The organism is Amycolatopsis sp. NPDC057786, assembly GCF_042797905.1.
Taxonomy (GTDB): Bacteria; Actinomycetota; Actinomycetes; order Mycobacteriales; family Pseudonocardiaceae; genus Amycolatopsis.
In genome coordinates this window covers 1-51,404 of record NZ_JBHVKW010000063.1, presented here as the reverse complement: position 1 = coordinate 51,404, position 51,404 = coordinate 1, and the positions used below count along the sequence as shown (strand labels likewise).

The 51,404-nt window shown below is 69.1% G+C and carries 47 protein-coding genes; 19 read left to right on the top strand and 28 right to left on the bottom strand.

The window, feature by feature from the left end:
* Positions 1 to 170: 170 nt before the first annotated feature.
* The 4 genes from ACFVM3_RS27440 to ACFVM3_RS27425 form a co-directional block, all read right to left on the bottom strand.
* A complete protein-coding gene (locus ACFVM3_RS27440) occupies positions 171 to 1,241 on the bottom strand; it encodes a Glu/Leu/Phe/Val dehydrogenase (RefSeq protein ID WP_378442859.1) in 1,071 nt (356 codons plus the stop codon).
* A gap of 159 nt (positions 1,242 to 1,400) precedes the next feature.
* Positions 1,401 to 2,594, bottom strand: coding sequence for a kynureninase (locus ACFVM3_RS27435; RefSeq protein WP_378442858.1), 1,194 nt, complete (start codon positions 2,592 to 2,594; stop codon positions 1,401 to 1,403).
* Positions 2,591 to 3,373, bottom strand: a complete 783-nt coding sequence (locus ACFVM3_RS27430; RefSeq protein ID WP_378442857.1) for a tryptophan 2,3-dioxygenase — start codon at positions 3,371 to 3,373, stop codon at positions 2,591 to 2,593. The genes ACFVM3_RS27435 and ACFVM3_RS27430 overlap by 4 nt, the downstream gene beginning before the upstream one ends.
* A complete protein-coding gene (locus tag ACFVM3_RS27425) occupies positions 3,370 to 4,191 on the bottom strand; it encodes a PaaX family transcriptional regulator C-terminal domain-containing protein (RefSeq protein ID WP_378442856.1) in 822 nt (273 codons plus the stop codon). The genes ACFVM3_RS27430 and ACFVM3_RS27425 overlap by 4 nt, the downstream gene beginning before the upstream one ends.
* Positions 4,192 to 4,239: 48 nt before the next feature.
* Here ACFVM3_RS27425 and ACFVM3_RS27420 point away from each other — a divergent pair, with 48 nt between their 5' ends.
* From ACFVM3_RS27420 to ACFVM3_RS27405, 4 genes are read left to right on the top strand one after another with little or no spacing between them, the layout of a single operon-like run.
* Complete coding sequence (locus tag ACFVM3_RS27420) at positions 4,240 to 4,965, top strand: creatininase family protein (RefSeq protein ID WP_378442855.1); 726 nt, start codon at positions 4,240 to 4,242, stop codon at positions 4,963 to 4,965.
* Positions 4,962 to 6,464, top strand: a complete 1,503-nt coding sequence (locus ACFVM3_RS27415) for a benzoate-CoA ligase family protein (RefSeq protein WP_378442854.1) — start codon at positions 4,962 to 4,964, stop codon at positions 6,462 to 6,464. Before ACFVM3_RS27420 ends, ACFVM3_RS27415 begins: the two co-directional genes overlap by 4 nt.
* Complete coding sequence (locus ACFVM3_RS27410) at positions 6,461 to 7,153, top strand: SDR family NAD(P)-dependent oxidoreductase (RefSeq protein WP_378442853.1); 693 nt, start codon at positions 6,461 to 6,463, stop codon at positions 7,151 to 7,153. Before ACFVM3_RS27415 ends, ACFVM3_RS27410 begins: the two co-directional genes overlap by 4 nt.
* A complete protein-coding gene (locus ACFVM3_RS27405) occupies positions 7,150 to 7,977 on the top strand; it encodes an enoyl-CoA hydratase family protein (RefSeq protein WP_378442852.1) in 828 nt (275 codons plus the stop codon). Before ACFVM3_RS27410 ends, ACFVM3_RS27405 begins: the two co-directional genes overlap by 4 nt.
* A 193-nt stretch (positions 7,978 to 8,170) precedes the next feature.
* Here the strand turns inward: ACFVM3_RS27405 and ACFVM3_RS27400 are convergent, their stop codons facing one another.
* Positions 8,171 to 9,133 carry a helix-turn-helix transcriptional regulator gene (locus ACFVM3_RS27400; protein WP_378442851.1) on the bottom strand — a complete coding sequence of 321 codons (963 nt, stop codon included), beginning with the start codon at positions 9,131 to 9,133 and terminating at the stop codon, positions 8,171 to 8,173.
* A 62-nt stretch (positions 9,134 to 9,195) separates the two neighbouring features.
* Between ACFVM3_RS27400 and ACFVM3_RS27395 the strand changes: the two genes are divergently transcribed.
* Positions 9,196 to 9,666 carry a VOC family protein gene (locus ACFVM3_RS27395; protein ID WP_034312815.1) on the top strand — a complete coding sequence of 157 codons (471 nt, stop codon included), beginning with the start codon at positions 9,196 to 9,198 and terminating at the stop codon, positions 9,664 to 9,666.
* On the opposite strand, the gene ACFVM3_RS27390 is transcribed toward ACFVM3_RS27395, so the two are convergent.
* From ACFVM3_RS27390 to ACFVM3_RS27370, 5 genes are all read right to left on the bottom strand, one after another.
* Positions 9,658 to 10,575, bottom strand: a complete 918-nt coding sequence (locus tag ACFVM3_RS27390; protein ID WP_378442850.1) for an SMP-30/gluconolactonase/LRE family protein — start codon at positions 10,573 to 10,575, stop codon at positions 9,658 to 9,660. The two genes, ACFVM3_RS27395 and ACFVM3_RS27390, sit on opposite strands and share 9 nt — an antisense overlap.
* Before the next feature lie 10 nt (positions 10,576 to 10,585).
* Positions 10,586 to 11,242, bottom strand: coding sequence for a histidine phosphatase family protein (locus ACFVM3_RS27385; protein ID WP_378442849.1), 657 nt, complete (start codon positions 11,240 to 11,242; stop codon positions 10,586 to 10,588).
* Complete coding sequence (locus ACFVM3_RS27380) at positions 11,243 to 12,307, bottom strand: phosphotransferase family protein (RefSeq protein WP_378442848.1); 1,065 nt, start codon at positions 12,305 to 12,307, stop codon at positions 11,243 to 11,245. It abuts the gene before it with no gap.
* Positions 12,304 to 13,056, bottom strand: coding sequence for an SDR family oxidoreductase (locus ACFVM3_RS27375; protein ID WP_378442847.1), 753 nt, complete (start codon positions 13,054 to 13,056; stop codon positions 12,304 to 12,306). Before ACFVM3_RS27375 ends, ACFVM3_RS27380 begins: the two co-directional genes overlap by 4 nt.
* A gap of 100 nt (positions 13,057 to 13,156) precedes the next feature.
* Entirely contained in the window at positions 13,157 to 14,407 is a 1,251-nt protein-coding gene (locus tag ACFVM3_RS27370) for a S8 family peptidase (protein WP_378442846.1), read from the bottom strand.
* Between the two features lie 260 nt (positions 14,408 to 14,667).
* On the opposite strand from ACFVM3_RS27370, the gene ACFVM3_RS27365 reads away from it, so the two are divergent.
* Positions 14,668 to 15,624, top strand: coding sequence for a hypothetical protein (locus tag ACFVM3_RS27365; RefSeq protein WP_378442845.1), 957 nt, complete (start codon positions 14,668 to 14,670; stop codon positions 15,622 to 15,624).
* Positions 15,625 to 15,758: 134 nt separating this feature from the next.
* Here ACFVM3_RS27365 and ACFVM3_RS27360 read toward each other — a convergent pair whose 3' ends face one another.
* Positions 15,759 to 17,396 carry an acyl-CoA synthetase gene (locus ACFVM3_RS27360; RefSeq protein WP_378442844.1) on the bottom strand — a complete coding sequence of 546 codons (1,638 nt, stop codon included), beginning with the start codon at positions 17,394 to 17,396 and terminating at the stop codon, positions 15,759 to 15,761.
* A gap of 144 nt (positions 17,397 to 17,540) precedes the next feature.
* On the opposite strand from ACFVM3_RS27360, the gene ACFVM3_RS27355 reads away from it, so the two are divergent.
* On the top strand, positions 17,541 to 19,247 hold the full coding sequence (locus tag ACFVM3_RS27355) for a bifunctional 3'-5' exonuclease/DNA polymerase (protein ID WP_378442843.1): 1,707 nt from the start codon (positions 17,541 to 17,543) through the stop codon (positions 19,245 to 19,247).
* A 285-nt stretch (positions 19,248 to 19,532) separates the two neighbouring features.
* Here the strand turns inward: ACFVM3_RS27355 and hrpA are convergent, their stop codons facing one another.
* From hrpA to ACFVM3_RS27325, 6 genes are all read right to left on the bottom strand, one after another.
* Complete coding sequence (hrpA, locus tag ACFVM3_RS27350) at positions 19,533 to 23,417, bottom strand: ATP-dependent RNA helicase HrpA (protein WP_378442842.1); 3,885 nt, start codon at positions 23,415 to 23,417, stop codon at positions 19,533 to 19,535.
* A 136-nt stretch (positions 23,418 to 23,553) separates the two neighbouring features.
* Entirely contained in the window at positions 23,554 to 24,717 is a 1,164-nt protein-coding gene (locus ACFVM3_RS27345; protein WP_378442841.1) for a lactate 2-monooxygenase, read from the bottom strand.
* Between the two features lie 13 nt (positions 24,718 to 24,730).
* The gene (locus ACFVM3_RS27340; protein ID WP_378442840.1) at positions 24,731 to 25,939 is read right to left on the bottom strand and encodes a cation:proton antiporter; all 1,209 of its coding nucleotides are present in this window, start codon (positions 25,937 to 25,939) and stop codon (positions 24,731 to 24,733) included.
* 39 nt (positions 25,940 to 25,978) lie between these two features.
* Positions 25,979 to 26,290, bottom strand: a complete 312-nt coding sequence (locus tag ACFVM3_RS27335) for a hypothetical protein (RefSeq protein WP_125681245.1) — start codon at positions 26,288 to 26,290, stop codon at positions 25,979 to 25,981.
* 23 nt (positions 26,291 to 26,313) lie between these two features.
* Positions 26,314 to 26,886, bottom strand: a complete 573-nt coding sequence (locus ACFVM3_RS27330) for a GNAT family N-acetyltransferase (RefSeq protein WP_378442839.1) — start codon at positions 26,884 to 26,886, stop codon at positions 26,314 to 26,316.
* Positions 26,883 to 28,352 (bottom strand): APC family permease, encoded by a 1,470-nt coding sequence (locus ACFVM3_RS27325; RefSeq protein WP_378442838.1) that lies wholly within the window; start codon positions 28,350 to 28,352, stop codon positions 26,883 to 26,885. The genes ACFVM3_RS27330 and ACFVM3_RS27325 overlap by 4 nt, the downstream gene beginning before the upstream one ends.
* A gap of 188 nt (positions 28,353 to 28,540) precedes the next feature.
* Between ACFVM3_RS27325 and ACFVM3_RS27320 the strand changes: the two genes are divergently transcribed.
* Positions 28,541 to 29,182, top strand: a complete 642-nt coding sequence (locus tag ACFVM3_RS27320) for a GPP34 family phosphoprotein (RefSeq protein ID WP_378442837.1) — start codon at positions 28,541 to 28,543, stop codon at positions 29,180 to 29,182.
* Between the two features lie 14 nt (positions 29,183 to 29,196).
* Here the strand turns inward: ACFVM3_RS27320 and ACFVM3_RS27315 are convergent, their stop codons facing one another.
* From ACFVM3_RS27315 to ACFVM3_RS27305, 3 genes are read right to left on the bottom strand one after another with little or no spacing between them, the layout of a single operon-like run.
* A complete protein-coding gene (locus ACFVM3_RS27315; RefSeq protein WP_378442836.1) occupies positions 29,197 to 30,189 on the bottom strand; it encodes a PHP domain-containing protein in 993 nt (330 codons plus the stop codon).
* 18 nt (positions 30,190 to 30,207) lie between these two features.
* Positions 30,208 to 30,714, bottom strand: coding sequence for a metallophosphoesterase family protein (locus ACFVM3_RS27310; protein ID WP_378442835.1), 507 nt, complete (start codon positions 30,712 to 30,714; stop codon positions 30,208 to 30,210).
* Positions 30,711 to 31,370, bottom strand: coding sequence for a GntR family transcriptional regulator (locus tag ACFVM3_RS27305; protein ID WP_378442834.1), 660 nt, complete (start codon positions 31,368 to 31,370; stop codon positions 30,711 to 30,713). Before ACFVM3_RS27305 ends, ACFVM3_RS27310 begins: the two co-directional genes overlap by 4 nt.
* 35 nt (positions 31,371 to 31,405) lie before the next feature.
* Between ACFVM3_RS27305 and araD the strand changes: the two genes are divergently transcribed.
* The 4 genes from araD (at position 31,406) to ACFVM3_RS27285 (ending at position 37,726) form a co-directional block, all read left to right on the top strand.
* Complete coding sequence (gene araD / locus ACFVM3_RS27300) at positions 31,406 to 33,124, top strand: L-arabinonate dehydratase (RefSeq protein WP_378442833.1); 1,719 nt, start codon at positions 31,406 to 31,408, stop codon at positions 33,122 to 33,124.
* 149 nt (positions 33,125 to 33,273) lie between these two features.
* On the top strand, positions 33,274 to 35,076 hold the full coding sequence (locus ACFVM3_RS27295; RefSeq protein WP_378442832.1) for a VanW family protein: 1,803 nt from the start codon (positions 33,274 to 33,276) through the stop codon (positions 35,074 to 35,076).
* Positions 35,077 to 35,160: 84 nt separating this feature from the next.
* On the top strand, positions 35,161 to 36,372 hold the full coding sequence (locus ACFVM3_RS27290; protein WP_378442831.1) for an MFS transporter: 1,212 nt from the start codon (positions 35,161 to 35,163) through the stop codon (positions 36,370 to 36,372).
* Between the two features lie 139 nt (positions 36,373 to 36,511).
* On the top strand, positions 36,512 to 37,726 hold the full coding sequence (locus tag ACFVM3_RS27285; protein WP_378442830.1) for a GGDEF domain-containing protein: 1,215 nt from the start codon (positions 36,512 to 36,514) through the stop codon (positions 37,724 to 37,726).
* 198 nt (positions 37,727 to 37,924) lie between these two features.
* Here the strand turns inward: ACFVM3_RS27285 and ACFVM3_RS27280 are convergent, their stop codons facing one another.
* Complete coding sequence (locus ACFVM3_RS27280) at positions 37,925 to 39,277, bottom strand: TrpB-like pyridoxal phosphate-dependent enzyme (RefSeq protein WP_378442829.1); 1,353 nt, start codon at positions 39,275 to 39,277, stop codon at positions 37,925 to 37,927.
* A 76-nt stretch (positions 39,278 to 39,353) separates the two neighbouring features.
* Between ACFVM3_RS27280 and ACFVM3_RS27275 the strand changes: the two genes are divergently transcribed.
* The 3 genes from ACFVM3_RS27275 to ACFVM3_RS27265 all read left to right on the top strand — a co-directional run bounded on the left by ACFVM3_RS27275 (position 39,354) and on the right by ACFVM3_RS27265 (position 42,026).
* Positions 39,354 to 40,238 (top strand): arginase family protein, encoded by an 885-nt coding sequence (locus ACFVM3_RS27275; protein ID WP_378442828.1) that lies wholly within the window; start codon positions 39,354 to 39,356, stop codon positions 40,236 to 40,238.
* Positions 40,235 to 40,924, top strand: coding sequence for a dienelactone hydrolase family protein (locus ACFVM3_RS27270; RefSeq protein WP_378442827.1), 690 nt, complete (start codon positions 40,235 to 40,237; stop codon positions 40,922 to 40,924). The genes ACFVM3_RS27275 and ACFVM3_RS27270 overlap by 4 nt, the downstream gene beginning before the upstream one ends.
* 307 nt (positions 40,925 to 41,231) lie before the next feature.
* Positions 41,232 to 42,026, top strand: a complete 795-nt coding sequence (locus tag ACFVM3_RS27265; RefSeq protein WP_378442826.1) for a PIG-L family deacetylase — start codon at positions 41,232 to 41,234, stop codon at positions 42,024 to 42,026.
* A gap of 144 nt (positions 42,027 to 42,170) precedes the next feature.
* On the opposite strand, the gene ACFVM3_RS27260 is transcribed toward ACFVM3_RS27265, so the two are convergent.
* Positions 42,171 to 42,578, bottom strand: a complete 408-nt coding sequence (locus ACFVM3_RS27260; RefSeq protein ID WP_233621727.1) for a RidA family protein — start codon at positions 42,576 to 42,578, stop codon at positions 42,171 to 42,173.
* A 48-nt stretch (positions 42,579 to 42,626) separates the two neighbouring features.
* Between ACFVM3_RS27260 and mtnA the strand changes: the two genes are divergently transcribed.
* Entirely contained in the window at positions 42,627 to 43,592 is a 966-nt protein-coding gene (mtnA, locus tag ACFVM3_RS27255; protein ID WP_378442825.1) for an S-methyl-5-thioribose-1-phosphate isomerase, read from the top strand.
* Here mtnA and ACFVM3_RS27250 read toward each other — a convergent pair.
* The 4 genes from ACFVM3_RS27250 to ACFVM3_RS27235 form a co-directional block, all read right to left on the bottom strand.
* On the bottom strand, positions 43,564 to 44,391 hold the full coding sequence (locus tag ACFVM3_RS27250) for a nuclear transport factor 2 family protein (RefSeq protein ID WP_378442824.1): 828 nt from the start codon (positions 44,389 to 44,391) through the stop codon (positions 43,564 to 43,566). The genes mtnA and ACFVM3_RS27250 overlap by 29 nt on opposite strands.
* A 128-nt stretch (positions 44,392 to 44,519) precedes the next feature.
* The gene (locus ACFVM3_RS27245; RefSeq protein WP_378442823.1) at positions 44,520 to 45,740 is read right to left on the bottom strand and encodes a GNAT family N-acetyltransferase; all 1,221 of its coding nucleotides are present in this window, start codon (positions 45,738 to 45,740) and stop codon (positions 44,520 to 44,522) included.
* 53 nt (positions 45,741 to 45,793) lie between these two features.
* On the bottom strand, positions 45,794 to 46,009 hold the full coding sequence (locus ACFVM3_RS27240) for a ferredoxin (RefSeq protein WP_378442822.1): 216 nt from the start codon (positions 46,007 to 46,009) through the stop codon (positions 45,794 to 45,796).
* A 2-nt stretch (positions 46,010 to 46,011) separates the two neighbouring features.
* Positions 46,012 to 47,202 (bottom strand): cytochrome P450, encoded by a 1,191-nt coding sequence (locus tag ACFVM3_RS27235; protein ID WP_378442821.1) that lies wholly within the window; start codon positions 47,200 to 47,202, stop codon positions 46,012 to 46,014.
* Positions 47,203 to 47,314: 112 nt separating this feature from the next.
* Here ACFVM3_RS27235 and ACFVM3_RS27230 point away from each other — a divergent pair, with 112 nt between their 5' ends.
* The gene (locus ACFVM3_RS27230; protein WP_378442820.1) at positions 47,315 to 47,881 is read left to right on the top strand and encodes a TetR family transcriptional regulator; all 567 of its coding nucleotides are present in this window, start codon (positions 47,315 to 47,317) and stop codon (positions 47,879 to 47,881) included.
* A gap of 40 nt (positions 47,882 to 47,921) precedes the next feature.
* A complete protein-coding gene (locus ACFVM3_RS27225; RefSeq protein WP_378442819.1) occupies positions 47,922 to 48,824 on the top strand; it encodes a phosphotransferase in 903 nt (300 codons plus the stop codon).
* Here the strand turns inward: ACFVM3_RS27225 and ACFVM3_RS27220 are convergent.
* Positions 48,805 to 50,007 (bottom strand): cytochrome P450, encoded by a 1,203-nt coding sequence (locus ACFVM3_RS27220; RefSeq protein WP_378442818.1) that lies wholly within the window; start codon positions 50,005 to 50,007, stop codon positions 48,805 to 48,807. The genes ACFVM3_RS27225 and ACFVM3_RS27220 overlap by 20 nt on opposite strands.
* A gap of 78 nt (positions 50,008 to 50,085) precedes the next feature.
* Positions 50,086 to 50,640, bottom strand: coding sequence for a TetR/AcrR family transcriptional regulator (locus ACFVM3_RS27215; protein ID WP_378442817.1), 555 nt, complete (start codon positions 50,638 to 50,640; stop codon positions 50,086 to 50,088).
* Between the two features lie 51 nt (positions 50,641 to 50,691).
* Between ACFVM3_RS27215 and ACFVM3_RS27210 the strand changes: the two genes are divergently transcribed.
* Positions 50,692 to 51,237: a hypothetical protein gene (locus ACFVM3_RS27210; protein ID WP_378442816.1), complete on the top strand. Its 546-nt coding sequence runs from the start codon at positions 50,692 to 50,694 to the stop codon at positions 51,235 to 51,237.
* Positions 51,238 to 51,404 lie beyond the last annotated feature (167 nt).

The following is a 51,404-nucleotide window of genomic DNA, read 5'->3' as shown; positions in this document are numbered from 1 at the left end:
GTGCGCCCCTGGCTGTTCACCGCGCTGCGCAACCTGGTCATCGACAACCACCGCGCCCGCCAGGGCCGGCGCCGATCCACAGGGCGGCGGCACCGCTTCTCCCCACATGCGATGAAGGGGCCTTTCATAGCAAATTTTGCGATGAAAGGCCCCTTCATCGCGCTTGAGAGCTACACCGTCAGGATCGACCGCAGTCCGCCGACCTCGGCCATCCGGCGCTCGGCCAGCCGGTCGGCCGCCGTCGCCGGCGGTACCCCGTCGGCCTTGGCCAGCGCGAACACCGCCTTGGTGGTGTCGAAGATGGCCGTCGTCTTGCGCTTGGCGCGCGCGAAGTCGAAGCCGTGCCGCTCGTCGTCGACCTGGATGACGCCACCGGCGTTGACCAGGTAGTCCGGCGCGAAGAGGATGTCGCGGTCGTCGAGCAGCTTGCCGACGCCCGGATGCGCGAGCTGGTTGTTGGCCGCGCCGCAGACGATCTTGGACCGGAGCACGCCGACGGTCTCGTCGGTGAGCACCCCGCCCAGCGCGCACGGCGCGAAGACGTCGAGCTCGGTGCGGATCAGCGTGTCGATGTCGGCGACGACCTCGACGCCGGGGTACGCCGCGCGGGTGCGTTCGATCGCCGCGGGCGAGACGTCGGTGATGACCACCTGCGCGCCCGCCTCGATCAGGTGCCCGACGAGGATGTGCCCGACCTTGCCGACCCCGGCGACGCCGACCTTGCGGCCCGCGAGGTCCGGGACACCCCAGACGGCGTCCGCGGAGGCACGCATTCCCTGGTAGGTACCGAAAGCGGTGAGCACCGAGGAGTCGCCGGCGCCGCCGTTCTCCGGCGAGCGGCCCGTGACGAACTCCGATTCGCGGGCGACGATGTCCATGTCCTGCACGTAGGTGCCCACGTCGCAGGCGGTGATGTAGCGGCCGCCCAGCGACTGGACGAACCGGCCGAAGGCGCGAAGCAGCGCTTCGGTCTTGTGCTTCTGGGGGTCGCCGATGATGACGGCTTTGCCGCCGCCGAGGTCGAGCCCGGCGAGCGCGTTCTTGTAGGCCATCCCCTTCGACAGCGCGAGGACGTCGGCGAGGGCCGCGTCTTCGGATTCGTAGGGGTAGAACCGGGTCCCGCCCAGCGACGGCCCGAGCGCCGTCGAGTAGATCCCGATGATGGCCTTCAGGCCGGTGGCCTGGTCCTGGCAGAAGACGACCTGTTCATGGCCCGTTCCCTGGCCGAACACTTCGGTCACTGTGGTGACTCCTTGTCCTGGAGTGCACGCTGCTTGTGGCTCACGTGCGAAGTTCCTGCAACAAGGCACGGTCCCCGACGAAGGTCGTCCGGCGGCGACGGTGCCACATCGCAAACCTAGATCGCCCCGGTCCGTTCGCCAAGCCGGGGTCGAGCCGTCTCAGCCGTCGACGACCTCTTTCAGGACGTGGAGCGCGGAGTCGAGCTGCCGGTCGGACAGATACGGTGCCGGCCCGAACCTCAGGTACGCGCCGCGGCTGTCGGTCCGGACGCCGCGTTCGCCGAGGGCGGCCTGCAGCGCTCCGGCGTCGGCGCACTTCAGCGAAAGGAATCCGCCGATGCGGTCCAGCGGCGTCTCGCGGTCACGGGTGATGACGCGCTCGGGCAGCCCGAGCTTGTCGAAGCCGTCGGCGAGGCAGCCCACCTGATGCCGCGACACCTCCCGCAGGAACTCGGGCGTGAGCCCGTGTTCGGCGAAGAACCGGAAGACGCGGGCGCCCCGGTAGTGGCTCGTCGGGTCGTAGGTCGCTCCGGCGAACCGGTCCGATCCGGAGGCGTAGGCGGTCTGGCCGGGACGGCGCTCGTCCGCGAGCGCGCCGAATTCGGCGTACCAGCCGGTGACGACCGGCCGCAGTTCCTGCGCGTGCGCGGGCATCCGCAGGAAGCAGTTGCCCTCGCCGAGCTGGAGGTACTTGTAGCCGCCGCCGAGGACCCAAGCGTTGGTGAGCCCGAGGTCGTGCAGCGAGAACGGGACGACGCCGAGCGCGTGGTAGGCGTCGACGACGAGGTTCACCGACTTCGAAAGGCAGACGTCGGCGAGATGCGCGAGACCCGGCACGAGTCGGGAGGTCTCGAACAGCACCGCCGAAACGAGCACGGCGGCGGTGTCCTCGGTGACCTCGGCCGCGACGCGTTCGGCCAGCGTGGCGACCGGCGCCGCCGGGACGCGGACCACCTCGACCCCTTCCTCGGCCAGCCTGCCCAGCTGACGGCGGAGCGTGTGGAACTCGCCGTCGGTGGTGACCAGCCGCGGACGGCGCGGCAGGTCCATCGCCGAGAGGAACCGGACCACCAGATCGTGTGTGCTGGCGCCGAGCGCGATGTCGCCGTGCGGGTCACCGAGCAGCACCCGGAACCCGGCCCGCATCTCGTCCGCCTTGGCGAAGGCCCGCGCCCACTTCGTGTCGACCTCTTCGGCAGCGTCGGCGAAGGCTTCGAGAAGGCCTTCGCGCGCGACGTCCGGCCAGGCCTGGTGCGAGTGCCCGGTGAACAGCAACCGGTCCGCCACACCGAATTCCGTGTAGTGCGCCGCGAGCGCGTTGGGATCGCGGCGGAGTTCGTCGAGGGTCGTCAAAGCCTGCTCCGCACAGCCCAGAGATCCGGGAACATCGGGGAGAAAAGCGTCGTACGCAGATAGTGCGCTCCCGACGAACCCCCCGTCCCGGTCTTGTCTCCAATGGTCCGCTCGACCATCTTCACGTGCCGATACCGCCACTCCTGCATCCCTTCGTCCAGATCGACCAGGTGCTCCGTCACGACGGACGGCCCGGTGTCGTCGCGGTAGACCCGCAACAGAACTTCTTGGAGCGCCGGAGAGGGTTCGAGTGGCTTGGTGACATCGCGCCCGGTCGGGACGTCGTACCCCTTCACCGCGAGGTAGGTGACGAAGGAGTCGAAGAGCGACGGCCGTGACATCGCGTCCGCGATCTGGGCACGCTGGTCACCGCCTTCGGGATAGTGCGCGAACACCCGCTCGTCCCGGCGGCCGAGGACGGCCTCCAGAACGCGGAACTGAGCCGACTGGAACCCGCTCGAAGCGTCGAGTCGCGCACGGAAACTGGTGAACTGGCTCGGAGTCATCGTCTCGAGCACATCGATCTGCGCGACCACCACCTTGAAGATAGTCAGGATTCGCCTCAGTGTGCGGACGGCGTGAGCGGTGTTACCCGCTTCGAGTTGCTCCTGCAGGTAAAGCGCCTCGTGGAGAACTTGTTTGAACCAAAGTTCATACACTTGGTGGATCACGATGAAGAGCAATTCGTCGTGTTCGTCGGACCGCGGATGCTGAGCGTCCAGCAATTCGTCCAGCGAAAGGTAGGATGTGTAACTCAATGCGGCCTGAGTGTCGTTCATTTTTCTGTCACCTCGTCGAAATGGCGTTGCGCCGCCGGGGCCAGCGCGTGATAGAGATCGTGGAACAGGTCGACCGCGGCCGCCCGGCTCGGCGGAGCGGGCACCAGCCCGACCGGGAGCTCCGGGTCGAGTGACGGGAAGGCGCGGAACGTGTGCGTCAGCCAGGTTCGGACCCGGAACGCCTCGGCGTCGGGCAGGTCACCCGAATACCCGCCGAAATCCCGGACGAACGCGTCGTACCGCGCGGCGAGGCCGTCGAGGTTCCACGCCCTCGCGGCGAAGCGCCGGACATCGAGCCCCGCCGACGGTTTCCCGAGCATCAGCCCGGCGTACTCGGAGACGTCCAGCTCCTCCAGCAGGGCGAGCACCTCGGCCTCACGGTCGTGCGGGGCGATCCAGGTGCCATCCTGCACGGGTCCGAAACCGAGGAAGCGCAGGCGCCGCACCAGCCGTTCCCTGGCCTGGCGGCGGCTCTCGGGGATGCTCTGCCACAGCACGGTCCACTCCCCGACCTCGCGTTCGCGCCTGCCGAGCGAGAAGATCCGGCGGTCGCCGTCCTCCAGGAGCGCGATCGTGCGGCGGGTCAAGGAGTAGTGGACGAGCCTGCCCGCCTTGTGTCTCGCGAGCAGATCGCGCCGGGCGAGCCTGGCCAGGGCGATCCGCGCGGCGCCGTCGGAGAAGCCGAGCCCGGCGAGCACGCCGACCAGGCCGCCTGACCAGATACGGCGGCTCTCACGCGGCGACACGTAGGTGCCGAGCAGCGTCATCACCAGTTCCTGGGGACCTGGGTCGCCGTGGGGCGCGGCCGATTCGGGCATACGAGCAACTCTATACACCCCAGGCCGCTGCGGTGTAGCTTGAATCGGGTGACGTACTTCGCGGAGTTGAGCTCACCTCAGGTCGCCGCGCTCGCGTCCGACGAGCGCGTTCCCGTGCTGCTGCTGCCGGTGGGCGCCGTCGAGCCGCATGGACCGCACGCGCCGCTGGGCACCGACCCCCTGATCTCACGCGGGATGTGCGAGCGCGCCGCCGCGCGGCTGGCGGGTGATCCCGGTGTCCGGGTGCTGATCCTGCCCGAGGTGCCGTACGGGGTGACGCGGTTCGCCGCCGGGTTCGCGGGCGGCATCTCGATCGGCGAAGAGACCCTGTACGCGCTGCTGACCGAGATCTGCGGCGCGCTCACCGAACAGGGCCTCACCCGGATCCTGCTGGTCAACAACCATTTCGAGCCGGCACATCTGGCGGTACTGCGGCGCGTGGCCGAGGCGGCGGGCGTCGGCTTCGTCGATCTGGTCCGCCGCCGGTACTCCGCCCGGCTCACCGACGAGTTCCGTTCCGGCGAATGCCATGCCGGGCAGTACGAAACGTCGCTGGTGCTCGCTGACCGGCCGGACCTCGTCGACGCCGCCGTCCAGCGCGACTTGCCGCCGGTCCACGTCGACCTGGCTCGCACCGGCGTCACGGACTTCGCCTCGGCCGGGATGACCGAGGCGTACTGCGGAACCCCAGCCCAGGCGACCGCCGATGAAGGCGAGAAGACCTTCTCGGTGCTCACCGACATCCTGGTCGAAGCGATCCGGGAACTGGTATGACCTTCAATCTGGCGACCCATTTCGTCGACCGCCTCCCCGGCGAGCGGACGGCGTTGCTGTGCGGCGACGAGGAAGTCACCTACGCGGATCTGGCGGCCCGGGTGAACCGCGCCGGGAACGTGCTGCGGGAGCTGGGTGTCCGAAGTGGACAGCGGGTCCTGTTGGCGCTGAACGACGGCGTGGAGTTCGTGGCCGTCTGGTACGGCGCGCAGAAGATCGGCGCGGTCACCGCCGAGGTGTACTCCTTCCTGCAGCCCAAGGATTACGCGTATTACCTGGACTACACCGGGGCCGTCGTCGTCATCGCGGACGGCTCGACGTTGCCCGCGCTCCGGGAAGCCGGCGCGCGGAACCTGTTGGTGGTCGGCGATGTCGCGCTGGAGCCCGGCGAGCACTCGTTCGACTCGCTGGCCGCGGCGGCGTCGGCCGAGTTGGAAGCCGCGCCGACCACCTTGGACGACGTCGCGATCTGGAAGTTCACCACCGGGAGTACCGGCTCCCCCAAAGCGTGCGTGCATCCGGCGCGCAGCGCGCTGGAGAGCTTCGACCGGTACGCGCTCGGCGTGCTCGGCCTCCGCGAGGACGACCGCGTGCTGGCCGTGCCGAAACTGTTCTTCGGCTACGCGCGCGATCTGACCGCGTTGTTCCCGTTCGGCGTCGGCGCGTCAGGGATCGTGTTCCCGCAGCGCAGCACCGCCGAACTGCTGTTCTCCCTGATCGAACGCTACCGGCCGACGATCCTGGTCAACGTGCCGACCATGATGAGCGCGATGATCGCCCATCCGGCGGCGTCCACTGTGGACATGAGCTCGCTACGGCTCGCGACGTCGGCGGGCGAGGCGCTGCCTTCGGAGCTGCATCGCAAGTGGGACAACCTGTTCGGTGTCCCGGTGATCGACGGGATCGGTTCGTCGGAGGCGTACCATATCTACCTTTCCAACGTGCCCGGCGCGCAGCGGGTCGGCAGCCTCGGCCGCGAGGTACCCGGTTACACCGCTCGCGTTCTGGACGAGAGCGGCGATCCCTTACCGGATGGGGAAATCGGCACCTTGGAGGTGACCGGCCCGACCATCGCGCGCGAGTACTACGGGGACGCGGAGAAGACCGCGCGGACGTTCCGCGGCGACACCCTGCGCACGGGCGACCTGTTCAGCCGCGACAGCGACGGGTACTTCCACCACCACGGCCGCGCCGACGACCTGCTGAAGGTGTCAGGCGTGTTCGTCGCGCCGAGCGAGATCGAAGACTGTCTCATCGGCCATCCCGCGGTCGTCGACTGCGCGGTACTCGGCGTGACTGTCGACGGCCTGGTCGTCCCGCGGGCGTGCGTCGTCCTGGCGGAGGGCGCGTCCGCCACGGCCGAAGAGCTGAAGGACCACGCTCGTGCCCATCTGGCGAAGCACAAGTACCCGCGCGAAGTGGTGTTCGTGACCGAACTCCCCCGCACCGCCAACGGAAAACTCGATCGGCGCGCGCTGCGCCGGGTGGAGGCAGAGTGAGCAGGATCGTCGTCGTCACCGGCGGGACCCGTGGGATCGGCGCGGCCATCGCCGCGCGGTTCCGGGCCGCCGGCGACAAGGTGCACGCGCCCGGCCGGGCCGACTGTGACGTCACCGACGAAGACGCCGTCGCACGGTACTTCGACGGTCTCGGCCCGGTGGACGTGCTGGTGAACAACGCCGGTATTTCGGCGAGCGCGCCGCTGGCGAAGACGTCGCTGGAGCAGTGGCGGAGCCAGTTCGAGGTCAACGCGACCGGTGCTTTCCTGTGCACACGGGCGGTTCTGCCCGGTATGCGGTCGCGCGACGCCGGCCGGATCGTCACCGTCGCCTCGACGGCGTCGCATATCGGCTATCGCTACACGGCCGGGTACACCGCGTCGAAACACGCCGCCGTCGGCCTGATGCGGGCCACCGCCGCGGAGCTGGCGGGCACCGGCGTCACCGCGAACGCCGTCTGCCCGGCCTTCGTGCGCACCGACATGACGGCCGCGTCGGTCGCCCGGATCCAGGAACGGACCGGCCGCGACGAAGCAGGCGCGGAAGCCGCCCTCGCCGCCGCGTCCCCGCTCGGCCGCCTGCTCGAACCCGACGAGGTCGCCCACGCGGTGACCTTTTTCGCGGCGCCCGAAGCCGCCGCGATCAACGGACAGACACTCGTCCTCGATGGAGGTGGGATCCAGTCATGAGCCCGTTCCGCGCCACGCCGCCGATCACGACGGACTGGGAGCACTTCGAGTTCACTGTGGACGATGGTGTCGCCACGGTCACCCTGAACCGCCCCGAAAAACTGAACGCGCTCACCTTCGACGTCTACGCGGACCTGCGCGACCTGCTGGCCGAGTTGCCGCACCGCGGCGACGTCCGGGTGCTGGTCGTCACCGGCCGGGGACGCGGCTTCTGCTCCGGCGGCGACGTCGAAGAGATCATCGGCGAGTTGCAGAAAATGGAGTCCGCCGAGCTGCTGGAGTTCACGCGCATGACCGGGGCGGTGGTGAAGGCGCTACGGGAATGCCCCATCCCGGTGATCGCCGCGGTGAACGGCATCGCGGCGGGTGCGGGTTCGGTGATCGCGCTGGCGAGCGACTTCCGGCTGCTGGCGTCCTCGGCGAAGTTCGCCTTCCTGTTCACGAAGGTCGGCCTGGCCGGCGCGGACATGGGCTCGGCGTACCTGCTGCCGCGGCTGGTTGGCCTGGGCCGGGCGACCGAGTTGCTGATGCTGGGCGACAAGATCGACGCGACCCGCGCGGAGGCGATCGGGCTGGCCTCGAAGGTGGTTCCCGACGATGAGCTTGCCTCCGAGGCTTCTTCTCTGGCGCGACGTTTGGCCGACGGACCGGCGTTGGCGTACAGCACGACGAAGGTGCTGCTGACTCGGGAGCTGGACATGGACCTGGGGAGTTCCATCGAGCTGGAGGCGATCACGCAGGCTTTGCTGATGACGGCGAAGGACCATGGAGAGTTCTATGCGGCCTGGACCGCTGGGCGTTCGCCTCAGTGGACCGGTCGGTGACCTCCTTCCCCTTCCCCGCTTAGTCGGCCAAATGCGGGTTTCCGGGGTCGCCGCATTTAGTCGACTAAGTGCGGCGACCCCCGGTCGTGACCGGACCGGCGAGGCCCGACCGTGTGGATTTCGGGACGTTAGATGACCCGAAACCCACACAGTCCTGCCCGAATGGGCCGGTCATGCACCCAACGTTCCGCATTTAGTCGGCTGACCGCGGAGGCGAAGCACCAGCAGCGCCCAGTAGCCGTTCCGCCAGCACCCGGCACCGCTCCCCCAGCTCCGCCGGTTCGATCACCTCGAACGCGTGCCCCAGCACCACCACGTGCATCAGCAGGAAGTCGAGATCACCGGCCCCGCTCACCACCTCGCACCGCGAACGTCCCCGTTCCCGCACCACCGCCGCCGACGCCGGGATCTGAGAACGCACGACCGGAGCGGGCGCGTGCACCAGGAATCGCGCCTGGTGCCGGTAGACCCGGCTGGCGATGTTCTCCTGCACGTAGGCCGCCGCGTCGGGTGCCGGGCGCGGCCGGAAACGCCACGATCGCGCGGAAACCTCGGTCATCCGATCGACCCGGAAGGTGCGCCAGTCGTCGCGGTCGAGGTCGTAGGCGAGCAGATACCAGCGCCGTCCCGAAGCCACCAGCCGATACGGCTCGACCCGCCGCACCGTGGAACCCGAGGAGGACGGATACGCGAAGCCCGCCTCGACCTCGTCGCGGCAGGCGCGCGCCAGGGTCATGAGTACGTCGGGATCGATCGGCGCGTGGCTTCCGTCGAAGGCAACCACCGAGCCGGACAGCGCGCTCACCTCGTGGCGCAGCCTGGTCGGCAGCACCCGGTCGAGTTTCGTCAGCGCCCGGAGCGTGGCCTCACCGCTGCCAGCGCCGGCGAGCAGCGAGACCGCGGTGGCGATCGCCTCCTCGTCGTCCAGCAGCAGCGGCGGCATGTCGTGGCCGGGCCCGAGCTGGTAACCGCCGCCGACCCCGTTGCTGGCCTGCACCGGATACCCGAGCGCGCGCAGGCGTTCGACGTCGCGCCGGATCGTGCGCGGCGTGACACCGAGCCGTTCGCCCAGTTCCGGGCCGGTCCACACGGCGCGCTGCTGGAGCAGGCCGAGCAGGGTGAGCACCCGCTCGGTCGTCCCGCGCTCGTCCTCCATGTCACCCACTGTGCCAGAGATAGCGGACCGATCCTGTCCGCTAGGCGTGTCAGAGTGGTCCCATGAACCGCAAGAGCCGCGAATTCCAGGTCAGCTTCGACGCCCTCGACCCGAAGGCCCTCTCGATCTTCTGGCGTGACGCCCTGGGTTACGTCCACCCCGGCCCTCCCGGGGTGGAGGTGCCCGAAGGCACCGACCCGCTGGACGCGTGGGCCGAGTTCCTCGAGCGGGTCGGCGTGCCCGAGGATCAGCGCAACACCCGCTCCGCCCTCGAAGACCCGGACGGCGAAGGCCCGAGGATCTTCTTCCAGCAGGTCCCGGAGGACAAGATCGCGAAGAACCGCGTCCACCTCGACCTCCGCGCGGCGCCCGGCCTCGTGGGAGACGAGCGCATGGCGGCGCTCGAAGCCGAGTGCGACCGGCTCGTCGCCTTGGGGGCGAAGCGGATTCAGCGCTTCGAGCCCGAGGAGCCGCTGAGCCTCGGCTTCATCGTGATGAACGACCCGGAGGGCAACGAATTCTGCCTAGACTGAGGTGACGGCGATCGCGTTGTCCTCCAGCGAGCCGAAGTAGAGCGTCCCGGCCCGCTCGCGGACGCCGACGAGCACATGGAACCCGTCGATCTCCCCGCGTAGTTCGTGGACCTGCTTCCCGTCCGGAGTCACGCCTCGCACCCCGCATTCCCGCGCGGGTGCGGGCTGCAGGGCCGTCGGCAGCGCCCGGACGCCGGCCCGCAAGGGCGCGGGGAGCTTCTGCACCAGGGAAAGCGCGGGCACCTTCGGGCTCGCCACGGTGATCCAGATCAGCCCGTCGCTGCCGGTCGAGATGTTGTCGGGATACCCCCACAGGTCGTCGACGAGGTAATCCCGCGTGCCCGCCTTGTCTCCCGTGAGCCACACGCGCGCGACCCGGTAGGCGCCGGTCTCGGCGACGGCCACATAGGACTCGTCGGGCGGCAGCGCGACCCCGTTGGCGAACTGGAAACCGTCGGCGAGCTGCTCGATCTTCCCGTCCGGCGTGCGCCGCAGGAGCCGTCCGCCGCCGGTCTGCTCGATCAGGTCGTCGCGCCATTTCTCGATGCCGAAGCGGCGCGACGAGTCGGTGAAGTAGATCGTGCCGTCGGAGGCGACGGCGGCGTTGTTGCAGAACACGAAGTCGAGTCCCACCGCCGAAGTCGCCAAGGTGGTGATCGGACCGCCCGCGAGTGGCATGGTGAGCAGACCGGCCTTGGCGTCGCAGATCAGGAGGTCGTCGCCGTAGAACTCCAGCCCCAGCGGGCGGCCGCCGGTGTCGCCGAGGACGTCGATCCGCCTGCCGTCCGGTGTGACGCGCAGGATCCGCCCATCGTCGACGCCGGTGTAGATCCGCCCCTGGTCGTCGACCACGACGTCTTCGGGACCGTGCCCGTTGACCGGGATGACCGTGACCTCGCCGAACGCCATCGCGTGTCTCCTAGCGATAAGTGAGTAGTTCCGCGGCTTCCGCCTCGAAATGCGGATGTTCGTTGAACGACAACAAGGTCACGCCGCCTCGGCCGGACACCAGTTTGGTGACGCCCGCGTTCACGGTGACCCGGTTCAGCTTCAACAGCCCCGCTTCCGGCGTGCCCATGAGCGCGCCGCAGACCGTCGCGATCACGCCGCCGGAGCTGAAGACCACGGCGTGTTCGCCTTTGCCCAGCGACGCCACGACGTCGGCCAGCGCGCCCTTGACCCGGTCCAGGAACTGAGGCCAGGTTTCGGCACACGGACCGGACTCTCCCGCCGAGACCCAGGCGTTCAGCGCACCGTCCAGAGCGGCCTGATACGCCCGCGAGTCGGTCTGCTGGACCCCGGCGGCGTGGTGCTTCGCGATGTCGACGTGGTCGTACTCGTTCCAGCGGTCGTCCTCGACGACGGCGATCCCGGAGCCGAGCACCTTCAACGCCGTCGCGGCCGTGTCCCGTTGGCGGGCAAGGGAACCCGCTCGCACCTGGGTGAATTCGACACCACGCCGTAGCAGTTCCTCACCGACCACAGTGGACTGTTCGAAGCCGCGCGGCGAGAGCTGGTCGTAGTTCTCCGCGCCGAACGACGCCTGTCCATGCCGGACCAGGTAGATCGCACCCATCTACGCGTGCCCTCCTCGGATGATGCGGCGGCAACGCCCATCGAGGTAGCCGACGAACTGCCACAGATCCTCGAACGCCGGATTGGTCGTCTGTCCACTGTGGAACCGGTAGTAGATCTGCTGGATCACCACCGCGAGCCGGAACAGGCCGTACACCTCGTAAAACGTCCAGTCGCCGATCGCGAGGCCGGAACGTTCCGCGTACCGCCGCACGAACTCCTCGCGCGTGTACATCCCGGGCACGTGCGTCGGCTGGCGGCGGCTGAGCTTCATGACGTCGTCATCGTCGTCCTGCACCCAGTACGCCAGGGTGCTGCCCAGTTCCATCAGCGGATCGCCGAGGGTGGCCATCTCCCAGTCGAGTACGCCGACGATGTCCAGATCGTCGTCGAGCACCAGGTTGTCGAGCCGGTAGTCGTTGTGGATCAAGCAGATCTTGACCTCGGACGGCTGATTGTCCTTCAGCCACGCCATCACCTCGGCGCAGTCCGGGACGTTCTCCGTGCGCGCCTTGAGGAACCGCTCCGACCAGCCGCGCACCTGGCGCTCGACGTAGCCGGCGCCCTTGCCGAGGTCGGCGAGCCCCGCGGCCTCGACGTCGACGGCGTGCAGCTCGACCAGCCTGTCGACCACCTTGCCGCACAGCTCGCGCGCACCGTCCGGCGACAGTTCGAGACCGGCGGGCAGATCTCCGCGCAGGATCAGGCCTTCGAGCCGTTCCATCACGTAGAAGTCGCCGCCGAGCACGGTTTCGTCGTCGCAGAAGGCGAGAACCTCGGGCACGTACGGGAACACGGGCCGCAACCCCTGCTGGACCCGGAACTCGCGGCGCATGTCGTGCGCGGAGGCGGCCTTGTGCCCGAGGGGCGGGCGCCGCAGGATCAGCTCGCGATCCGGGTAAGTCAGCAGGTACGTGAGATTCGAGGCACCGCCGGGGAACTGGCGGACCGCGGGCGGCGCGTCGCCGAGCCCGGGCACCCGCCCGGCCAGCCAGGCGTGCACCGCGGCCGGGTCGAACGAGTCCTCGCCGCGTACCTCGACGGTCTTGTCCGGGGCCACCGTCATCCGAACTTCTTCAGCAACGGCGCCGGGACGAACGGGAAGAGCTTCGAGAGCACACTCCACGGCCACGTCGGCACGAACGCCTTCGCCGTCTCGGATTCGATCGCCTTCACCAGGGCCTGCGCGCCAGGCTCCGCCCTGACGGCGCCCGGGAGCTTCGAGATGTCTTCGTTCATCTCCGATTCGATGAACCCGGGATGCAGCGTGGTGACCTTGATCGGCGTCTTCAACAGCTCGATCCGGGTGCCTTCGGCGAACGACGAGATTCCCGCCTTCGAGGCGGCGTACGCGGTGGCGTTGCCGGGCACGCCGCGAAGCGCGAGGAAGGAGGAAACGACCACCAGGTGGCCGTTCTTCTGCTTGCGGAAGATGCCGACGGCGGCCTCGATCTGGGCGGCCGCGGCGAGGAAGTTCGTCTGGAGCGTCTGGCGGTTGGCGTCGAACCGGCCGGTGCCGATCCGCTGCCCCTTGCCGAGCCCCGCGTTCACGATCACGCGGTCGAGGGAGCCGAGTTCCTCGCGGAACTCCTCGAAGACGGCGAAGACCTGGTCGTGGTCGTTCACGTCCAGCTTCCGGGTGACGACGGTGATACCGGGATACGCCTTCTTGAGTTCCGCGGCGAGCGCTTCGAGCCGGTCGACCCGGCGGGCGGCCAGCGCCAGGTTGCGGCCTCTGGCGGCGTACTGCCTGGCCATTCCCTCGCCGAGTCCGGAGCTCGCCCCGGTGATCAGGATGTTCTTCCGCAGGACCATGGACTGGAGCTTACCCGTTGGTAACAACTCTGGGAGCCCCTCGGACAGGGGCTGCCCCCGGCGCCTGGAGTACGCCGGGGGCAGCCTGTCCGAAAGGGTCTTACTTGACCTGGAGCAGCTTGTTCGCCGTTCCACCGGTCGGGTTGCTGATCTTGCCGTCCGCGGCGGCGCCGACCAGGCCTTCGGCGACCTGGGCCGGGGTGGCCTCGGGGTTCGCCGAGAGGTACAGCGCGGCGGCACCGGCGACGTGCGGCGCGGCCATCGAGGTACCGCTGATGGTGTTGGTGGCGTCGTCACCGGTCGCCCACGACGAGGTGATGTCGACACCCGGCGCGTACAGGTCCACGACCGAACCGTAGTTCGAGAAGCTGGCCTGCTTGTCGGTCTTGTCGCTGGCGGCCACCGTGATGGCCTCCTTCACCCTGGCGGGCGAAGTGGTACCGGCGTCGGAGGACTCGTTGCCCGCCGCGAGCGCGAAGGTCACGCCCTTGTCGATGGCGCCCTTGACCGCCGCGTCGAGTGCGTCGTCCGCGCCGCCGCCCAGGCTCATGTTGGCGACCGACGGGCCCTTGGCGTTCGCCGCGACCCAGTCGACACCGGCGACGACACCCTCGGTGGTGCCACTGCCGTTGGCGTCCAGCACGCGGACGCCGACGATCTTCACGCCCTTGGCAAGGCCGTGGTCCGTGCCGCCGATGGTGCCGGCGACGTGCGTGCCGTGACCGTGCTCGTCGTTGGGGGTGTCGTCGTTGTCGACGAAGTCCTTGCCACCGGTCGCGCGGTCACCGAAGTCCTTGTGCGAACCGCGGACACCGGTGTCGATGACGTAGGCGGTGACGTTGTCGGCCTTCGTCGGGTAGGTGTACTTGTCGTCGAGCGGCAGGTCGGCCTGGTCGACGCGGTCCAGGCCCCACGACGGCGGGTTGTCCTGGGTCTCGCTGATCTTGAACGTCTTGTTCTGGACGACGTACGCGACCTGCGGGTCGGCCGCGAGACGCTTCGCGGCGGCCTCGTCGGCCTTGATCGAGAAGCCGTTCAGCGCCGAACCGAACGTGCGGGACAGCGTGGTGCCGTACTGACCGGTGAGGCCCTGCGCCTTGGCGGCCACGTTCGCGGTGATCTCGTTCGCCGCGGCCACGCCCTGGCCGACCGCGGTGGGCTTGAGGACGACGATGTAGCTGCCGGCGACCGCGTTGGCCGCACCCGCGCCGCGGATCTCACCCTGCTGCTCGGCGTTGGCCGCACCCGCGCCGAACGTGGCGACCGCCGCGGTCACACCGGCGAGGGCGACTCCCGCCACGAGGCCGCTACGGGTCTTTCGGGACTTCAGGTTCTTCCGGGACTTGCTCACTGGTTCCCTTCCTGCCGCGCCGTGCGGATCACCCGGGAGGATGATCGTTGTTGAGAGCCATGCAAGCCGGTGCCCAGGTGGCGGGCAATGATTCACAGTTACCAGTACTAGGCCATACGGCGTAACGGCGCTCGTCCGGAAAGTCGTTTTCGCCTGGCAGAAGGCGCCCCTGAAGCGTTACCTCAGACTGTTAAAGTTATTCGTGTTGTTATCAACCGGGCGGTGTCAGGGAACGGCAGACGGGGGCGGTCGGGCAGCATATGGTGGCGGGGAGCGCGGCGGACCGAGTGACCACGGACGATGAAGACCAGCCGCGTACCGCGTTCGCCACCGCGTTGAGATCGGCCATCGCCACCAGCGGCCTGAGCCTCGACCGTATCCAGGCGCGGCTGCTCGCGCGCGGCGCGTCGGTGAGCGTGACCGCGCTCAGTTACTGGCAATCGGGCAAACGTCAGCCGGAACGGCAGAGTTCGCTGTCCGCGGTCCGGGTCCTCGAAGAGGTCCTGGCGATCCCCGCCGGCTCGCTGCTCAGCTTGCTGCCGCCGCCGCGACCGCGCGGGGCGTCGTCACGCCGCAGCCGGGCGACCACCGAACAGCCGCTGACCTTCCCGCTCGAAGCGCTCCAGGCGTTGCTGGAGAAGGTCGGCGCGCCCAACGCGCTCGAACAACACCATCAGCTGAAACTCGTCGGCCTGCACGACCTGTGCGAGATCGCCGAGGACGGCGGGCAGCGCGCGGTGACCGCGCGGGCGGTGTTCCAGGCGGGCGCGGACGGGCAGGACCGCTGGCTGCTGGTCTACGCCCAGGGCGATCCGGAGGCCGGGCCGCCGGTGCTGAACACGCTGCGCAACTGCCACGTCGGCCGCGCCGAGGTCGACGACGAGCACGGGCTCACGGTCGCCGAACTGCTCTTCGACCGGCCCATCGACCGCGGCGAGACACACCTGATCGAGTACTCGCTGACCAACCCGGGGCCGCCGTACCCGGAATGCCGGAACACGCATTACCGCGAGTTCCGGCGTCCCGTGCGCGAGTACCTGCTGGAGGTCCGGTTCGCGCCGGGCACCGTCCCGGCGAAATGCTGGCAGTACAGCGCCCACGGTGCCTCGGCGGGGCCGAGGGACCGGAAGGAACTCAAACCGGACCAGGGCAACGGCGTCCACGCCGTCGCGCTGGACTTCGGCCCCGGCGTCTTCGGTATCGACTGGGAGTACTGAAGGCACCTACGTGGATTCCGGCCGCGGTCATTCCCAGCCCCAGTCCGTGAAGGCCACCTTCCGCGGTACATGAAGGACCCCATCCTTGCGCCTAGGTACAGGAAGGGGGCCTTCATGTACTTCCGGCCGTCGCCTCAGTGCAGCTTGTTGCGCAGCACCTTCCCGGTCGCGTTGCGCGGCAGCTCGTCGAGGAATTCCACGTCGCGCGGCACCTTGTACCGGGCGAGGTTGGCCCTGACGTAGTCGCGCACGCCGTCGACGTCCAGATCCGACTTCTCGGCCCGGACCACGAATGCCTTCAGCCGCTGCCCGAACTCGGGATCGTCGACGCCGACGACGGCGGCTTCGATGACGTCCTCGCGTTCGACGAGAAGGTTCTCGACCTCGATCGGGAAGACGTTCTCACCGCCGGAGACGATCATTTCGTCGTCGCGGCCGTCGATGAACAGCAGGCCGTCCTCGTCGAAATGGCCGACGTCGCCGCTGGAGAGCAGTCCGTCGATGATCTCCTTGTTACGCCCGTCGGTGTAACCCTGGAAGCTCAGCCCGCTGCCGACGAACACCCGGCCGGTGACGTGCGGCTCGGTGATCTTGCCGCCCTTTTCGTCGTACAGCGCGACCTTGCAGCCCACCGGCGCGCGGCCGACCGTGCCCGGCGCCTTGCGCCAGTCCTCGGGGGTCGCGACCGTCGCGACCGCGACCTCGGTGGAGCCGTAGAGGTTGTGCACGACGTCGCCGAACGCGGCGGTCGCGCGGTTGCCCAGATCCGGTGACAGCGCGGAGCCGGCGACGAAGATGATCCGCAGGCACGAGGTGTCGTATTTGGCGCGGATCTCCTCGGGCAGGTCGACGATCCGCTGCAGCATCGTCGGCACGAGGACCAGCGTGGTGCACCGGTTCTCCGCGACGCCGCGCAACGTCTCCTCCGGCACGAACTTGCGCCGCATGACGACCTTCGAACCGAGCGCGAAGGACAGGATGAACTGCGACAACCCGGTGCCGTGGAACAGCGGCGCGCCCATGTAGGTCGCCTCACCGGTCCGCAGCGGGATGCGGTCGAGGAACTGCGCGGAGGCGAGCGCGGAGGTGTGCGGCCGCGGCGCGCCCTTCGGTGTCCCGGTGGTGCCGCTGGTCAGCAGGATGAACCCGCCCGGTTTGGCGGGCGCGGGCCACGGGCGGTCGTCGGTGCTGGCGACCAGTTCGGTGACGATCGGGATCTCGTGCCCGGGAAGCCCGGCGTCCGAATCGACCCACGCGAGGTAGTGGTCGACGTCGCCCTCGACCGCGTCCAGCAGGTCGGTGAACTCCTGGTCGTACACGAGCGCTGTGACGCCTTCGCGCTTCGCGACGTCCGCGAGCTGTGGTTTGGCGAACCCGGTGTTCATCAGCAGCAGCTTGGCGCCGAGCTTGCCCGAGGCGAGCATCGTCAGCACGAGACCGCGGTGGTCGCGGCACAGCGCGGCGATCACCGAACCCGGGCCGAGGCCGCGTTCGGACCACGCCCTGGCCAGCGCGTTCGACTGCGTGTCCAGCTGTTTGAAGGTCAGCGGGCCGAGTTCGTCGATGATGCCGGTCGCGGTCGGGTCCCGGCGGGCGGCGATCATGTTCGCGCCGGCGAACGGGCCCCATTTGCGCACCATGACCAGCGAACGCAGGCCCTCGTCGACCCGCGGGATGGGGAGCAGGCCCGCTTGGCGCATCACGTCGATGCTGCGCACGGTCTCGGTCACCTTGCCCGCCACCAGGGTGGCGAGGCCGGTGGGGTTTCTCATCCGGGCACCTCCGTTGCTGCTGCGGCGAGACACCATGCCACCGGCACGTACCGGCGGTATGGGTTGCTACTCGACAGTAGCCGACCGATAGCGCAGGCGCACTAGCCGTCTGGTGACAGAAATGTCGGAGGGAACCACCACAATGTGAGTGTGCAGGCGATCGCAGGTCAAGAGGAGGATGGTGACTTCTCGATCGCTCTTTCCGGGCAGCCGCCGCGGCAGGGCATGAAGCTCCCGGAGTTCGTCGGCGAAGTACGGCGACTGGAGGCGGAGCACTCACCCCGATGGGTGTTCCCGTCGGTCGAAGGGACGTATCCGGCGCTGATCAAGGCGGGCGTCCGGGTGCGGCGCTGTCACGACCTGGCGCTGACCGAGGGCTTGCTCCTGGCCCACGAAGGTCGTCCACAGGAGTCACGGAGCCTGCGTGCCGCGCTGGCCAGGGCGAACGGGCAGGAAGCGCCCGCCGACGAGCCGCCGCTCTGGGCCGAGGACGACCAGCCGACGCTGTTCGAGACGCGGGGGCCGCGCCTGCCGTCCGGTGTCACGGTGATCGACGCGGCGCGCCGGGTGCTGGCAGAGCAGGAAAAGCGGGTCGCCGTCACCGAGCGTCCGGAGCGGCTCCGGTTGCTCTTCGCGGCGGAGTCGGCGAGCGCGCTGGCGGCCGCGGAGATGTCGGCCGATGGGTTGCCGTGGCGGGAGGACCTTCATTTGGCGCTGCTCGCCGAGCAGCTCGGGCCGCGTGTCCCGGCCGGGCACCGGCCGAAGCGGCTGGTCGAGTTGGCGGCGAAGATCAGCGCCGCGTTCGGCGGACGACCGGTCAATCCGGACGCCCCGGCCAGCGTCGTCCGGGCGCTCGGCCGGGAGGGCATCGAAGTCTCGTCGGCCAGGAAGTACCTGCTGCGCGACATCGACCACCCCGCCGTCCCGCCGCTACTGGAGTACAAGGAGCTCGCGCGGCTGCATTCGGCCAACGGCTGGGCGTGGCTCGACGAGTGGGTGCACGACGGCCGGTTCCGCCCGCATTACGTCGTCGGCGGGGTCGTTTCCGGCCGATGGGCGAGCCGGGGCGGCGGCGCGCTGCAGATCCCGAAGATCCTGCGGACCTGCGTCCGGGCCGATCCCGGCTGGAAACTGGTGGTCGCCGACGCCGCCCAGCTGGAGCCGCGAGTGCTGACGGCGTTGTCCGGAGACCGCAAACTGGCCGAGGTCGCCGCGGCCACGGACCTGTACGCGAGCCTCGCCGAGGCGATGTTCTCCGGAGTGCGCCGAGTGCCGGTGCCCGCGTGGGACGACAGGGACGACCGGGACCGCGCGAAGATCGCGATGCTGTCGGCGATGTACGGCGGCACGTCCGGCGAGGCGGGACCGCTGCTGGCGTTGCTGCGCACCAGGTTCCCCGACGCGGTGTCCTATGTGGAGCGCGCCGCGCAGGCCGGGGAACGCGGTGAGCGCGTCCGCTCGCGGCTCGGCCGGACGTCGCCCGCGCCGTCGGAAGCCTGGCGCGCGCTGACCGGCGGCGTCGCGGAGGACGAGGCCGGCGAGCTGAAGGCACGCCAGGCGTCCCGCAACTGGGGGCGCTTCACCCGCAACTTCGTCGTGCAGGCGAGTGCGGCGGACATGACCGCGGTCCTGCTCGCGACCCTGCGGAGCAGGCTCCCCTCCCCCGCGCATCTGGTGTTCTTCCAGCACGACGAGGTCCTGGTGCACACCCCGGCCGAGTTCGCCGACGAGGTCTCGCAATCCATTGTGGACAGCATGACCGAGGCGGCGCGGATGCTCTTCGGTCCCGCCTGCCCGGTCCGGTTCCCGCTGCACATCGCCGCCGTGGACACCTACGCCGACGCGAAGTGACCCCCGCCCCATCCCCATTCCGGGAGTTCCGCCCCATTCCGCGAGTCGTCCGTTCAATCACGCATGTCGTCCATCGGATCACGCGAGTTACGCCTCCAGTCACGCGAGTTACGCCCTTAATCACGGGAGTTCCGGCCCCGATCACGCGAGTCCCGTTGCCAGGCGATGGGACACAGGTGACCAGATGGCGAACTCGCGTGATCAGATGGACGACACGTGTGATTGAACGGACGACACATGTGATCAGAGAGCGAACTCGCGTGATTGGGGGCGTAACTCGCGGGGTCAGGAGGCGGCGGCGTCGTCCAGGGCCTTGATGACCCGCTTGAGGGAGACGGGGTGGGCGGTACCGAGCGTCTGAGCGAAGAAGCTCACCCGCAGTTCCTCGATCATCCACCGGATCTCCCGCAGCGCGGGCGACGATGTGCCGGGCGCCAGCGCGTCCAGCGCCGCCTGGTACTCGTTGCGGAGCCAGGCGATGTCGCCGGTGCGCTGGATGTCGCGCGTCGGCTCGGTCGGGAGTTTCTCCAGCCGACGTTCGATCCCCCGCAGATACCGGACGACGTGCTTCAGCCTGTCCTGCCCGGTTTCGGTGACGAAACCCTTGTGTACCAAACCATCCAGTTGCGAGCGAATATCCGCGAGCGAATCCTTCGGGCCGCGCGTGTCGGCCAGCCGGGTTTCGACGTCGTTGGCCGCGCGCAGGATCTTCTCGACGTTGGTCAGCACGTCGAGCACTCCGGCGTTCAGCCCGGCGCGCACCTTTTCCAGCAGGACGGCGAATCCGGCCTCGTCCCAGCGCGGGCCGCCGTTGTCGGCCACGAGCTTGTCGACCGCGCAATCCACACAGTCTTCGAGCAGTGCCGCCACGGAACCGTGCGGATTCCGGTTCAGCACGAGTTTCGACGAGTTGCCGAGGTTACGGGTGATGAACTTCATCGGCGACGGGATGTTCAGCCGCAGCATCCGCCGCGTGCCCGCCCACATCGACTGTTCCTGCTGGCCCGGCGTGTCCAGCAGCCGCACCGCGACGGTGCCGCCTTCGTCGACCAGCGCCGGATACGCCTTGACGTCGTGCCCGCGCTGCTTGCTCGCGAACACCTTCGGCAGCTCACCGAACGCGGGCGTCGTCAGGCCCTCGCGCTCGATGCTGTCGGCGGCCTTGGAGATCGTCGCGCGCACCTGCCCGCTCAGATCCCGTTTGAGCGCCTCGATGTCCTTGCCCTCGGACACCTTCTTGCCGCGGACGTCGACCACGCGGAAGGTCATCTTCAGATGCTCAGGGACCGCCGACAGCTGCCAGGCGTCGTCGGGGATCACCACCCCGCGCAACGCTTCCAGCTCGTCGGCGACGACGTGCAGCAGCGGCCCGTCAGCCGGGCCGACCCGCGACAGCACCAGTTTCGCGTGGTCGGGTGCCGGCACGAAGTTGCGCCGGATCGCCTTGGGCAGCGACTTGATCAGCTGCGTCACCAGCTCTTCGCGCAGGCCGGGGACCTGCCAGTCGAAGCCGTCCGGGGTCACCTGGTTCAGCACCGGCAGCGGGATGTGCACGGTGACGCCGTCGGCGTCCGCGCCCGGCTCGAACTGGTACGTGAGCTTGAAGGTCTGGCCGCCCTGGGTCCAGAAGTCCGGGTAGTCGGCCTCGCGCACACCACCGGCGGTCTCGTTGATGAGCATCGTCTTCTCGAAGCTCAGCAGGTCGGGCTGGGTGTGGCGCGCCTTCTTCCACCAGCTGTCGAAATGCCGCGCGGAGACGACGTCGGCCGGGACGCGCTGGTCGTAGAACTCGAACAGCGTCTCGTCGTCGACCAGGATGTCGCGGCGGCGAGCCCGGTTCTCCAGGTCCTCGACCTCTTCGAGCAGCGCGCGGTTCTCGCGGAAGAAGTGGTGCCTGGTCTCCCAGTCACCTTCGACGAGCGCGTGCCGGATGAACAGCTCGCGACTCACCTCTGGGTCGATCCGGCCGTAGTTGACGCGGCGGTCGGCGACGAGCGGGACGCCGTACAGCGTCACCTTTTCGAGCGCCATCACCGCGCCCTGCTTACGTTCCCAGTGCGGCTCGGAATAGTTCCGCTTCACCACGTGCCCGGCGAGCGGCTCGACCCATTCCGGCTCGATCCGCGCGTTGACCCGGCCCCACAGCCGTGAGGTTTCGACGAGTTCGGCCGACATCACGAACCGTGGCTGCTTCTTGAACAACGCCGAACCCGGGAACACCGAGAACCGCGCCCCGCGTGCGCCGAGATAGTCGCCCTTGGCCGGATCCTTGAGCCCGACATGCGACAACAGCCCGGCGATCAGCGACGTGTGCACGCGTTGCGGATCGACCGGACCGGAGGTGTTGAGGGTGATGCCGAGCGGTTTGGCCAGCTGACGCAGCTGGCTGAAGATGTCCTGCCATTCGCGGATGCGCAGGTAGTTCAGGTACTCGTTGCGGCACATCCGGCGGAACTGGTTGGTGGACAACGCCTTCTGCTGCTCGGTGACGTACTCCCACAGGTTCAGGTACGCGAGGAAGTCCGACGTCTTGTCCGCGAACCGCGCGTGCTGCTCATCCGCCGCCTGCTGCTTCTCCGCCGGCCGTTCGCGCGGGTCCTGAATGGACAGTGCGGCGGCGATGATCATCACTTCGCGGACGCAGCCGTTACGGGACGCCTCCAGCACCATCCGCGCCATCCGCGGATCGACCGGGAGCTGCGCGAGCTTGCGGCCGGTCTCGGTGAGCTTCTTGCCGTCCGACATCTCGAACGCGCCGAGCTCCTGGAGCAGCTGGACGCCGTCGGTGACCTGACGGCGATCCGGCGGCTCCACGAAGGGGAACGCCGCGATGTCGCCGAGGCCGAGCGAGGTCATCTGCAGGATGACCGACGCGAGGTTGGTCCGCAGGATCTCCGGATCGGTGAACTCCGGCCGCGCGTCGAAGTCGTCCTCGGAGTACAGCCGGATGCAGATACCGTCGGACGTCCGGCCGCAGCGGCCCTTGCGCTGGTTCGCCGACGCCTGAGACACCGGCTCGATCGGCAGGCGCTGCACCTTGGTGCGGTGGCTGTAGCGCGAGATCCGCGCGGTGCCGGGGTCGATGACGTACTTGATGCCGGGCACGGTCAGCGACGTCTCGGCGACGTTCGTCGCGAGCACGACGCGGCGCCCGGTGTGGCGCTGGAACACCCGATGCTGGTCCGACGACGAAAGCCGCGCGTACAGCGGCAGGATCTCGGTGTTGCGGAGGTCCTGTTTGGACAGCGCGTCCGCGGCGTCGCGGATCTCCCGCTCGCCGGAGAGGAACACCAGGATGTCGCCGGGTCCCTCGTGCTGCAGCTCGTCGACGGCGTCGCAGATGGCCTGCGTCTGGTCGCGATCCTGATCGGCGTCCGGGTCGTCGGGGTCGATGATCGGCCGGTAGCGGACCTCGACCGGATACGTCCGGCCGGAGACCTCCACGATCGGCGCGTCGTCGAAATGCTTGGAGAACCGCTCCGGGTCGATCGTCGCCGAGGTGATGATCACCTTGAGATCCGGGCGGCGCGGAAGGAGCTGCTTGACGTAGCCGAGGATGAAGTCGATGTTGAGGCTGCGCTCGTGCGCCTCGTCGATGATCAGCGTGTCGTACTGCCGCAGCATCCGGTCGGTCTGGATCTCGGCGAGCAGGATGCCGTCGGTCATCAGCTTGACCAGCGTGTCCTGGCCGGAGTGGTCGGTGAACCGGACCTTGTAGCCGACGGCCTCGCCCAGCTCGGTGTTCAGCTCGGAGGCGATGCGATCGGCGACCGTGCGCGCGGCCAGCCGCCTCGGCTGCGTGTGCCCGATCTGGCCCCGGATGCCGCGCCCGAGTTCGAGACAGATCTTCGGCAGCTGGGTCGTCTTCCCGGACCCGGTCTCGCCCGCGACGATCACCACCTGGTGGTCGCGGATGGCGGCGGCGATCTCGTCCTTGCGCTGGCTGACGGGCAGCTCTTCGGGGAACGAGATCTTCGGGACGGCGTCGCGCCTGCGGGTGACCCGCAGTTCGGCGGCCTCGATGTCGGCCTCGATCTGGGCGGCGATCGACTCGGCGTTCCGCGCTTTCCGGGCACCGTCGAGCCTGCGCCGGAGGCGGTGCTCGTCGCGCGACATGAGTTCGGGCAGGCGAGCGCGCAGGGCGCCGAGCGGGGAAGGTTGAGAAGCCATGACCGGCACCAGGATAGCCGTGCGTGACGATCCGGGCCTCCGAATATGCCGGAGGCGACATCACCAGGGCATTTCGTCCTCTGAATGCGGTGGTTCGCGATGCCAACTACAGCGTTCAGAGGACGAAATGCCGAGGTCAGGAGCGGGTGAGCGAGCCAGGGGTGAGGTCGGCCAGGGTCCGGTGCCCGGACAGGCCCATGGTCAGGTCGAGATCGGCGAGCAGGCTCCGCAGCACGTGCCGGACGCCCTCCTCCCCCGCGTGCGCCAGGCCGTAGACCCACGGGCGCCCCACCAGCACGGCCTTCGCCCCGAGCGCGAGCGCCTTGGCGATGTCGGCGCCGGTGCGGATGCCGGAGTCGAACAGGATCTCCAGCCGGTCGCCGACCGCGGCCACGATCTCCGGGAGCGCGTCGAGCGAGGCGATCGCGCCGTCGACCTGACGGCCGCCGTGGTTGGACACGACGATCCCGTCCATCCCGGCCTCGACGGCGCGGCGCGCGTCGTCGGGGTGCTGGATACCCTTGAGCACGATCGGCCCGTCCCAGTGCTCACGCAGGAACGGCAGCCGGTCCCAGGTGCTGTCGGTGCCGGTGATCATCGAGATCCACCGCAGGATCGCGGTGGGCGGGTCCTCTTCCGGCGTCTTCTCCAGCAGGCCGCGGAACACCGGGTCGCTGAGCGGGACACCGAGCCCGATGCCCTTGATGAACGGCAGGTACGCGTGGTCGAGGTCGTTCGGGCGCCACGCGAGCGTCCAGGTGTCGAGCGTGACCACGAGCGTCGTGAAACCCGCGGCCTTCGCCCGCGCCAGGATGCTCGCGCAGACCTCGTTGTCCGTCGGCCAGTACAGCTGGAACCAGCGCGGCCCCTCGCCACTGGCCTCGGCGACGTCCTCGATGCTCGTGGACGAAGCCGTCGACATGACGTACGGCAGGCCGACCGACGCCGCGGCCCGCGCGGCCGCCGGTTCCGCGCCCTCGTGCACGATCGACTGGACGCCGACCGGCGCCAGCAGCACCGGCGCCGGCACCGCCGTCCCCAGCACCGTCGCCGACAGATCGCGTTCGGTGGCGCCGGTGAGCATCCGGGGCACGAGACGCCAGCGGTCGAACGCCTCCCGGTTGGCCCGCGCGGTGGCGCCCGACCCGGCCGAGCCCGCGACGTACCAGAACGGCCCGGGCTCGAGGATCTCCCGCGCCGACTCCTCCAGCTTCGTGGCGTCGGTGGAGCACGGCGGGAAGGTCCCGCCGAGCCCCTGCAGGTAGATCTCGTTCTGGTAGCCGCCGAACCGTTCGGTCACCCAGGCCTCCTCGTCACGTCGCCCTGGCCGGCTCGTCGCGGCGGGTCGAGCCTCGGACGATACTCGCCGGTAGCAACCAGGTCAGTTTCTCGGAGCGGATGACCGCGACTGGACCGATCACGGCCAGCAGCAGGACGTAGCCCGCGACGAACGGCGCGACCCGCGGGTCCAGCCCGGCGGCCGTCGCCATCGCCGCGAGCACGAGCGAGAACTCGCCGCGGGTGAGCACGGTGAGCCCGATGTTCACCCCGGCCTGACGATCGAATCCGTTCACTCGTGCGGCCAGCGCGCCCGCGCCGAGGTTCAGCACGATCGTCAGCGCCACCGCGATCAGCACCGGCACGACCACCGAGCCGACCGCGTTCGGATCGATGCTGAGCCCGAAGATGAAGAAGAACAGCGCGCCGAACGCGTCCCGCAGCGGGAGCACCAGCTTGTGGATACGCGGCGCGACCTTCGAACCGCCGAGCATCATGCCGACCATGAACGCGCCGATGGCGTCGGACACACCGACCTCTTCGGCGACGGCGGCCCCCATCACCGCGACACCGACGAAGCAGACGGTGAGCAGCTCGTCGTCGGCCGAACCGAACAGCTTCGAGATCACCCGGCCACCCCAGCGGGCGAGCGCGGCCATCACGATCAGGAACGCGAACGCCTTCCCGAAGTCGGCGAGCGCCGAACCGAAGCTCCCGGCGCCGGACAGCACCGGCTGCAGCAACGCCAGGTACAGCGCGAGGAACAGGTCCTCGATCACGATGATGCCCATGATCAGCCGGGATTCGGGATTGTTCATCCGGCGCGATTCGAGCAGGAGTTTCGTGACGATCGCGGACGACGAGATACCGATGGCGCCGGCGATGACCAGCGCTTCCCTGGTCCCCCAGCCCAGCAGGAAGCCGAACGCGAGGCCGCCGCCGATGTTGAGGATCAGGTAGATCAGCCCGGACCAGACGAGTTTGCGCCCGCCCTTGGCCAGGTCGTCGAGGGAGAATTCGAGGCCGAGGTAGAACAGGAGGAAGACGAGACCGAGCCCGGCGAGCACACCGAGTTCGGCCGGATCGTCCACAAGGGACAGTCCGGGAGTGTTGGGGCCGAAGACGAAACCGGCCAGCATGAACAGGGGGATGGTCGGCAGCCCGATACGGGCGCCCGCTCTGGCGATGACACCGGCGGCGAGGAACGCCCCGCCGACGGCCAGCAGGGCATGACCGGAACTCATGGAGACCTCCGATAGTGGCTGATGCGGCTTGGGACCGGGTCAGCGCGGAGGTGCCCGTGCGGGCGCCTGGGGCACCGCACGGGTGATGACGACGGGTTCGCCCTGCTCAGGGGCGTGGCCGGCGTCGGGGAGGTCGACGGTCTCCGCTTCGGCGGGAGCGTCGGCGAGGGGAACGGCTTGCCCGCCGTGGAAGGCGGGCAGCGGATGGGTCGCGAAGACGGCGACGGGATCTTCCTTCGCGGTCCGCCCGTGCCCGTGGGGGACGGTCGGCGTGACGAAGGCGAAGACGAGCAAGATCAGCAGGAAGAAGACGGAACGGTGCCGCGTGGCGGGGGCACGGTTCGTCGTCATCTGCCCGCCACTTTACCAGTCCTTTATAGACAAATCGACGGCTCCCGCCACATGGGCAGCATCGGCGGCCCGCCCTCGACCGCGAAAGCCGGTCCGTGATCGCGGAAACCCAGCCGCCGGTACAGTTTCGCGCTCTCCGCGCTGCTCGCCTCCAGATACGCGGGCACCGCGCCGTACCGCTCGAGCCCGTGCTTCAGCAACCGCGCGCCGATCCCTCGCCGCTGCGCGTTCTTGCGGACGCCGATGAACTGCGCGTGGTGGTACTCGCCGCCGGGGGCGTGCTCCGTCATCAGCTCGAACACCATCATGAGCCTGCCGATTTCTTCCCCGGTGAGCCCGGCGAACGCTTCGTCGTCGATGTCCTCGTCGCCACCGGGCGCCCAAACCGCGACGGCGGACAGGTCGTCGGTGACGTCGACGTGGCCGCCCACGGCGAGCATCCCCTGCACGACCGCCCGGTGGAAGATCGGCAGCGCCACCGCGCGGCGCTCGTCACCGGGAAAGACCCACATACTCACCGGGTCTTCATGGAAGGCTTCGGACAGTACATCGACGACGGTGTCCATTTCGGACTCTTCAGCGGCGCGGATGATCATCGTCCCACCTCCAGCTTGACGGGTTCGTCCTCTTCGAGCGGGCCGCCGATGGCGGCGTACGTCTCGGGATCCTTTGCCCGCAACACTTCCGCGCGCAGGAAGCCGGCCAGTGCCGCGACGAGCACGAGACCGGGCAGCCCCCAGCGCAACAGGAACGTCCCGGCCGGGCCGAGCAGCAGATCGAAGTTGAGCAGGATCAGCGCGAGGACGGCCGACAACGCGAGCATCGCCGCCCCCGGCGCGATCCAGCGGCGCCAGGCGTTTTCGGCGTCACGGCGCCGTTTGAAGAAGCCGATCACCGAAAGCGAGACGGCGATCATGATCACCACGACACCGGTGGACGCCGTCGTGCCGAGCCAGGTGAACAGTTCGGTCACCGGATCACGGCCCGCGATCGCGAACAGCGACACGACCACCAGCGCGAGCGCGGTCTGCGTGAGCGAACCGGCGACCGGCGCACCGGTGCGTTTGCTGGTCTTGGCCAGCGAGCGCGGCAGCAACCCTTCCCTGCCCAGCGCGAAGAAGTACCGCGCGACGGCGTTGTGGAAGCTCAGCAGCGCCGCGCACTGGCCGGTCACGAACAGCGTGTACGCGACATCGGAGAACGTCTCGCCGAGGTGTTCGCCCGCCAGGTTGAACAGGAGGTCCGGACCCTGCGCGGACGCGGTGGTGACGATGACGTCCGGCCCGGTCCCCACGGCCAGCGCGAGCGATGAGACGACGTAGAGCACCGCGGTGAGCCCGATCGCCGCGTACGTCGCGCGCCCGACCGTGCGACTGGGTTCCCTGGTCTCCTCGCCGTAGGTCGCCGCGCCCTCGAAGCCGATGAACGCGGCGGCGGAGAACGCGAACACCGCGCCGACACCGGTGGTGAACAGGCTCGACGGCTCCAGCGGGACCCAGGAAACGCCGCCACCGGCGGGGTTCGCGAACAACGCGATGTCGACGATCGCGACGACGGCGACTTCGAGGCACAGCGCCACGCCGAGCACCTTGGCGTTGAGATCGACCCGCAGGACGCCGAGCGCGCCGATGATCAGCACCATCACCAGTGCGCACAGCCACCACGGCGGCGGGGATCCGGTGAGCGTGCCCAGCCAGGTCGACACCGACCAGCCGAACAAACCGTAGATGCTGATCTGGATGGCGTTGTAGGAGATCAGCGTGACGAACGCGATCCCGGCGCCGGTGGATTTGCCGACCCCGTTGGCTACGTAGGGGTAGAACGCGCCAGCGTTGGTGATGTAGCGGCTCATCGCGGCGTAGCCGACGGCGAACAGTCCCAGGATCGGGGCGAGCAGGAGGAACGAAAGCGGCACCCCGATGCTGCCGGTGACCGCGTAGTTGGTCGGGACCCCGCCCGCGATGGCGAACAGCGGACCCGCCGCGGCCACCACGAAGAACACGATCTGGGTGGCTCCGAGCCGTCGATGACCGAGACCGCGCCGCGGTCTTTGCGTACCCATGGACCCGTCCCCCGGACGTCGGTTTGGCGCTGACGGTTCTTGATCTTGCGAGAGCCATCCCACCCTAGGGCCGGCCACTTCGGCGAGGTACGTCCGTTCAGGCTAAAAACGGACCTCGGGTCGCAGTGGTCCGCGCGCTACCGCTACTTTGGCCGTCCCGCACTACAACGCCGGGGGGCGTGCCATTCATGCGTCGGCTGACCTTGGTCGATTCCCTGTTCTTTCTCGCCCACGACGAGTTCACCGGAAAACCCGCGCTGCGCGGCACGGGACTCGGCATCGGAATGGCCGGTTCCGCGCTCTGCGATCTCCTCCTCGCCGAGCGGATCACCGTGGAACGCAAACGAATCCGGCCGCTGTCGCGCCGCGGCCTCGCCCATCCGCCGCTGGATCGGGTGTTCTCGGAAATCCTCCGCGAACCCGAGCGGCACACCGTCCGGGAATGGGTCGGCCATCTCCGCCACGATCTCGGGGAAACGGTCGCGGAGAACCTGCTCGCCGCGGGAGTGATCGACCGCGAAACCGACCGGATGCTCCTGCGGAAGAATCATCGGTATCCGCCACGGGATCTGCTGATGTCGACGGCCGCGCGCAGCAAGGTACGGGCGGCCGTCCTCGGCACCGAACGGCCGGATCCGCATTCGGTCTGCCTGGCCCAGCTGGCCTGGACCATCGGTCTCGACGATTTCTGCGAACCGGAACTCGACCGCGCCGGCCTGCGGGCCTGGGCCGGGTCCACGCATCGGGAACTCCCGAGGGCGCTCGCGGAACTGATCTCGGGGGTGGACGCGGTGAGCGCCGCCGTCGTCTACACCGGCGACCGGCGATGACGCGTGATCGCCACTTACGAGGCCAGCAGGTCCTCCGCGGTCCGCGTGTTGATCACCCGGTCCGGCTCGATCCCCAGCTCGTTCGCCCGCGCGCAGCCGTAGACCAGCCAGTCCAGCTGTCCCGGCGCGTGCGCGTCGCTGTCGATCGCGAAGTCGCAACCCAGGTCCACGGCCAGGTTCAGCAGACGCGTCGGCGGGTCGCGGCGCTCGGGGCGCGAGTTGATCTCGACGGCGACCCCGTTGTCCCGGCACGCGGTGAACACCGCCTCCGCGTCGAACTCCGATTCGGGCCGCTTCCCGCGGCCGCCCATCACCAGGCGTCCGGTGCAGTGCCCCAGCACGCGGACGCGCGGATGCTGGACGGCGGCGATCATCCTCGGCGTCATCTCCTTCGCGGGCATCCGCAGCTTCGAGTGCACGCTCGCGACGACGAAGTCCAGCTGTTCCAGCAGTTCTTCCTCCTGGTCCAGCGTGCCGTCGAGATGGATGTCGACCTCGATACCGTGCAGGATCCGGAACGGCGCCATCGTCTCGTTCAGTTCCGCGACGACGTCCATCTGCCGCCGCAGCCGTTCGGGCGAAAGGCCGTTGGCGACGGTGAGCCGCGGTGAGTGATCCGTCAGCACCATCCATTCGTGGCCGAGCGCGCGGGCGGCCTCCGCCATCTCCTCGATCGGGCTTCCGCCGTCGGACCAGTCCGAATGGGTGTGGCAGTCGCCGCGCAACGCCGCCCGCATCGGACCGCCGTCGGGCAGCTTCGGCTCGCCGAGCTTCTCGAAGTACGCGGGACGGCGGCCGGCGAGGACGTCTTCGACGACGGCCGCGGTCGCCTTGCCGATATTCGGCAACGCGGTCAGCGTGCCCGCCTCGGCGCGTTTGCGCAGGTCGTCGGGCTTGACCTTGGCGATCACCGAAGCCGCCTGCCGGAACGCCCGCACCCGGTAGGTCGGCTCGCCCGCGCGCTCCAGCCGGAACGCGATCTCCCTCAACGCCTGCGCCGGTTCCATGGCTACCTGTCTACCCGGTCAGCGGCGAAGCGGCAGCTCATGAAGAGCTACGTCGCGCAGCTCGCCGTCGCGGATCTCGGCGGTCTGATAGGTGCAGAACGGCTGACGCCGCCGGTCGGTCGGCGAGCCGGGGTTGAGCAGGCGCAACCCCTTCGGCGTGACCGTGTCCCAGGGGATGTGGCTGTGCCCGAACACGAGGACGTCGGTGTCCGGGAACTGGTCATCGCAGCGGCGCTCGCGCCCCTGTTTGCCGCCGGTTTCGTGGATGACCGCCACGCGGACGCCGTCGAGGTCCGCCCGCGCGATTTCCGGGAGCCGCGCCCGCAGGTCCGCGCCGTCGTTGTTGCCGTAGACCCCGATGAGCCGCTTGCTCCGGGACTCGAGTTCGTCCAGCAGGGCGACCTCGACCCAGTCACCCGCGTGGATGACGACGTCCGCCGCCTCGACCTCGCGCCAGACCTGGGCCGGCAGCGCCTTCGCGCGCTGTGGCAGATGCGTGTCGGAGATGAGCAGCAGGCGCGTCATTCGTCGCCGATGCTCTCGAGGATCCGGCCGAGGAAATCTCCGATGTGGACGCGCAGCAGCCCGGCCGCGCCGTCGGCGTCCCCTTTCTTCGCCGCCGCCAGCACCGCCTTGTGCTCGGCCCATTCCCTGCGCCAGCTGGGATTCGCCGCCCAGCCGACCACGCTGATCAGCGCCGCGCGGTCCCTGAGGTCGTCCAGTATCGAGACCATCAGCGGGTTGCCGCAGCCGCTGTAGAGCGCGCGGTGGAAGCGGCGGTTGAGCAGGCTGAGCGCCGCCTGGTCCTTGTCCGAGATGGCCGCCGACGCCTCCTTCAACGCCTCCGCGGCGTCTTCGAGCAGATCCGGCGAGCGGCGCTCGACCGACCGGCGCACGGCCTCGGGCTCCAGCACCATGCGGACGTCGTAAACGGATTTCGCCAGCTCCGCGTCGACCACGCACACCGACGCGCCCTTGTACGGGCTGAAGGTCACCAGTCCCGTGTTCGACAGCACCTTGAGCGCCTCGCGGACCGGCGTCTTCGACACCCCGAGCCGGGCCGCGAGTTCGGCTTCGACCAGCGGCTGGCCGGGCTTCAGCTCCCTGGTGAGGATGCCGCGGCGGATCTCTTCGAGCACCACTTCGGTCCGTGAAGCGGGCAAGCTGAAGGTCGAAGGCATGGGACGATCATATATGAGATGCCATACTCAGGGTCATGAGGAACCCTGAGGAACTCCGAAGCCATCGCTGGTTCGGCGGCGGCGAACTACGCGGTTTCAGCCACCGGGCCCGGAGCAGGCAACTCGGCTACAACCCGGAGGAACACCTCGGGAAACCCGTTATCGCGATCCTCAACACCTGGAGCGACATCAACCCCTGCCACATGCATCTGCGCGAACGGGCGGAACAGGTCAAACGCGGGGTGTGGCAGGCAGGCGGATTCCCGCTGGAGTTCCCGGTCGCGACCCTGTCGGAGACCTTCCAGAAACCGACGCCCATGCTCTACCGCAACCTGCTTTCGCTGGAGACCGAAGAGATCCTGCGCTCCTACCCCGTCGACGGAGCGGTCCTCATGGGCGGCTGCGACAAGACGACACCGGCGTTGCTGATGGGCGCGACGAGCGCGGGACTGCCCGCGATCTTCGTCCCCGCCGGACCGATGTTGCGCGGGCATTGGCGGAACGAAGTGCTCGGCAGCGGCACCGACATGTGGAAGTACTGGGACGACAAGCGAGCCGGGCTGATCGGTGACGAGGAACTGTCCGAATTGGAGCGTGGACTGGCCCGTTCTCCCGGAACCTGTATGACGATGGGGACCGCGTCCACCATGATGTCGGTCGCCGAAGTGCTCGGGCTGACGTTGCCCGGTGCCGCGTCGATCCCCGCCGTCGACTCGGCGCACCACCGGATGGCCGCGGCGAGCGGCGCGCGCGTCGTCGAAATGGTGCGGGAGGACCTCACCATCACGAAGATCCTCGACGAACGCGCGTACGCCGACGCGATCACCACGGTACTGGCGCTCGGCGGCTCCACCAACGCCGTCATCCATCTGATCGCGATGGCCGGGCGGGCGCGGATCCCGTTGTCCGTCGACGATTTCGACGCGATCGCGCGCCGGGTCCCCGTGCTGGCGAACATCCGGCCGGGCGGCGACTGGCTGATGGAGGACTTCTACTACGCCGGCGGGCTTCCCGGTCTGCTCTCCCGGCTGACCGATCTGCTGCACACCGATCGGATCACCGTCACCGGCCGGACGCTCGGCGAAAACCTGAAAACGGCACGAGTGCACGATGACGATGTCATCCGTACGCGCGAAAACCCCGTCGCCGCCGAGGGAGGTGTCGCGGTGCTTCGCGGCAATCTGGCGCCGTCGGGCGCGGTGATCAAGCACATCGCCGCCGATCCCCGGCTGCTCGTCCACACCGGACCCGCGGTGGTCTTCGACGACCACAAGGACTTGAAGAACCGCATCGACGACCCGTCACTCGGCATCACCGAGGATTCGGTCCTCGTCCTGCGCGGATCCGGCCCGCTCGGCGGCCCCGGCATGCCCGAGTACGGGATGCTGCCGCTGCCGGACCACCTGCTGGCCAAGGGCGTCCGGGACATGGTCCGCGTTTCCGACGCCAGGATGAGCGGCACCAGTTACGGCGCGTGCGTACTGCACGTCGCGCCGGAATCCCACGTTGGCGGGCCGCTCGCGCTGGTCCGCGACGGCGATCGGATCACTTTGGACGTTCCTTCGCGGCGGCTGAGCCTCGACGTCGATGATGCGGAATTGCAACGTCGCCGTGCACGGTGGAATCCGCCCGCTCCGCGGTACGAACGGGGTTACGGCGCGTTGTACGCCGAACACATCACGCAAGCCGATGAAGGCTGTGACTTCGACTTTCTCGCCAGAGTGGGCGAAAATCCGGAACCTGACGCCCAGTGACCACCCGACGGAGTGACCCGCTCACCCAACCGGGCGAGTTGCACGACCACAAAACGCGCCCCGTATCTTGAACCTACGTCCGGAACGTGTGGAAGGCCCGGACGTTCGATCACGACGCCCGGCCTCGCCGGACCGTGGAGGGTGGAGAGTTGCCGCAGGAACCGCGCTGGCCCGAGTCCCACGCTGAACAGACGGACATTCTCCCGGTCGTCACGCCCGGGTTCGCGGAGTCTGCCACGCCGGAGGAGCCCGCGCCACCGAAGCGCCGTCGCAGCTACCGCAAGGCCGCCTTCATCGGCGGCGGCGTGTTCGGCCTGCTGGTCGTCGCGTACGCCCTCGACGTGCTGGTCTCCCAGGGCAGCGTCCCCCGCGGCGTCACCGTCGCCGGGGTCGACGTCGGCGGGATGGACCGCGCGGCGGCCGAGAAGGAGCTCCGCGGCGGGATCGAGCCGCGGCTGACCCGGCCGGTGAAGGTCGTCGCGGGCGACGCCGAGGAGTCGCTGGCGCCGAACAACGCCGGGCTGCGCCTCGACTGGCCCGCCACCCTCGACCAGGCGGGTGACCAGCCGCTGAACCCGTTCACCCGGATCGCGTCGTTCTTCTCGACCACCGAGGTGGGTGTCGTCACGCAGACCGACGACCCCAAGCTCACCTCCGCGCTGGAGAACCTGCGCGACAAGGTCGATCGTGACCCGATCGAGGGCACCGTGCGCTTCGAGGAGGCCAAGCCGGTCGCCGTCGAGCCGAAGGCCGGGCAGAAGCTCGACGTCGAAGCCGCCAAGAAGACCATCCTGGAGCGCTGGGCCAGTGGCGAGCCGCTGACGCTCGCCGTCACCCAGACCCCGGTCAAGGTCTCGGCGGAGGCCGTCCACGCCGCTCTCGAGCAGGTCGCGAAGCCCGCCGTGGCGTCGCCGATGGTCGTCAAGGGCGAGGGCAAGGACGCGATCGTCAAACCCGAGCAGATCGCGGCCGCGCTGACCTTCGAGCCCGTCGACAGCGGCGTACTGAACCCGAAGGTGGACAACAACAAGATCATCGAGGCCGCGGGCCCGCAGCTGAAGTCCACCGAGAAGGAGGGCAAGGACGCGCAGATCGTCTTCGAAGGCGGCAAGCCGACCGTGCAGCCCTCCGAGGACGCCAACGTCGTCGACTGGGAGCCGAGTCTCAAGCCGGTGCTCGACGTGCTCAAGCGCGCCGCGCCCCGCGAGCTGCCCGTGACCTACAAGAAGACCCCGGCCAAGGTGACCACCGAGCAGGCGAACCAGCTCGGCATCAAGGAGGTCGTCAGCGAGTTCAAGACCGGCGGGTTCGCGCCGGACTCGGGGACGAACATCCGGGTCGTGGCGCAGAAGGTCAACGGCGCCATCGTGAAGCCGGGCGAGACGTTCAGTCTCAACGGGTTCACCGGGCCGCGCGGTGCTGCGCAGGGTTACGTCGAGGCCGGTGTCATCAAGGACGGCGCGCCGGGCCGCGAGGTCGGCGGCGGGATCTCGCAGTTCGCGACCACGCTGTACAACGCCTCGTACTTCGCCGGCATGAAGGACACCGAGCACAAGGAACACAGCTACTACATCAGCCGCTACCCCGCCGCACGCGAGGCGACCGTGTTCCAGAACCACAACGGCGGCAGCGTGATCGACCTGAAGTTCACCAACGACACGGACACCGGTGTCGCGATCCAGACCATCTGGACGCCGTCGGACATCACGATCCGGATGTGGGGCACCAAGAAGTACACCGTCGAGTCGATCCCCGGCGGCCGCACCAACCCGTCCGAGCCGCCGACGAAGCCCGGCCCCGCCGAGAACTGCAAGCCCAGCAACGGCGCGCCCGGCTTCACCACGTCGGACACCCGGGTCATCAAGGACGCCGCGACCGGCCGCGAGATCCGTCGTCACACCAGGAACGTGCACTACAACCCGCAGCCGAAGATCACCTGCGGCACGGAGTAGCGGTCACGCGCTTCGCGGTTTCACCACCCGCGTCCGCGGCGGTACGCTGAGTGACTCACTCGATCGAGCGGGGGTGGTCACCTCGTGGCGTCCAAGGCGACCTTCCGGCAGGTCCTCGCGGTCGGCGAGGTGCGGGCGATCTGGTTCGCGGAACTCCAGTCGGTCCTCGGTGACCAGGTGGCCAGGGTCGCCCTGTCGGTGCTGGTGTTCGAGCGGACCGGTTCGGCCACCTGGCCCGCGCTGACCTACGCGCTCACGTACCTGCCCGACCTCGTCGGCGGACCGCTGCTCGGCGGGCTGGCCGATCGGTTCCCGCGCCGAGCGGTGATGGTCTGCTCCGACGGCGTCCGGGCGGCCTTGGTCGCGGTGCTCGCGATCCCCGGTATCCCGTTACCCGTGCTCGCCGTCGTGCTGGTGGTGGTCCAGCTGGCCAACGCGCCGTTCACCGCCGCGCAGGCCGCGGTCCTGCCGTCGGTGCTCAGCGGGGATTCCTACGTCCTCGGCCAGTCCCTCATGAAGATCACCAACCAGGTCGGCCAGCTCGCCGGATTCGCACTGGGCGGCGCGGTGATCGCCGCGATCGGACCGGGCCGCGGCCTGGCTCTGGACGCGGTGACGTTCGGCGTCTCGGCGATCGTCCTGCGGCTGGGTGTCCGCGCCCGGCCCGCTTCCGGCGCGAGCGGACCGGCGACGTCGACCCTGCGGCGGCTTTCGGCCGGTGCCAGGACGATCTGGCACGATCGGCGGCTGCGCGCGCTGGTCGGGCTGGCGTGGCTGGCGGGTTTCGTGATCGTGCCGGAAGGGCTCGCGGTGCCCTACGCCGCGGAGATCGGCGGCGGCGCGGCGACGGCGGGACTGCTGCTCGCGGCACATCCCGCGGGGATCGTGCTCGGGGTGTTCGCACTGGGCCGCCTGGTGCGGCCCGAAGTCCGGTTGCGCATGGTCGGCGGGCTGGCGCTCGGCGCGATCGTGCCGCTCGCGGCGTTCTGGTTCCGCCCCTCGCTCCCCTACGCCGCCGGACTGCTCGTGCTGTCCGGGATGTGCGCGGCCTACCAGGTCACCGCGAGCACCACGTTCATGCGGCTGGTACCCGACACCGAACGAGGCCAGGCGTTCGGCCTCGCCGGGTCGGGACTCATCGCCGTGCAGGGGATCGGGCTGATCGCCGGCGGCCTGCTCGTCGGCGTGCTCGGTTCACCCGCGACGACGGTCTCGGTCATCGCACTCGCCGGTCTCGTAGTGGCTGTTCCGGCCACCCGGGCTTGGCGCCACGTGGCCCCGCTTCACCCCCTTTGACCGGAACCGGGTATTCACCAGTTCTGCCCGCGCATGGAGCTCACCCCCTCCACTTCCCCGATCCGGTCACGCGTGGTGCACCCACGCCTACCCATACAGCGTAGTGACACCTAGTATCCAACCGATTACGTTCGTCTCCGTGGCGCTAACGAATTGGGCGCTGTGGCGGCTACCCAACCGCGGCTTGATCGGCTTCGTCCTCCTGGTGGACGTCGCGGCGATCGCCGGATCCGCCTGGTCACTTGTCCGGATCCCGTTCCCGCCGGGCGACGCACTCCCCTTCGCGATCCTGATCGTCAGCGCCGTGGCGTACACGGAGTTGTCGCGACCGGTCGAGCGGGTGCGGGAACGGTTCGCGGGCACGCCGCATATCTCGCTCGACAGCGTGTGGACCTTCGCGGCCGTACTGCTGGTGCACCCGGCGCTCGCCGCGCTGGTCATCGCCGTGTCGTTCTTCTACCGCTGGTTCCGCGGGCAGCCGAACCCGTTGTTCCGGCGGATGTTCTCCACGTCGGCGACCGTGCTCTCGGGGTTCGCGGCCGCCGCCTTCCTTTCCCGGTACGCGGCCCCGTTCGACCTGCTCCCCCGCGACGTCGCCTCGTTCGGGTCGATCGTCGCGGCAGGCGGGGTCTTCCTGCTGGTCAACACCGTGCTCATGACCATCGCGGTGTACTACGGCACGCCGCACGAGCGGCTGCGCGACGCGCTGGCGAAGCCGTTCGAATACGCGCTCGAAGCGGCGACGATCGCGCTCGGCGTCATCGTCGCGTGGGCTTTGCGGGACTGGCCGGTGGTACTGCTGCTCGTCGTCGGGATCACGCTGGTGCTGCACCGCGGCGTCCTGCTGCGGCAGCTGAAACGGCAGGCGCGCAGCGACGCCAAGACCGGGCTGCTCAACGCCAAGGCGTGGCGCGAGGCGGCGGCCGACGAACTCGACCGCGCGCGGCGCGCGGGCCGGCACACCAGCCTGCTGATGGTCGACGTCGACCGGTTCAAATTGATCAACGACCGGCACGGGCATCTGGTCGGCGACCGGTATCTGGCGGCGATCGCGGAAACGCTGCGCACCGAGGTGCGCGGCACGGATCTGGTCGGCCGGTTCGGCGGCGAGGAGTTCGTAGTCCTGCTGCCCGGCACACCCGCCGTCCACGCCCACGCGATCGCGGAACGGATCCGGTCGAGCGTGGCTTCGCGCGCCGGTGACCTGCCCGAGCACGTCACCGTGTCGATCGGTCTCGCCGACCGGCCGGGCGTGGCCGACCTCGACGCGGTGCTCGCCGTCGCGGACCGGGCGCTCTACGAGGCGAAGAACACCGGGCGGAACCGGACTTCTGGCTACCAGGTGACCGGCTGACCTCCCCTCGCGTTTCGTCCTCTGGATGCCAAGAGACCCCGCGCACGACCAGGGCCGAAGGCTCCCATCACCGCGTCAGACGCGACCAAGGGAGCCTTCACCCCGCTCACGAGCACGACACCTCTCAAGTGCCATGAAAGGGTCGTTCAGGACGAAAAACGTCAGGAACGACCCTTTCATGACATCCCGGGCGAGGGGCTACGGGAGGCCGGCGAGAGACTTCGCGAGGACCTCGTCGGACAGCGCGTGGTCGGAGATGTCGCCCGCCAGGTACGCGCCGTACGCCGGGAGGTCGAGGTGAGCGTGCCCGCACAGCGCGGTCAGAATCACCTTCTCCTCCCCGGTTTCCTTGCACCGCAAAGCTTCCTGGATGCACGCGGCGAGCGCGTGGGTCGGCTCGGGCGCGGGGATGATGCCCTCCGCGCGGGCGAACCGCACGCCTGCCGCGAAGCAGTCCTCCTGCCCGATGGCGACCGCGTCGATCAGCCCGAGTTCGTAGATATGCGAGATCAGCGGCGACATCCCGTGGTAGCGCAGCCCGCCGGCGTGGATCGGGTCGGGGATGAAGTCGTGACCGAGCGTGTGCATCTTCAGCAACGGCGTCAACCCGGCGGTGTCCCCGAAGTCGTACGCGTACTTCCCGCGGGTGAGCGTCGGGCAGGCGGCCGGTTCGACCGCGCGGATCACCGGGTCCATCCGGCCGGCGAGTTTCTCCCGCAGGAACGGGAAGGCCAGCCCGCCGAAGTTGGAGCCGCCGCCGGTGCAGCCGACTAGGACGTCCGGGGTGTCGCCTGCCAGTTCGAACTGCTTGAGCGCCTCTTCGCCGATGATCGTCTGGTGCAGCAGCACGTGGTTGAGCACGCTGCCGAGCGCGTAACGCGTGTTCTCCGCCTGCGCCGCCTGCTCGACCGCCTCGCTGATCGCGATGCCGAGGCTGCCAGTCGAGTCCGGGTCCGCGGCCAGGATCGCGCGGCCGGATTCGGTCAGCTCGGACGGGCTCGGATGCACCGTCGCGCCGAAGGTCTCCATCATCAGCTTGCGATACGGCTTCTGGTCGAACGAGGCGCGGACCTGCCACACCTCGCACTCGAGCCCGAAAGTGGCGCACGCGAACGCGAGCGCGCTCCCCCACTGTCCCGCTCCGGTTTCCGTGGTCAGCCTGGTGACCCCCTCCGCCGCGTTGTAGAACGCCTGCGGGACGGCGGTGTTGGGTTTGTGCGAGCCGACCGGGCTGACACCCTCGTACTTGTAGTAGATGCGGGCGGGAGTGCCGAGCGCCTTCTCGAGCCGCCTCGCGCGGAACAGCGGTGACGGCCGCCAGAGCCGATAGACGTCGAGGACCTCTTCCGGGATGTCGATGTACCGTTCGGTGCTGACCTCCTGGGCGATGAGCGCCTGCGGGAACAGGGGCGCGAGATCGTCCGGGCCGACCGGTTCACGGGTGCCAGGGTGCAGGGGCGGCGGTGGTGGCTCCGGCAGATCCGGGACGACGTTGTACCACCTGGCCGGCATGTCGGCTTCGTCGAGGATGTATTTCGTCCGCTCCGCCATTGAGCCTCCTCTGTCCGTCCCTTCAACCTAAAGGGACGGACGGCGTCGCACCAGGCGTCACTACTACGGTGGGGGCATGGGGAATTTCGTACTGCTCGACGCACCGTCCAATCTCGGACTGCGCCCGCCCGCCGAAGGTGTGGTCCCCGGCTGCTACAAGGCACCTGGCGCGCTGCGCGACCACGGCCTGCTCACCCGTTTGAGCGCAAGGGACGGCGGTGTCGTCACCCCGCCGCGGTATCTGCCCGCTTGGTCGCCCGGCGGCGGTGTGCGCAACGCCGCCGGGATCGCGACCTACACGGCGGCCCTCGCCGGACGGCTGGCGAAGATCCGCGCGGACGGCGGCTTCCCGGTGGTGCTCGGCGGCGACTGTTCGATCGCGCTCGCCGCCATGCTGACTCTGCGTCGCGAAGGCCGCTTCGGCATCGTCTACTTCGACGGGCACGACGACTTCCGGCATCTCGGCAATTCCGATCACGTCGCCAACGTGGGCGGTGAGGCCCTCGCCGTCGTCACCGGGCGCGGCCAGCCGGAGCTGGCCGATGTGGACGGTCTGGGTCCTTACGTCCGCGACGAAGACGTCCTCGTGCTCGGCGTTCGGGCGGAGGAGTCCGCCGAGGCGCGAGAAGCCGGGCTTCGCGTCGTGACGAGCCAGGAGATCATGGCGTCCGGCACCGACGGCGCGCTCGCCGCCGCCCGCGAGATCTTCGCGCCGCTGGACGGTTTCTGGATCCACGTCGACATCGACACGCTCGATCCGGAGTTCGTGTCCGCTGTGGACAGTCCCGATCCCGGCGGGCTCAGCCCGGACAAGCTCGTCGAGCTGCTCCGTGGCCTGCTCGCGATCCCCGGCGCCGCCGGGCTGGAGCTGACCATCTTCGATCCGGACCTCGACCCCGACGGCACACAGGCCGCCGTCGTGGCGGACTGCCTCGTACGCGCACTGGAAGGAACCCGATGACCAAGGTGACCGTCGCCGACGGCTCGTTCGACGCCCCGCTGTGGCTGCCCGAATCCGGCTCCGGCCCGGGTCTCGTGCTGATCCAGGAGATCTTCGGCCTGGACGACTACCTCAAGTCGGTCGCCGCCGACCTGGCCGCCCTCGGCTACGTCGTCGCCGTGCCCGAGCTGTTCTGGCGGATCTCCCCCGGCTGGTCGGCCACGCACGATGAAGCCGGGGTCTCGGCCTCGATGGCCGTCGCCGGCCAACTCGACCCGGCACGCGCCGTCGGTGACGTGCTCGCGACCCTCGCGACGCTGCGCGAGCTGCCCGATACCGATGGCCGCGCGGGCGTCTTCGGCTTCTGCCTCGGCGGCTCGATGGCCTTCGCGGCCGCTGCCGAGGGCGACCCGGACGTCGCGGTTTCTTACTACGGCTCGCGCGTTCCGGAGCAACTTCCGTTGCTGGACGAGATCACCTGCCCGATCCAGTTCCAGTTCGGCGGCGCGGATCCCTACATTCCCGTCGAGGGCGTGCGGAAGCTGGCCGAGGCGGTGGCGTCCCACGACGGAGCGGAGATCCACGTCCACGAGGGCGCGGGGCACGCGTTCCACAACCATGTGGCGCCGATGTTCCACCAGCCGGAGCCCGCCGCGGCCGCTTGGGCGCTGACGCTGGAGTTCCTCGGGCGGACCTTTCCCGCCTGACCTGAGAGATGTCGCGGTGACGTCGTGACCGGGCCGGTGAGGCGGGACTGTGTGGATTTTTGGTCATCCAACGCCCCAAAATCCACACAGTCGCCCGGCCTGAGTGGATCAGCAGCGGCAAAGACCACCGTCGCGGACCGCGATACCGCAGCCGTCGCAATCGTCGATCCCCGCCACCGCCGACCGCCCTTCTCGCCTGTCGTTCGTATGTCGTGAGTCGCGCCGACACGGAAACCCGCACCACAGAGGGTCGGCTGCTTTCGGCGCCCGCCGGAATATGTCGGTGCCTCCCGGTAGTTTCCCCACCATGGCCACATTGGTGAGTTTTCACGCCCACCCCGACGACGAGTGCATCGTCGCGGGTGGCGTCATGCGCAAAGCCTTCGAGGAAGGTCATCGTGTCGTGCTCGTCGTCGCGACCAGGGGGGAGGTCGGCGAGGTGCCGGACGGTTTCCTCGACGACGGAGAGGAGTTGTGGCAGCGCCGCGTGCAGGAGACGCACGCTTCCGCCGAGGTCCTGGGGGCCAAGCGGGTGGAGTTCCTGGGGTACACCGATTCCGGCATGATGGGCGAGCCGCGCAACGACGTGCCCGGCACGTTCTGGCAGGCCGACGTCGAGGAGGCCGCGCAGCGCCTGGCCGCGATCCTGCGCGAGGAGCAGGCCGACATCCTGACCGTCTACGACGACAACGGCGGCTACGGGCATCCGGATCACATCCAGGTACATCGCGTCGGGATGCGCGCGGCCGAGCTGGCAGGCACGCCGCGGGTCTACGAGGCGACCAGCAACAGCGACGAGATGCGCCGCGGCATGGAGGAGGCGGTGCGGACAGGGCAGATGAAGGCGGAGGATCTCCCCGACTTCGAAGACGGTTCCGAGTTCGGCAAGCCGGAAGCGGTACTGACGGCGAGGGTCGACGTCACCGCGTATCTGCCGTACAAGCGTGCCGCGATGCGCGCGCACGCCAGCCAGATCAGTGAGGATTCGTTCTTCCTCGCGATGCCCGACGAGGCTTTCGCGCAGGCGTTCGGCGTCGAGTGGTTCATCCGTGCCGGACAGGGGCCGGGTATCACCGAGACCGACCTGATGGCGGGTCTCTGACCGAGCCGGGCTGGGCCGAAACGGCGATCTCGCGTGATCAGGCGGCGAACTCGCGTGATCAGAGACGTATCTCGTGAGTTCCGTGTCTGATCACGCGAGTTACGCCTTCGGCCCCGGTCACGGAATTCGGCGGCGGCCGCGACGTCAGGCCGTGGCGGCGGTGACGTCGAGCTCGACGAGCTGCCCCGGATACCCGAGCTGCGCGACGCCGAGCAGGGTGCTCGCGGTGGTGAATGCCTCCCCGATCTCCGACTCGACGAACCGGTCCCACACCGCCGAAAGCACGTCGGCGTCCGGCGTGACCACGTAGATCACCGTGCGCACCACGTCGGCGGGGGTCGCCTTGGCGAAGGCGAGCGCGGCGGCGGTGTTCGCGACGACCTGGTCGACCTGGGCGAGCACGTCGCCCTCGACGACCTTGCCGTCTTCGGCGAGCGGGCACTGTCCGGCGAGGTGGATGTCCCGCCGTCCTTCGACGATGGTCACGTGGTGGTAGGTGGGCGTGGGGTGCAGACCGGGCGGATGGTGGCGTTGAATGGTCACGAGCCGCATCCTCACCGAGGCGGTCGCGACGGGACAACCGGATTTCACGGGAGAGCCATGCGCAGGACGATCGACTGGACCGGTGACGCGGTCACGATCATCGACCAGACCGTCCTTCCCGCCGAGTATCGCGTGGTCGAACTGCGAACGGTCGGCGAACTCGTCGACGCAGTCCAGCGGCTGGCGGTGCGCGGGGCACCGGCGCTCGGCGCGGCGGGGGCGCTCGGCGTCGTGCTCGCGGCTCGCGCGGGAGGCGACGTGGAGGCCGAGGCGCACCGCGTCGCCCGGGCCCGGCCGACGGCGGTCAACCTGAGCTGGGGCGTTTCCCGCGCCCTCGCGAAGCTGCCGGAGGGGCCGGAGGCCGTCCTCGCCGAAGCGCTGGCGATCCTCGACGAGGACGAGCGGATCAACCACGAAGCATCCCGGCTGGCGGCCGGAGTGGTGCTCGAACACTGTGGGCGGCGGCCGTTGCGGCTGCTCAGTCACTGCAACGCAGGCCACCTCGCCACGGTCGCCTGGGGCAGCGCGCTCGGCGTCGTCTGGCATCTTCAGGCCCGCGGCCTGGTCGAATCCGTGCTGGTAGACGAGACAAGGCCGCTGCTGCAGGGCGCGCGCCTGACCGCGTGGGAACTGGCCGAAGCCGGTGTCCCGTACCGGATCCAGCCCGACGGCGCGGCCGCCGCCGCGATGGGCCGCGGCCTCGTCGACTGCGTGCTCGTCGGCGCCGACCGGATCGCCGCCAACGGCGACGTCGCCAACAAGATCGGCACCTACGGCCTGGCGATCGCGGCGAAGCACCACGGAGTCCCGTTCGTGGTCGTCGCCCCTTCGTCCACTGTGGACACCGCTATGCCGGACGGCGCCGGGATCGTGATCGAGGAGCGCGATCCCGGCGAAGTCCTGAGTTTCGGTGGCACGAAGGTCGCCCCCGAAGGCGCGGAGGTGTTCAACCCGGCCTTCGACGTGACGCCGTTCGAGCTGGTCACCGCGGTCGTCACCGAGCAGGGGGTGCTGCGCCCGTGATCAGCTTGGTGAACAGAGCGGCCATTTCCGCGTCGTCGTAGCTCAGCGGGAGCGTGTCGAAGTAGTAGCGGAGAACACCGGAGCCGGTGCCCACGACGATGCCGAAGTCGATCGTCCGCCCTTTCGCCCGCACGGTCCCGCGATACTCCCGGAACTCCCCAGCCTCCTGATCGGGCGCCAGCCGGACGTCGGCCATCGCGCCCGAAAGCCTGCCGAGGTAAGCGAGATGGCACCCCGGGTCCGTCACCGGTGCGGTCAGGCCCGGCCCGGTGAAAGCCGGTCCCGGCCGAGGACAGTCGTCACCGACACCGGCGAACAGTTCGCGAAGGCCGTCGTTCTCCAGTGGGCGGAACCATTCCGTCCGATCGTGGTAGCGACGGCCTTGGGTGACCTCGCCGTCCTTGAGCACCACGCGGTAGACGGCCGGGTACCGCACCATGCGGCCGTGGATCACCGCTTCGTTGGCCGCCTCGTAGAAGACGGCGTCGCCGTTCACCACGATCTTCACGGGGGTGAACCGGAACGTCGGGAACGCTTCCAGCAGGGTGCGCAGGCTGTTCTCGATATTCGCCCTGCCTTGGACCGGCGGGGCGCTGCCCGATTCCGCGAGCGTCCCGTCCACGGCGAAAATGGTGCCGTACAACCGAACGCGGGCTTCCCGCTCCTCCGGGGTGTCCGAGCGCATCGCCCCGAATTCGGTCTGTTTGGTGATGAAGGCGCAAGCGGACGGCGATACCACGCCTTCGATCAGGTCTCCGAGCTGCTTCGGCATCGAGCAGCCCTCGGTCGTCTCAGCCACCGCCGTCCCGCTTCCCATCACCGTCGCCCCGAGCAGAACCGCCGCTATACCAAGGAATCTCTTGATTTTTCGCACCTGGCCACCTTGGCAAGAGCGACCACGTGAAGTCGATTACCCGGCAGGTAATGCTAGAAGGATTCGAGACAGGACGGCTCGCGCTCGGTGGCGAAGGCGGCCGTCGCCCGGGAAACCGCGCCGTCGGTCCGCTCCTTGATCCGGCCCGCGGCGGCCAGCGTGCTGGGCCTGGTGCCGCCGAGGAAGATCGCGCCGAGGTCGTCCACGGCCAGCTCCAGGTCCGGCGCGTTCTCCACGCGCGTCACCTCGGCGTTCCCACCGGCATCGGTGACGAGCCGCCAGTTCCCGGTGTTCCAGGGACAGAAGGCGTCGCGGACGCCGAACACCAGATCCACCGGAGCGCCATAGCGCCGGGTGACGAGGCCACGGTCGACGTCGACGAGCCGCAGCCACAAGGAGTCGCCGGCGGACCGGGTCATGGCGCGGGGATTGGCGAGCAGATGGACGAGCGGCTCGTCGAGGGCGGTGAAGGCCTCCACCGTGACGACCAGGTCGTAGTCGAGCAGGAAGCGATACAGCGTCGCGTACGCCTCCGGCGTGGTCGCGACCATTTCCTGCACGGTCAGGATCCCTCGCGGGCCTTCCTCGTTCCAGTCGTTCTTCAGCCGGTAGATCACGTAACCGTCCGGGAGGACGGCGAACTTCAGCGCGGTCGCGCCGTGACGCCGGTACTCCGGGTCGTCGAGAACGAATTCCCAGGCCGACTCGGGCCTGTCGAGCGCGCCGGCCCGTTGTGGCGCTTCCTTTTCGTAAATCGCCTTGATCAGCGGGATCGCCTGTTTCCGGGCGACTTCCCGCACTCGTTCCGCTTCGAGTTCGACGCCGGGCCGGAACGCGGACTTGGCACGCACCTTCGCGCGGTGGAACTGCGCCGCGAGGCCATAACCGAAACGGGGGTAGATGACCGCTTCGGACGCCCACAACGCGGCGATCGGTTCACCGCCGTCCTCGTGCAGGCCGTGCAACTGCGCCCGCATGACCCGGGTGAGCACGCCCCTCCTGCGGTGCCCCGGCGCGACGGCGACCGACGTCACCGCGGCGAGCGGCGTCTGCCCCGCGCCGGGAACGGTGATCTTGCGGGTGAGCAGTTCCCCTGCCCCGATGAGGTCGTCGCCGTCGAAGACACCGTGTGTGCGGTCCGGCTCGAACACCAGCCTTTCGCGGTGTTTCAGGCCTTCCGTCGGGTCGGTCAGGAAGGCGCTCGCGAGCAGTTCGGCGAACGCGGGCAGGTCGTCGGTGGTCAAGGTGCGGAGGGTCAAGCCGTCATCGCTCACCCTGCCGTCCTACGCCTCTTCACCGGCGACCGCCACGCAATAAGGAGCGGTCATCAGGGCCGCGGTCCGATCACCTCACCCTTTTCCGTCACCTCGATGGCCATCGCGGGACACGAATCCGCCGCGTCGAGCACCGTCTCGTCCGGCTCCACCTCATCCGTGACCACCGTCGCCGTGGCACCTTCGAGTGTGAAGACCTCCGGCTTCAGCGCGGCACACATCCCCGAGCCGATGCACGTATCGCCATCGACGTCGACTTTCCAGCTCATGCTCACCATCCGATCGGCATGGAGCGGGGCCCCCGCACCAGCATCTGCGTCTTCCACACGATATCGCCGTCGAGGCGCAGCCCGGGGAGATCTCGCAACAACGCCCGCAGGGCCTCCTGCAGTTCCAGCCTGGCCAGCGGGGCGCCGAGACAATGGTGCACGCCGTGCCCGAAACCGAGGTGGGGATTGGACTCCCTGCCGAATTCGAGGGTTTCCGCCGCCGTGAACTGGAGCGCGTCCCGGTTCGCGGCACCGATCGCGACCATCACGGGCTCGCCTTCCTTCACGAGCACGTCACCTACCTGGATGTCTTCGGTGGCGTAGCGCGCGAACCCGGCTCCGGCACCCAGGGGGATGAACCGCAGCAGTTCCTCGACCGCGGCCGGGATCAGGTCCAGGTCCGCGCGGAGGCGGGCGAGCTGGTCCGGCTGTTCGAGCAGGGCGTAGACGAAGTTGGGGATCTGGCTGGCGGTGGTCTCGTGCCCGGCGATCAGGATGCCGATGCACATGTCGACCAGTTCCAGCTCGCTGAGCCGGTCGCGGACGTCGCGCGCCTCGATCAGCGCGGTCATCAGGTCGTCCTGGGGCTCGGCGCGATGCTGCTCGACGAGCACGTGCATGTACGCCCGCAGCTCGTCCTGGTTGGCCATCATCTCTTCGGTGGTCAGCGGACTGGTCGACAACGCGGCATCGCTCCACACACGGAACTTCGGCCGGTCCTCGACCGGGACCCCGAGCAGCTCGCAGATCACCGCGACCGGGATCGGCAGCGCGTAGTCCTCGACCAGGTCGGCGGGCTGCCCCTTGGCCTTCATGTCCTCGATCAGCCCTGCCGCCAGATCGGCGACGCGCGGCCGCAGCAGTTCGACGCGGCGCATGGTGAACGCCTTCGCGACCAGCGTGCGCAGCCGGGTGTGATCCGGCGGGTCCATGCTCAGGATGCCGCCGGGCCGCCTGCCCGGCGCCATCCGCGGCTCGTCCCGTTCCGTCGCCATCGCACGGGAGAAGCGCCGGTCGCCCAGCACGAACCGCGCGTCGGCGTACCGGGTGGCGAGCCACGCCGGCTCACCGTGCGGAAGACGCACCCGGAGCATGCCCTTGGCGGCGCGGGCCGCCGCGTACGCCTCGTTGAGTTCGAGGCCGGCGTCTTCGTTGAAGGGATAGGCGACGAATTCGGTGTCTGTGGTGGTCATTTGTCCGGAAACCCCCCGGCTCGGCGGTTTGTAAGCAACTGCTTACAACGCTAACCATGATCACGGTGAGCGTCAATGCGCCTACCGTGCGACGTCCGGCTAGCCTTTGGCGATGACGGAAGAACCGCAGGTCCGCAGGCGCGACGCGGCCGCGACCAGGGCGGCCCTGCTCGACGCGGCGGCGGCTCTCTTCGCCGAGCGCGGTTTCGACCGGACGACCGTGCGCGACATCGCGAAACTCGCCGGAGCCAACCAGGCCCTGCTGTTCCGCTACTTCGGTTCGAAGGACGCGCTGTTCGAGGAGGTCCTGGCGCGCGGCGGACGCGAGCAGATCGCCACCACCCCGCCGGACGAACTGCTCGGCACGGCGTTGCGCAGCATGCTGGAGGCCGACACCGGCCGCGACCGCACCCTCGACGCGTACCTGCGCTCGACGGGGCACGACAGCGCCGCGGCCGCGGTCCGGCGGCAGCTCGGCGAGGAGTACGCGAAGGTGCTCGCCACGCTGACCGACGCCGAAGACGCGGAACTGCGGGCGGACCTGATCCTCGCCTGGCTGCTCGGGATCGGCCTGGTCCGCGACATCACCGGCAAGGAACCGCTGGCCAGCGCGGATCCCGACGACGTCTGCCGTCTGGTGCTCGGCGCGGCGCGGACGCTGTTGGAGCGCAGCGGGTAATTCCGTCGCCGTCCCCGGCGCGCTGCTCTACGGTCGTGCCGTGATCCCGTTCCCGCCCGCCGGCACCGAAGCCGAGTTCGACGCGCTGACCAGGCAGGACCTTATTCCGGCGGTGACCTCGCTGGGCTTCGGCGAAGTCGTCCCGTTCACCGAGGGCTCGCTCCCGGTGTACGCCGTCGGCGAAGATCTGGTGCTCAAGCTGTTCCCGCCGGTGCATCGCGACGAGCTTCCCACTGAGCGGACGATGCTCGAAGTCCTGCACGGGAAACTGCCGATCCCGACCCCCGCCGTGCACGACGTCGGCGAACGGGACGGCTGGGGCTACGTGCTCATGGAGCGCCTGCGTGGCGAAACGCTGAAGGACGCCTGGCCGAAACTGTCCACAGAGGACAAGCAGCGGCTCGCTCCCGAACTCGGCGAGGCGCTGGCCGCCCTGCATTCACTGCACGACCCGCGGCTCGACGTCCTCGGTCCGCCGGACTGGGCCACGTTCGTCGTCCAGCAGTGTGCGAACGTCGTCGAGCATCACCGGCGGACCGGGCTCGGCGAAAGCTGGATCACGCAGATCCCGGCCTTCCTCGGCTCCGTCGACCTGGGCAGCCCGCCCGTCGTCCCGCTGCACACCGAATTCATGCGCGACCATCTCATGGTCGTCCATGACGGCGAACGCCCGAGGCTGACCGGGCTCTTCGATTTCGAACCGGCGATGCGGGGCGCGGCCGAGTACGACTTCGTCGCCGTCGGCCTGTTCGTTTCGGGCGGCGACAAGGATTTCCTGCGCCGGTTGCTGGCCGGATACGGCGTCGAGCCGGACGAGGAATTCTCCCGGCGTTGCCTGGCCTACGCGCTTTTGCACGTCTACAGCAACTTCACCTGGTACCTCAGTGTCCTTCCGGCGCCGGAGGAGCCGACGCTGGAGAGCCTCAGCCGGGCTTGGTGGTAGCCCAGGTCACCGGCACGGCTTCCGGGCCGCGGATCGAGAGCGGCGGACGCCAGACGATGTCCGAAGCGGGAACCGCGAGATCCAGTCCCGGCAGTCCGTCGAGCAGGGTCCGGAACGCGATGTCCCCTTCCAGCCGGGCGAGTGCCGCGCCGAGACAGAAGTGGAGGCCGTGCCCGAAGCCGAGCTGCGGCGCGTTCCGGCGCCGGATGTCGAACCGCGACGCCCCAGGGAAGGCGGCTTCGTCGCGGTTCGCGGCGCCGGTATGCGCCAGCACCGCCTCACCGCGCCGGACCAGGCCCGCGCTCAGCTCGACGTCCTCCAGCGCGACCCGGAGCAGCGACGCGTCGGCGGGGCCGTCGAACCGCATGATCTCTTCGACGGCCCCTTCGGTCAGGCTCGGATCCGAGCGCAGCGCGGCGAGCTGATCCGGGTTGCCCGCCAGCAGCACGATCCCGGTCGCGATGAGGCTGACCGTGGTCTCGTGCCCGGCGAGCAGGAGCTGGGTGGCCAGATCGATCAACTCGGCCTCGGTGAGCCGATCGCCGTCCTCGTCGCGGGCGTGCACGAGGACGCTCAGCAGGTCCTCCCCCGGCGTCGCCCGCTTGACTGCGACGAGCGCCGCCATGTCGTCCGCCCCGTCACGCCGGGCCTGCGCCACCTCCGCCGGGGTGTGCGCCATGGGCGTGACGATCACGCGTGACCATTGGCGAAACCGTTCCCTGCCTTCGTAAGGGACGCCGAGGATTTCGCACATGACCGCGGTGGGCAGTGGAAAGGCGAACATCTCCACCAGATCCACCGGCGGACCGTGGTCGGCCATCGCCCGCAGCAGCGTGTCGGCGATCTCCTGGATCCGCGGCCGCAGCCCGGCGATCCGGCGGACGGTGAAGGCCTGCGCCGTCAGCTTCCGCAGGCGCGTGTGGTCCGGCGGGTCCATGTTCAGGATGCTGTGCTCGCCGGTGGAGAAGTCGCCGGGTTCGATGAGGCACGGCGCGCCCGGCGCGAGCAGGTTCCGGGAGAACCGCGTGTCCGAGAAGATCAGGCGGACGTCTTCGTACCGGGTCACCAGCCAGCCTTCGCAGCCGCTGGGGAAGACGACCCTGGACATCGGCGGATGGTCGGCGTAGATCGCGCCCATCGGGGTCGCGGGGTCGTCCTTCGCCGCGGGATAGGTGGCTGTCATGGAGCATGATGATGAGCGGCGGGCGGCGCGGCAGGAAGGATCCGGCCGGTCACCCGCCCGAAGAGCCGAAGATCCTTATCACCGGGTGATAATCCCGCGCAGGAACTCCAGGTAGCCCGGCCGTTCCGTCGCGGGCAGCAGCGTTCCGCCACTCGCCCGCTGGGCCTGGATCAACCCGATGAAAGCCGTGTACGCCAGCAAGCCGCGATGCCGGGCCTCGGTTTCCGGGCGGCCCATTTCCCGGAAGCACCGGACGATGAAGTCGACGCGTCGCGCGGTGACCTCGGCGAGGAGCGGGCCGATCACCGGGTCGCCGGCGTGGGCGAGCAGCGCCAGCTCGGCCCGCTCGTCGTCCTTGGCCCCGAAGACGAGCGCGAAGAGCTCACGCAGCCTTCGCTCCGGATCCGAGATGCCGTCCAGCAGGGTGATCAACGCCTCGGTGTCCCGTTCGGCCCACCGGCGCACGGCGGCTTCGACCAGGGCGCCCCGATTCGCGAAATGCCAGTAGAAGCTGCCTTTCGTCGTCCCGAGCTTCGCCGCGATGGGCTCGACGGCGATCGCGGCGACCCCGCCCTCGCACAACGCTTCGAGCGCCGCGTCCGCCCAATCCTCACGCGCGAGCTTCCGTTTCACGCCCCGTACGCTACCGTATGGAAAACCATACGGCACCGTACGGAGGCGGACATGCCCTTCGGATCACCCGCGAACTGGGGCGCGACCCCGGAAGAACGCCGCCGCGCGCAGCCGGCGGACACCCTGCTCGACGGCCCTGTCGCCCGCTTCGACCGCGCGGTCACCGTGCACGCGCCCGCCGCGCTCGCCTACCGCTGGCTCTGCCAGATCTCGGTCGCGCCCTACAGCTACGACCTGCTCGACAACCTGGGCCGCCGCAGCCCGGCCACCCTCACCCCCGGCGCCGACGAACTCGCTCCCGGCGACACGCTGATCGTGTTCGAGCTGACCGAGGTCGACCACGGGCACAGCCTCACCGGGCGGACATTCGCCAAGTCGGAGAACCTGTTCGGCCCGGTGGCCGCCACTTACTCGGTCGAACCGATCGACGAGCGGTCGTGCCGCATGCTGTGCCGCATCGTCGTGACGTCGAAGGGATTCCGTGGTCGTGTCAAGGAGTTCCTGCTCGGCTGGGGTGACCTGGTCATGATGCGGAAACAGCTGCTGACGTTGAAGAAGTACGCCGAACGGGACGCGCGCCTCGGTCACGTCTCGTGAGTGGCGAGGAGGTCGGCCGGGTGCCGAAGGTGGTGTCGCGAAAGCCACTTTCGGGACACCAAACGTCGCGAAAGTGGCTTTCGCGACATGCTCGCCGGTCCCTGGGCCGGTCGCCGACTCCGGGCCTCCGCCGACGTTGCGAAAGCCACTTTCGCAACGTTGAAGGT

What these genes read in the sequence shown, in the direction of transcription:
- ACFVM3_RS27405 (WP_378442852.1), top strand. Translation starts at nt 7,150, where the DNA reads ATGAGCCCGTTCCGCGCCACGCCGCCGATCACGACGGACTGGGAGCAC.
- ACFVM3_RS27210 (WP_378442816.1), top strand. Translation starts at nt 50,692, where the DNA reads ATGCCCTTCGGATCACCCGCGAACTGGGGCGCGACCCCGGAAGAACGC.
- ACFVM3_RS27375 (WP_378442847.1), bottom strand. Translation starts at nt 13,056, where the DNA reads ATGGTCCTGCGGAAGAACATCCTGATCACCGGGGCGAGCTCCGGACTC.
- ACFVM3_RS27230 (WP_378442820.1), top strand. Translation starts at nt 47,315, where the DNA reads ATGACGGAAGAACCGCAGGTCCGCAGGCGCGACGCGGCCGCGACCAGG.
- ACFVM3_RS27275 (WP_378442828.1), top strand. Translation starts at nt 39,354, where the DNA reads ATGGGGAATTTCGTACTGCTCGACGCACCGTCCAATCTCGGACTGCGC.
- ACFVM3_RS27335 (WP_125681245.1), bottom strand. Translation starts at nt 26,290, where the DNA reads ATGACGACGAACCGTGCCCCCGCCACGCGGCACCGTTCCGTCTTCTTC.
- ACFVM3_RS27390 (WP_378442850.1), bottom strand. Translation starts at nt 10,575, where the DNA reads ATGGCGTTCGGCGAGGTCACGGTCATCCCGGTCAACGGGCACGGTCCC.
- ACFVM3_RS27310 (WP_378442835.1), bottom strand. Translation starts at nt 30,714, where the DNA reads ATGACGCGCCTGCTGCTCATCTCCGACACGCATCTGCCACAGCGCGCG.
- ACFVM3_RS27330 (WP_378442839.1), bottom strand. Translation starts at nt 26,886, where the DNA reads ATGATCATCCGCGCCGCTGAAGAGTCCGAAATGGACACCGTCGTCGAT.
- ACFVM3_RS27400 (WP_378442851.1), bottom strand. Translation starts at nt 9,133, where the DNA reads ATGGAGGACGAGCGCGGGACGACCGAGCGGGTGCTCACCCTGCTCGGC.
- ACFVM3_RS27220 (WP_378442818.1), bottom strand. Translation starts at nt 50,007, where the DNA reads ATGACAGCCACCTATCCCGCGGCGAAGGACGACCCCGCGACCCCGATG.
- ACFVM3_RS27265 (WP_378442826.1), top strand. Translation starts at nt 41,232, where the DNA reads ATGGCCACATTGGTGAGTTTTCACGCCCACCCCGACGACGAGTGCATC.
- ACFVM3_RS27305 (WP_378442834.1), bottom strand. Translation starts at nt 31,370, where the DNA reads ATGCCTTCGACCTTCAGCTTGCCCGCTTCACGGACCGAAGTGGTGCTC.
- ACFVM3_RS27260 (WP_233621727.1), bottom strand. Translation starts at nt 42,578, where the DNA reads ATGCGGCTCGTGACCATTCAACGCCACCATCCGCCCGGTCTGCACCCC.
- mtnA (WP_378442825.1), top strand. Translation starts at nt 42,627, where the DNA reads ATGCGCAGGACGATCGACTGGACCGGTGACGCGGTCACGATCATCGAC.
- ACFVM3_RS27430 (WP_378442857.1), bottom strand. Translation starts at nt 3,373, where the DNA reads ATGAACGACACTCAGGCCGCATTGAGTTACACATCCTACCTTTCGCTG.
- ACFVM3_RS27240 (WP_378442822.1), bottom strand. Translation starts at nt 46,009, where the DNA reads ATGAGCTGGAAAGTCGACGTCGATGGCGATACGTGCATCGGCTCGGGG.
- ACFVM3_RS27315 (WP_378442836.1), bottom strand. Translation starts at nt 30,189, where the DNA reads ATGGAACCGGCGCAGGCGTTGAGGGAGATCGCGTTCCGGCTGGAGCGC.
- ACFVM3_RS27320 (WP_378442837.1), top strand. Translation starts at nt 28,541, where the DNA reads ATGCGTCGGCTGACCTTGGTCGATTCCCTGTTCTTTCTCGCCCACGAC.
- ACFVM3_RS27360 (WP_378442844.1), bottom strand. Translation starts at nt 17,396, where the DNA reads ATGAGAAACCCCACCGGCCTCGCCACCCTGGTGGCGGGCAAGGTGACC.
- ACFVM3_RS27415 (WP_378442854.1), top strand. Translation starts at nt 4,962, where the DNA reads ATGACCTTCAATCTGGCGACCCATTTCGTCGACCGCCTCCCCGGCGAG.
- ACFVM3_RS27425 (WP_378442856.1), bottom strand. Translation starts at nt 4,191, where the DNA reads ATGCCCGAATCGGCCGCGCCCCACGGCGACCCAGGTCCCCAGGAACTG.
- hrpA (WP_378442842.1), bottom strand. Translation starts at nt 23,417, where the DNA reads ATGGCTTCTCAACCTTCCCCGCTCGGCGCCCTGCGCGCTCGCCTGCCC.
- ACFVM3_RS27340 (WP_378442840.1), bottom strand. Translation starts at nt 25,939, where the DNA reads ATGAGTTCCGGTCATGCCCTGCTGGCCGTCGGCGGGGCGTTCCTCGCC.
- ACFVM3_RS27325 (WP_378442838.1), bottom strand. Translation starts at nt 28,352, where the DNA reads ATGGGTACGCAAAGACCGCGGCGCGGTCTCGGTCATCGACGGCTCGGA.
- ACFVM3_RS27270 (WP_378442827.1), top strand. Translation starts at nt 40,235, where the DNA reads ATGACCAAGGTGACCGTCGCCGACGGCTCGTTCGACGCCCCGCTGTGG.
- ACFVM3_RS27280 (WP_378442829.1), bottom strand. Translation starts at nt 39,277, where the DNA reads ATGGCGGAGCGGACGAAATACATCCTCGACGAAGCCGACATGCCGGCC.
- ACFVM3_RS27395 (WP_034312815.1), top strand. Translation starts at nt 9,196, where the DNA reads ATGAACCGCAAGAGCCGCGAATTCCAGGTCAGCTTCGACGCCCTCGAC.
- araD (WP_378442833.1), top strand. Translation starts at nt 31,406, where the DNA reads ATGAGGAACCCTGAGGAACTCCGAAGCCATCGCTGGTTCGGCGGCGGC.
- ACFVM3_RS27365 (WP_378442845.1), top strand. Translation starts at nt 14,668, where the DNA reads ATGGTGGCGGGGAGCGCGGCGGACCGAGTGACCACGGACGATGAAGAC.
- ACFVM3_RS27235 (WP_378442821.1), bottom strand. Translation starts at nt 47,202, where the DNA reads ATGACCACCACAGACACCGAATTCGTCGCCTATCCCTTCAACGAAGAC.
- ACFVM3_RS27385 (WP_378442849.1), bottom strand. Translation starts at nt 11,242, where the DNA reads ATGGGTGCGATCTACCTGGTCCGGCATGGACAGGCGTCGTTCGGCGCG.
- ACFVM3_RS27380 (WP_378442848.1), bottom strand. Translation starts at nt 12,307, where the DNA reads ATGACGGTGGCCCCGGACAAGACCGTCGAGGTACGCGGCGAGGACTCG.